The organism is Arenibacter sp. P308M17 (genome assembly GCF_003426735.1).
Lineage (GTDB): Bacteria > Bacteroidota > Bacteroidia > Flavobacteriales > Flavobacteriaceae > Arenibacter.
The window spans coordinates 57,672-115,342 of record NZ_QVON01000007.1; the positions used below are offsets into that span (position 1 = coordinate 57,672).

The following is a 57,671-nucleotide window of genomic DNA, read 5'->3' on the forward strand; positions in this document are numbered from 1 at the left end:
CCGCCTTTAATGCTTTCTTAAAGACACTGGAGGAACCACCCGCCCATGCCATATTTATATTGGCCACAACGGAAAAGCATAAAATTATCCCTACAATACTGTCTCGCTGCCAGATCTTTGATTTTAAGCGAATCACCGTTAAGGATGCCGCCGAGTACCTTAAATATATTGCCGAGAACCAAGAAATAGAAGCCGAAGACGATGCACTTCATATCATAGCCCAAAAAGCGGACGGCGCAATGCGCGATGCCCTATCCATCTTTGACAGGGTGGTGAGTTACTCGGGTAAAAAATTGACCCGGAAAGCCGTGACCGAAAATCTGAACGTGCTGGATTATGATACCTATTTTGCTGCTACGGACCTTATTCTACAGCATGATATTCCCGGCCTATTGGTACTTTTTAATGATACCTTGGCCAGAGGTTTTGACGGACACCATTTTATAAATGGTCTGGCCTCACATTTTCGGGATTTAATGGTGTGCCGGCATCATAGCACCATAGCCCTTCTGGAAGTTGGAGAGGAGGCCAAAAAACACTATGGCGAACAGTCCAAAAACACAACGGGCAACTTTTTATTATCGGCAATCGATATGGCCAACGATTGCGACATAAAGTACAAGTCCAGTAAAAATCAGCGCCTTCTTGTTGAACTGACCTTAATGAAATTAGCCTCTATCGATTTTGATGGAGAAAAAAAAAAGTCTGAATCCCTAGGTAACGATCGTAACGCACCAGATTTTATAATCCCTGCCTCATTTTATAAGGTGGGCCGTCCTAAAGAAGAAGATGGCACGGTCAAGTCCAGCGAAACCCTTGCAAAAACCGTCAAAAGCGCTGCTCCAACTATAGAAAGTACCATCGCGGAAGAATCACCATCCGTCCCCACAAGTACTTCCCAAAAACTACAGGACACTAAAGGGAAGGGAGCAATAAATACCCAGGAACCCGACCCCGCACCAAGAACCCAAATTAATATAAAATCTACCGAAAGGAGGGTTTCAGGTCTTTCACTTTCCAGCTTAAAGACCAAAAAGGAACATCAATTGAACAAAAAAGAGAATGTTATTGATGAAAGCAACCTTCCCAAAGCCAATTTTACTGAGGAAGAAATGCAAAAGCATTGGGCGGATTTCGTTGATATTTTGGATAATGATGGACGGAAAATTTTGGCATCCAACCTACATTCCGACATACCTAAGCTAATAGATAATTTCACCCTTTGGATAGAATTGCCAAATGGCACTATGAAAAAAGAGATTGAGCGCGAAAAGTACGACCTGATAGAGTATTTAAAACAAAAACTCAACAATCACTTTATACAACTACGAATAACCGTAAATGAGGCCACTGCCAAGAAATTTGCATTTACCCCCGAAGAGAAGTACCAGAAACTAAGGGAGAAAAATCCGGCCATCGATCTTTTGAGAAAAGAGTTCGATTTGGATATTTAGCGCTTTTCCACCTTGATCCTCCAAGCATAGAACAACATTACCAAAGCATTGATTATAAGCCCTAAAGACTCCCTGGCATGTTCTATATTATCTATATTTCCCATGCCTATAGCAACTCCTTCAAAGTGCTCTGGCCAAAAAATCCACACCCCTATCAAGTAGGCAAAAGTTAGCACTGTGGGAACCATTAGATTTAATTTACCTATAAAAAATAAAAATGAGGCCACAGCCGCTATTCCGTATATGATATACCATATCATAGCATCGGGATCATTATATTGCAACAATGCCGCCCAAACAAACAAGATGGTAAATATGCCCGAAAATATCTTGGAAAATAAACGCATACTAAGAATTTATAACATGGTCTTCTATAATACCGTATACTTCGGTTGCCAAAAGCCGGTCCTTTAAAGAAGCATTTTTCTTATTGGTTATCAATATTGGATGATCTTTGGTATCTTCTGGGATCCTACCATGTGACCCTTTAACCAAGCTAGCGTCCAAGGGAATAATATCCATTACCGTTCGGAAACCCATTTTCTTTTTCAACAACTTCCAAACCACTTTTGGCATCAGGAATTTATCCTTGGGATCTGTCAACATCTCCACCGGGTCATATCCCGGTTTTTTGTGAATATCCACCATTCTTGCATAATCCGGTGCCCTTTTATCATCCAACCAGAAGTAATAAGTAAACCAAGAATCCTTATCCCCGATTACCACCAGATCCCCACAACGTTCATGATCTAACCGCAACGCCTTGATTTCATCCCCGGAAAGTACTTGCTCTACCCCTTTTATGCCCTTTAACAACGTTATTATAGTGTCCAAATCCCCTTTATCCCTTACATACACATGGGCCAACTGATGGTCTGCCACGGCAAACGCCTTACTGGCTCCCGCATCCAATAATTCCAGTCCCCTTTCCACTCTAATACCAACATAACCCTCTTGCCTGAGAATTCTATTTAAATGGATGGGATTGTTCACGTTGGTTATCCCATATTCCGATAGTAGCACAATATGGGCCGATTTGGCCTCATAATATTCCACCAACTGCTTCACTACATTATCGATCTCTCTTAGGTCCTTTGCAATTTTGCCCAAATCGGTCCCATAGCGCTGCATATTATAATCCAAATGGGGCAGATAGACCAAGGTGAGGGTAGGGTCATGTAATATATCCGTCTTTAGGCTGGCATCAGCGATCCATTGACTGGATTTTATTGATGTTTTTGGGCCCCAAAAGTGGAAAAGCGGAAACGTACCCAATTCCTTTTGCAAATGGTCCCTTAGTTCCGCCGGATAGGAATACACATCCGGGATTTTCCTTCCATCCGCCAAATAATTGGGCCTTGGGGTAACACTGAAATCTGCATTGGAATACATATTGTACCACCAGAACATATTGGCACAGCTAAAATTGCCATCCAGTTTTTTAAGTTTGTCCCATATTTTTTCGGATTGGATAAGGCTATTGGACTGACGCCAAAATTTAATTTCATGTTCTTTCTTAAAATACCATCCATTACCTACTATTCCGTGCTCGGACGGGGTTTTACCCGTTAAATAGGTAGCTTGCACAGCGCAGGTCACGGCAGGCAATTGTGGTGTTATTGTGGCCGAAGCACCCTTCTCCAAAAAAGATTTGATAAATGGCGTATGCTCCCCTATCAATCCCTGTGTTAATCCTACAACGTTAAGCACTACGGTTTTCTTCATTCCTTAAATTTTACTCTTTAACCATTCAATTTCACGGACAATACAATTGGACAGTTCGGTTTTAAGATCATTGGGCAGGACATCCCAGGTATAGGTCTCTATCTCCAATTGATCGGAAAATTGTTCTTCCTTCAGATATTCCAACACCTTCAGTATTTGGTCCTGGGTAGAAAATAAGTGATCGTAGCTTTCCAAAAAAATAGGTACATGAAAATGGGACCTCAGCTCTTTGGCCCTGGAACGCTGCTCCAAAACTTCGGGCAGATCCTTGTACGTAACCACCTTATCACCAATTTTTTCGGTAACTTGGTGTAGATAGGTGGGTTCGTTAAACTTACTTAAGGATTGCCATATAGCCTCATTTTCACCCTCCTTGAACAGTATTTTAAGGGCGGAGCTCACTTGTATTTTCCCCACCTTTATTCCCGCTTTTTTAAATTTTGCCAAAGTATGCTCGGGTTCCTCATAGGCCAATGAAAAATGGCAAACGTCATAACAAACAGTTATATGCCTAAGGATCAAATTCTTGGCCATTTCCTTGGAGCACCCTAAAACAGTGATCAATTTTTGGCTGGCCAAAGGAATCAAATAGGCATCATAAAAGTGAATCAGCTCATCGCTATTCTCTATCATACCATCCGGTTCCGGCTCAATATCCAAATGCAGGTATTTAGCGGTAGTCCTTTCTATTTCCTCCAACTGCAGAACGATCTCCGCCATACTTTCTGCCCCCTTTACAAAGACCCTTTCCAAAGCTTCCCCGGAAGTGTGCCAGTGTCTATAGCTAACGGGGGAAGTTGAAATACCTCCGGAAATGCCCTGCGGGATCAAAAAAGCCAATTGATCAAAAAGTCGCTTGGTATAGTCCAGTCGTTCTTTGGTGGTCCAATCCGGGGCGTGTACCATATCCTTTACCCTTTCATTATGGAAATTTCCATAAGGGAATCCGTTCATTGTAAAAACATAAAGTTGATTGCGGTCCAACCAATCCTTGAAATCCTTCAAATTACTACCTTCATTGAGTCCTACACTGGCCAGATTGGACAAACGCAATCCAATGCCAAAAGGGGATCGGGGGGCCACTTCCTGCTTTATTTTGGGAAGATATGTTTTTAGGCTATCATATGTCTGCTCCCAATCTTCGCCGGGGTGTATATTGCTACAATAGCTGAGATGATATTTGTTCTGTACTAACATATTGTGTTGGATTCTTTGGGTTTATACGTTTCGTTCAACCATACAATTGCTCTTTCCATGGTGGAGGTATCAATTTCATGTACATCGTGTTTGGCCCCTATTTTCGATATCAAGGTAATGGTAAGTTCCCCGCCCAAATGCTCCCTAAATTCCTGGATGCCGTTTAACAATTCATTTAAATCACCATCCTTTTGTAAAGGGATATGTAAATTAAACCCAATTTGTTCCAAAACCTTTAATATACGGTTCAAGGTCTCCATATTTATCAAGCCTATAAAATGGGCATACACCAAATCCAAGGCCATGCCAATGGCAACGGCCTCACCATGTCTCAGTTGGTAATTGGTCATGAATTCCAATTTATGGGCTGCCCAATGGCCAAAATCCAAAGGTCTTGAAGAACCGCTTTCAAAGGGATCCCCCCCTTGGGCAATGTGTTCCATATGCATTTCTGCACACCGATAAATCAGGTACTCCATGCATTCCATATTACGGGCCTGAAGCAGGGTACCGTTCTCCTCAATAAAGTTAAAGAATACCACATCCTTGATCAGGGCTACTTTTACGGCCTCCGCTATGCCCGAAATCCAATCGCGCTGCTCCAAGGTGGTCAAAAAATTACTATCGTTTATTATGGAATAGGCCGGAGCGAAAGTCCCCAGAAAATTCTTTTTCCCAAAAATGTTGAAACTGTTCTTTACCCCTACGGCAGAGTCGTTTTGGGAAAGTACCGTGGTAGGGATTCGTATTAATTTTACCCCCCTGTGGGCTATTGCGGCAGCATAACCTACCATGTCTATGATAGCACCTCCCCCAATGGCGACAACAAAAGAATGCCTGCAAATCCTATTCTCGTTTACTGCATTCAATATTCGCCCTACATTACCATAATCATTCTTACACTGTTCCCCACCTGCGATAACAATTTGTTCGGTTAAACGTATCACCGACCTATTTTTTGTGCAATAGGACCTAACATCGTCACTAAGATTTGGATGGCAGGCCAATACACCGCTGTCTATTACAAAAAGTACCTTTACATCTCCCTTCTTGTTATATCCATTTATAATTTCCTGGAACAAGGGGTTGTCCAAACCAAAGATGTATTCCGTGAAATACAATTTATATTCATAAGATACTTTAAAGGATTGCTCTATTGGTCTGTAATGCGACATACTTTAAAACGTTAGGTAACTGCGAACAGTTTTGATAAATAAATAGATAAGGGCAATAGCAATATTATAAGTATCCCTACCCACCAATGGGAAAACCCTACGGCTAGGCTTGCGTCCAAAACAATGATAGATATTACTCCGGACATCACTGCATTCTTTATGTTCTTTGGCGAATTATCCGAATATGCCTTCAACAAAGGCCTGAATATTAAAAACCCGAACAACAACAAAAATGGAACGGCCTCCAATACATTAAGGCCCAAAGTTGAAAAAAGGACCACTATTCCCAAGATCACACTACTATACAATGCTCCTGCCAAAATAATATGGCCCTTATTATTCCCATGTACTTCTCCCCTACTAATGAGGGTTATGGCCGCTATATATATTATGGGGAAAATGAAGAACTCCCAATGGTTATAATTACCTAAAATAGTTATCCCAAGCAATAAATTTAAACCTCTGCAAATTCCCATATTAAGAGGTCCAAAGAAAGAATGGTGTTTCCCAAAGGCATCGTATAAAAGGATGAAAAGTCCTAAAGTGACCGCTACCATTCCACTTACCGAACCTACCAAAAATGAAAACAAAACCCCTAAATTCATCAACACCCCTCCAAAGATCGCAGCAGATCGCACAGAAACCAGTCCGGAGGGAATGGGTCTTTCCGGGCGCTCCACCTTATCCAATTTAAAATCTAGGACATCATTGAGGACAACTCCGGCAGCATAAAGAAACACGGAGGAAAACACCAATAGGGCTATGTCCCACATCTTGAAAGTATTCCAATCCGTGTTTAGGGAGATTCCCATTAATACGCCCGAAATTGCCACCCCTGCCAAAACATCGGCAGCAGCTGTGGGCAAATTTGCTGGTCTGGCAAGCCTTAAATATCCTTTCAATACAGGATTCATTATACTATTTTATCCGCATCAATCTTGGGTTGCTGCCCTCTCAAAACACTATTGTCATTATATAATTTAGTTTGATTGATGCCCTGTGGATTTAACCAATCGGATTCCTTCATTTTACCATTCTTCCCAAAAATCTCCAATGCATTTTGGTAACAAGTCTTGACCACGTCCGATTTGGCAATGCCCTTTTTTAACATCAGGGAGGCCGTTTTTGGTACTGCCAGGGGATCACTAACGCCCCAGTCAGCAGAACTATCCACAATAATACGCTCGCTACCAAAATTTCTTACTACCTCTACCATTCTCTCGTTCCCCATCTTGGTTTTTGGATAAATGGTAAAGGCTGCCCAAAAACCGCGATCCAATACGTCCTTAACGGTTTCTTCGTTGTTATGGTCTATAACCACCATCCCGGGATCCAGACCGTGTTCCAAACAAACCTCCATACTTTTTATGGTGCCCGACTTTTTGTCCCTATGTGGGGTATGTATCTGTACCGGTATATTCAGTTCTTTGGCCAACTCCAACTGCATTCTAAAATATTTATCCTCTGCAGGGGTCTGATCGTCATAACCAATTTCCCCAATGGCCACCACATTCTCCTTGTGTACGTACAATGGCAATAGTTCTATTACCTGCTCCGCCAAGGCTTCATTGTTCGCCTCCTTGGAATTCAAGCCTATAGTGCAATAATGGTGTATCCCAAACTGACTTGCCCTGAAAGGTTCCCAACCCACCAGGCTGCTATAATAATCCTGGAACGATCCGACCTGTGTACGTGGCTGCCCCAACCAGAACGAAGGCTCTATAATGGCCACTACCCCTGCCGCTGCCATGGCCTCATAATCATCGGTTGTCCTGGAGGTCATGTGTACGTGTGGATCTATAATCATCATTTTCTCTTCCATAATAATATTGTATGCTTTTATTGATTAACGACTCAAAAATTCTAATATTTTATCACTCCTATGGGAGTCAGCACCTATAGGGTACACCCCCCTGTTCCAAAGGCAGTTCCAACCGATAAAGTTAATTAATTAATGGGGTTTATCAATTATAACCGGCCCATTTTAAAAGCGTTTTAACAGAAAACCTTACTGCCCACTTTATTTTAGCCCCAAAGAATCTCATTTTTTTTAATGAAAGCTATAACCCGCTCAATATTTCAATTGCATTGCGTTAAAATTGGCTATTACATCTTCCTTGTCGCCCGTACCCTTAAAAACAAGGTATAGAGCACCGAAATCCTTGGTAGGGGTTACCGGGACAAGGTAATTCATCTTGGCTCCTTTTTCTTTATCAAAATAAGTAAAGGAGGTTTCCCCTATGAGTGTTCCGTTGGGACTATTTTCCCTAATTTCCACTTTTCCACCATACGGATGGTCGGCCCCAAAATACAGGAAAAACTCAATATTTTTTAAGCCTTCCAAGCCTATATCGCTGAATTTTAGATAGGAATCATTTTTAATGGACCCCACTACTTGGTCTCCTTCCACTTCCCAAGTACTCAATCCCCCACTTTTTTCATCGGCATTTTGCCCTTCATACCTTGGGAATTTAAAAACAATTTGATCCCTAACGGAAAGGGAGGATTCCGGTAGTTCCTTACTTCCCTTATCGGTATAGGAGGCCATTAGGACATACTTTCCTTGGCTATTTTTGGCCTGATGGGCCTTAAAACCAACTTCTCCCTCTATGGCCAATAGATTTTCATCCTTCCCAATATCCGTATTTAAGGAAAGTATATAATCCACTATTTTACCAACTTCCGATACCTTTAATTGGGGGTGTGCGGACATCATACTTTCTCCCCAAACCCCGGAGCCCCCTTTAATGATCTTATCGATCAAATAATTTTTGTCCTTGTCCGAATAGCGCGATGCAATTTCTTCGTAGGAAGGCCCGTTCACCTTAACATTTATGGCATGGCAGGCCTTACAGTCCGTATCGTCCATTATCAACCGGCCTTCCGGTATCGTAGTCTGTTGATGTCCAATGGTAGCCTTGACCATATCCTCACCTTCCGGAATATAATTAAAGGTGACCTTTACATCCTTGGGATCTATGGTACCCTCAAGGGTACTTCCATCCTGCTTATCGGTCACAACTACCTTATAGACTACCTTGCGCCCATCCCAATAGGTTTTGTTCTTGGTATCCAATTCTATTTTCAATTCTGGAATATCGTTGCCCACCAATATCTTTTGGGTAGCGATATCCGAGTTTCCGGCTTCATCTTTCACCTTTAGGCGAACGGTATAATTCCCAGGTTTATTGAACGTAAAACTTGGTTCAATGGCGGTATCCTGAACCTCATCAGAAGTAAAATACCATTCATATTGTAGCTTGTCCTTATCAAAATCTTGGGAAGTACTCCCTGAAAAATTTACGGTAAAGGGCTGGGCACCTACCATTTTATCCGAAGTAATCCTGGAAACCGGATTGCGATTACCATTAATATAACTAATCCTGTTTAAGCGGGCATCCATATTTTGGGAATTCCATTTTTGCCCATATTCAAGGACATAAAGGTGGCCATCCGAAGCAAAAAGCATATCCATTGGATGGGAGAACTCGCTACTGGGCATAAAGGGGTCTGCCTTTACATAGTTGTGATCCCCATCCAGTGTTACCACATAGATCCAATCCCTCATCCATTCATACAATAAAACCTTGTTCTCAAAATATTCCGGAAATTTATTGGTAGCATTGGGATAGTTGGAAGCATGATAAATTGGGCCGGCCATGGGGTTCACCCCACCAGACCCCAACCATGGAAATTCCTCGGAAGCCCCATAGGAAAACCAGATCATGGATTCCTGGGCGGGTGGAAGTTCCTTGATTCCGGTATTGTTGGGGGAATCGTTGATCAATTTGGCAGGGTTAAACTTTTCACCGGGAGTTTCCGTAGTAAAATCATAATCATTATAAGCCTGATTATTGCCCCTTGTATAGGGCCATCCCCAATTCCCTGCTTTTCTTGCCTGATCAAATTCCCCCATCCCATGTGGCCCCCTATTGGGATCGCCCTTACCTGCGTCAGGACCTACATCTCCCCAATACACATATCCTGTTTCACTATCTATGGAAAATCTAAACGGGTTTCTACACCCCATTACATATATCTCCGGCCTAGTACCTGGAGTACCTACCGGGAAAAGATTGCCTTCGGGAATGGAATAGGTACCGTCGTCTTCCGGTTTAATCCTCAAAATCTTTCCTCTAAGGTCATTGGCATTGGCGGCGGATTTTTGGGCATCCCATAACGCCCTGCCCTCCCGCTCATCTATTGGCGCAAAGCCCGAAGACTCAAAAGGATTGGTATTGTCTCCCAGACCTATAAATAAATTGCCATCGGGACCAAATTCCAATGCCCCTCCACTATGACAGCATTTACGCAGGGTCGGGATGGTCAATAAGTTCTTTTCAGAGGCAAAATCCAAGGAATCGCCCGCCAAGGTAAATCTGGATATCCGTTGTTCGCTTTTATCCCCGGGTGCGGAATAGAAGAGGTAGATCCAATTGTTTTTTTCATAATCTGGGTCTACCGCAATACCCAACAACCCATCCTCATTACCGTAAAACAAATCCAACTGGGCCAGCTGCCTTGTCTTTTCTTCCTTAAAATCATAGAGTTTCAAGGCTCCCCTGCGCTCAACGAACAATATACCCCTACCCGGTAATTCTTCGATTTCCATGGGCTCGTTCAGGTTAAAATCGAGCACCTTGCGAACGTACCTATTTTCCTCCGGTATCCTTTGGGTCGTTGCCTTGCTGTAATCCAATTGGTCCTTGCCCATAACATAGTCAAGGCCGCCCAAAACATGGTTTAGAAAATCAGGGTTTTCAAAAGTGGCATCGGTATGCCCCATTTCGGTGTAAAAAGACCTTCCCCCGTCATAATCGTGATACCAGGAAATAGGATGGTTTGCCCCATTCTCCCCACCTTCATAGCTGGTCTCATCAATTTCTATCAATACCTTTATATCCGGGTTAATGTCCTTAAAATTGTACCATTCGTCCGACTTCATCCAGGTGTCTGCCATGAAGTTGGTGGCCGGATGGACCTTGTCCACCACCTTCAATCTAGCCTCCTGAATATTGGGATGCCCTTTAAAATAAGCTCCTACCAATTTATTGTACCAAGGCCATCCGTATTCGGTATCCGTTGCTGCATGAATTCCAAAAAATCCCCCACCCGCTTGAATATACCTCTCAAAATCTGCCTGTTGCACCTCATTCAACACATCACCTGTAGTATTCAAAAAGATTACAGCGGCGTACTCCTGTAAAATATCTTCAGTAAAATAGCTAGCATCCTCGGTCGCATCCACGATAAAATCATTTTCAGCACCCAACTTTTTCATTGCTTCTACACCCGCCTCGATAGAACCATGCCTAAATGCTTCAGTTTTACTAAAAACCAATATTTTAGATTCTTTCGAGCTACAGGAACCGAAAAAGGAAACTAGGACAAGCCCAATTAACAACTTCAAAATATTACCCATAATACTAATTAATTTGATACTGATTACTGAATCAAAATGTCCCCTGTGGTAGATTATCCTTTAGCCCACAAATTTTAAAAAACACTTGATCTAAAAACAAATTATACTTATATAAATACTTTTTTTGCCCAAAATTCAATATTCACTACAATAATGCAGCAATTTAAATCATTTGAAAAGAATTTTAAATAAACAGGCAAAAAAATACCAACAAAGCATCCAATTCTTCAATCCAGGCACCTTCCTTTACTATAAGGACTAGCCTTCACAGATTCCTCCTATAAATCCCATTGCACCAACTGAATAATTTTATTCAATATTAATCCAGGCGAAACTGACGGCAAATGTTAAATTTTAATTTTAAGACCGCATTAAAATAATATAATGTGATACATTTAGGGCTTGCAATTCTAGAAACCATATTACCAAATGAAAATCAAAATATCAATCCTCCTTCTTTTTTCCGGATTTGGTCTGTTAGCGCAAGAGCAATTGTCCTTGGAAAATTTAAACCAGTTTAAAGACCCTTCCCAAAATTGGAAAATAGTGGGCGATGTGGTGGCCGACAGGAACATTAGGGTGCATACCCACCAAGATCCTGAACCGGAACCCTTATCCAAAAAGGAAAAACGCAAACAAAAAAAATCGGAAGAAACCATACATCCTATTCACATAGAACCTGGAACCGGTGTTCTGTACAACGATTACAGCTTTACCCAAAAAGACCATCTATTGTCCCAATGGGAGCATGGCGATATAAAGCTGGAGATGGAGGTCTTGATTCCCAATGGGTCCAATTCCGGGATTTATTTGCAGGGCAGGTATGAACTCCAAATAAAGGATAGTTGGGGGGTTAAAAACCCAACCTCCTATGATTTTGGGGGTATCCATAGAAATTGGGAAGAAGCGCCCGACACGAAATTCCTGGGCATTACACCTTTGAGCAATCCGGCCAAAGCCCCTGGTTTGTGGCAAAAGCTTAAAATTCATTTTGAAGCACCAAAATTCAATAATGCCGGGGAAAAAATTGCCAATGCAAAATTTGTTTCCGTGTTCTTGAACGACGTTCTAATTCATAACAACGTAGAAGTGCCACTACCCACAGGAGGCCCTATTTCCACGGTAGAAACCGCCAAGGGTCCGTTAATGATACAAGGGGATCATGGTCCCATGGCCTTTAGAAACATAAAGTACCAACTATTGAAGGAATCCGGAGTCACCCTCTCCAATTTAAGTTATAGGGTGTACAAGGGCGACTTTAATGGCCTGGAAGATCTGGAAACCGCAGAGGCTTCCGAAAAAAAATCCGGGGAGCTAATAGACATCAATGTAGTACACGAAGAAGACCGCTATGGAATTCAATATTCTGGGATCATCAATGTTCCGGAAGCGGGCAATTACATCTTTAGCATAGGTTATACCGGAGGTATTGCCTTTGCCCTAGATGGCAAGGCCATTGCAACCAATAATTCCGCCGATGCCCAGGAAGAATTGGAAGAGATCGTGACCTTATCGGCGGGGGACCACCCATTTAGCTTGACCAATATAAAAAATGCGGGCTGGAGAGCCCCTAGATTGGGACTTTCCATTGCCACACAACATACCAATCCAAGAAACTTTCATGTTTATGATTCCTACCCCCCGAGAATAAGTTCCAGGTCGCCTATTTTGGTCAATGCCGGGGCCGAACCACGGATGCTAAGGGGTTTTGTTAGTTTTGGAGGCAGTCAGGAGCGCCTTTCGCACACCATTGGCGTAGGAACAGTTGAGGGCATAAATTTTGTATATGACATGGGATCCGAAAATCTTGTTGGTATGTGGCGTGGTTCCTTTGTAGATGCCACCCCCATGTGGCACAGTAGGGGCGATGGCTCTTTTAAACCAAATGGTTCCGTCCTCTGGACCTTTTTAAACCAGCCCTTGGCCGCTCTTAACGATTTACAGAGTCCGTTTCCAAAAAAAGGAAGTGCTCTCGAATTTAAACCCGCAGGATATACCATAAACCCTGAAAACGGCCTACCGATATTTAAATACACCTATAAGGATGTTGATGTGGAGAACAGGGTCTACCCCAATGGGAAAAACACCCACATAATTAATGAAGTACATTTCTCCAAGGCGGGGGAGCCCAATTGGTATTATAAGCTTGCATCTGGAAAGGCCAAGAAATTGGCCGACGGGTCCTTTGATATCAATGACCATCAATTCTACGTAAATGTACTATCTGGTCAGGAACCTATCATTAGGGTAGTAAATGATGAAACGGAATTGATCGTTCCGGTAGATGGCCGCACTATTAAGTATGAAATAATCTGGTAAGAATAAGAATATGAAAACTTTTACAAAAAATACAATAAGTGCTATTGGTAAAGTATGTTTCTCAATGATGCTTATTTCGACCACAACCCTATTGGCCCAAAGTGCCCCTACGGAGGATGATTATTTTAGATTGACTACGGTTCCGACCCCCGAAGGGGTGCAGATGGAAGGAGGAGGAGTGCTTTCCCTTCCCAACGGAAATCTTGCCGTATGTACACGCCGTGGTGATGTGTGGATCATCGAAAATCCGTCCATGGCCAATGGGCTATCCCCGACATTTAAAAAATTTGCCGCGGGCCTGCACGAACCTTTAGGATTGGCCTATCATGACCAAGCCCTCTATACTGCGCAAAGAGGGGAACTGACCAAACTGATCGATACCAATGGCGATGACATTGCGGATGAATACAGGACCATCTATGCCTGGCCGGTTTCCACACACTATCACGAATATTCCTTTGGCCCTGTATTGGCTCCCGATAATTCCTTTTTTGTGACCGCCAATGTGGCTTTTGGCGATGAAGAATGGTGGAGAGGGGAAAGCAGGGTACCCTGGAGGGCTTGGACCATGAAAATTACAGAGGATGGCAAAATGGAACCATGGGCTACCGGAATGCGGTCCCCGGCAGGTTACGGCTTGGTAGACGGTGAATTGTTTTACACGGACAACCAAGGGGACTGGGTAGGTTCCGGTGCCATATGGCATCTTCCCAAAGGAGCATTTGCCGGACATCCTGCCGGACTTAGATGGACCGGCCACCAGGATTCCCCCATTACACTAACGGAGGAAGAATTTTATAGCAAATTGGACAAAAGGCAGGTCAAAGTAAATGGCCGTTATGTAAAACCGGAAAACATCATGGATGAAGAAGATCCCGCCTTTGCCTACGAAATAAAAAAATCCTTCCCAGAATTAAAATTACCGGCGGTAATATTGCCCCACGGCATTCTGGGCATATCCAATTCCGAAATCAAGGTCGATGAAACCAAGGGCAAATTTGGCCCGTTCGAAGGTCAACTATTGGTCGGCGACATGGGACAAAGCAAGATTATGAGGGTGGTACTGGAAAAGGTAAAAGGAGAGTACCAGGGAGTGGCCTTCGATTTTAGAACGGGTTTTCAGTCCGGGGTAATGCGCATGGATTTCGACAACGAAGGAAGGCTCTTCGTAGGGGAAACCAACAGAGGTTGGGGTTCTGCCGGCACTACCAATTCCGGCCTGGAATATTTAACTTGGACAGGGCGTACCCCTTTTGAGATGAAAACCGTGAACGTCAAGCCGGACGGATTTGAAATTGAATTTACAATGCCCGTGGACAAGGCATCGGCAGAGGACCTGGATTCCTATTTCGGCAAAAGCTACATTTACAAATATCATGCAGCTTACGGCAGTCCGCAGACCAATATTGAGGAAATCAGGATAAAAGGGGTGAAAGTGAGCGATGATGGCATGAAAGTTCGCGTTGTCATCGACAATATGAGGCCGTACTATGTTCACGAAATTATGCTGCCGGGCGTAAAGGCCAAAGAATCCGGGAACACCATTCTTCATCCCACCCTGTATTACACCTTGAATAATATTCCCGAAGGAAGCGTACTTCCCTTATCAGAACTCTCCATCAAACGAAGTAGTTTGTTAAAGAAAGCGGTCAACATTAAGAAAGCGGCACCAAAAAAACCAACGGTAACGGACAAGGTGTTGTCTGATGCCGAAGTACAGCCACTTTTGATGACCAATACCTGCGTGGCCTGCCACCATAAGGATAAAAGGGTCATAGGACCCTCCTTTACCGAAATTGCAAAACGCAATTACAATAATGAAAAAATAGTGGAACTAATTTATAACCCGCAGCCCAAAAATTGGCCGGAATATGCCACCCCAATGGCACCTATGCCCCATGTCCCAAAAGAAGAGGCCCTTAAAATTGCAGGGTGGATCAATTCCTTGAAGAAATAAGCCTTAATCACATCAAAAAAAGAGCGGTTCAATAATGTTGTTGAACCGCTCTTTTCTTTTTGCAATACAGTACTACTCTTTAATGTTCAGCCAAGTAATACTTCCATTTTCAACACCTTTTGCAAGTTCAGGAAATTCCACCAACAATGCCTTTGCTTCGTTCAAATTAGAGTGGAAACAACAGAGAGCGGCCGCCTTTTTCTCTGCCATAGTATCACTGGCAAACAGTCGCTTCATATCCTTTAAGAGTTTTTCGTCCATAAAATTGCCCACCGGCCTCCAAAAGCAGGGATCTATTTCCCTGGATGCCGCCCAACGTTCATGTGCATAATCCGATATAATCCTAGTAAGCTCCTTGTTCGCTCTCTTCTCTACCTGTACGATCTTATTTAGGTTCTGCTGCATAAATGCTGCCTTCAGGTACATTTGGTTCCATTGCTGTTCATTAAAATAAAGTGCAGGATAAGGATTGTTTAATGCTATTGCATCAAAAACGGTGGAGATATTGGTCCTAAGGGCTTCGACAGCCTGAACTTTATAGTTTTCGGGATGGGGCAACAATACCAAGAATTTAAGAAAGGTTTCAAGTTCGCTCTTGTCCGCCACTTCTATGATATTGGCCACCTTGGCCTTAAAAAAGTCTTCCTTGGCCTCCAACACCTTGTACAACAAGTAAATCCTGGCCATCTGTTGCAGGTTTGCCCCCTGGACTTCCAGATACCCCTTCAATTCCTTATCATCCAATAAAAGGGACATCTCCTTATCCGATCTAATTTTGGTGGGCACCAAGCTATAGGTAAGATATAAATCCTTGGTGGACTCCGATTCCACAATGTCATCAATTTTTGACAACAGCCATTGCCTATTTTCGTTATCCACATTATCCTCCAAGATTTTCAGAAGCTGGAAACCAATATTTTTAAATAACATAATTACAATATATTTATCAAGTGTTAAACCATAAGTTTTAATACAACATGCAACAGGCCCAAAAGCAATTAAATACTGCCCAAAGTCATCAAAGCAGGCTTAAATATAAAACTATATCAGCATTAATTACCTTGCATTATGGTATTCTTTCTATTTTTGAAATAGAAAAATACGCTATGTTAGGTTTAAAGTTGCCCACAGACCCAAGATGGGTCAATATTGTTGAGAAAAATATCGATGAAATTTTGACCGATCATGCCTATTGCGAACAAAAGGCGGCAAGCACGGCCATTTCACTTATTGTCAGCTTTCCGGAGTATACCGAACTTACCCAAGAAATGATAGCGTTGTCCAGGGAGGAAATGGGACATTTCAAAATGGTCCACGACCGCATATTGGCCCGTGGCAAAACCTTGGGCAGGGACAGGAAGGACGAATATGTTGTTGCCTTGTTGAAGTTTTTCCCAAAAGGAGGTAGCAGAACTTCCCAATTGGTGCACCGGTTGTTATATGCCGCACTAATCGAGGCCCGCAGTTGTGAACGCTTTAGGTTGCTATCCGAGCAATTAGAGGATAAGGAGCTGGCCGATTTTTACCATAAACTCATGATCAGTGAGGCCGGACATTTCACCATGTTTCTAAATTTTGCCCGTACGTATGGAGATCGGAAGGAAGTGGACCAAAAATGGGATGCATTGTTATCTTACGAGGCCACCATTATGAAAGATCTGGGCAATAAAGAAACCGTTCACGGCTAAATCCACTTCTTCCGGCACAATATTTTTAAAATCCTTATTCTGCTATAAAATTCCTAATTCTGTGACATGGTACAGGGTTTTATAGCCCGTCCCATGGCAGCGCATATTTACCTATTTGTAGAAAAAACCTTTTACTAAGAATTCAATTTATTGAGGTAATAATCATAGGTCTCAAACTGTGAACGCACTTTCGGATTATTGTTCTTTCTGTAGGCATTATCGTGCCTTTCCGAAAACATCCTTGCCTTTACGTTGTCCCTCCAAGAAATATCAAAAGTATCCAAAAGTTCCTGTTTAATATCCGTATCATAAATCGGAACCCCTACCTCAACACGATAATCCAGATTTCTCGTCATCCAATCGGCCGAGGATATATACACCTTGGAATTGCCATCGTTTCCAAAAATGAAGACTCTTGGATGCTCCAAAAATTTATCCACAATACTAATGGCCTCTATGTTCTCGCTCATCCCCTTAACCCCTGGCACCAAACAGCAGATTCCCCTGATGATCAATTGAATTTTTACCCCGGCCCTACTTGCCTCATAAAGCTTATCTACCATTTTATAGGAAGTAAAGCTGTTCATTTTTATCTTAATATAGGCCTCTTTGCCCGCCTTGGCATTTTGAATTTCCTTATCGATCAACTTCTTGAACACATTTTTGGTATAGTGGGGAGAAACTACCAGATGCTTGTATTTATTGATCTTATAGGTAGTCTCAAAGAAATCGAAAACCTTGTTCAATTCCTTCAATATCCCATCATGTGCCGTAAAAAGGGTATAATCCGTATAAATACGGGCCGTAGATTCATTAAAGTTTCCAGTACTGATAAACCCATAGCGCTTAATTTCCATACCTTCCTCCCGCTCTACCAAACATATTTTACTGTGCACCTTTAGGCCACGGACACCGAATATGAGTTTTACCCCTTCTGCCTGTAACTGTTCCGCATATTCAATATTGGCCTGTTCGTCGAACCTGGCCTGCAATTCTATCTGTACCGTAACGTGTTTTCCATTTTTTACGGCGTTGATCAAGGAGGCCGCTACTTGGGAGTTATCCGCCAATCTATAAACCGTAATCTTGATATTTTTCACTTTGGGATCAAGGGCGGCCTCCCTTAAAAATTTAATAATGTAGGAAAAGGTCTGATAGGGGGTATATTGCAGGAAATCCTTTTCCGATATCCGTTCAAAAAGGCTGCCCTCCATTGAAATTCCCTTTACGGGAAGGGGAGTGATCTTGTCGTACATCAAATCATTTCTTCCCAGACTGGGAAAGCCCATATAGTCCCGTCTATTGTGATATCTACCCCCGGGAATTACACTATCCGTATCCTCAATATCCATTTTTTCCTTTAAGAAATCGAGGGTATCCTTCCCAATGCCCTTGTCGTACACAAAACGTACGGGATCACTTATTTTCCGGTGCTCCACACTGGAAGAAATTTTTTCGATAAAGCTCTTGCTCAGGTCGTTGTCCATATCCAATTCGGCATCGCGGGTAATTTTGATCATATGTGCCGATATGGATTCATAGTCGAACATATTGAATATACTTCCCAAACAATACCTGATAAGATCATCCAGGATAATGATATAATTCTTATCGCCCTCCTTTGGCAAAACCACAAAACGATCAATGCCTTTCGGAATTTCGATAAGTGCATATCGTATTTCCTTGACATTGGATTTGCCGCCGGGCTGTTTCTTTAATATTAATTTTACCGCCAGATAGGCCGCAGTATCCTTCAGCATGGGGAAGCCGGCCAAATCGTTCAAAATAATGGTCATCAGGACCGGGCTGACCTTTTCGATGAAATAATTTTTAATAAAGGAACATTGGGACTCCGTTATTTTTTTTTCGTTGATCAAAAAAATATTCTGGGCTTCCAATTCCTTTTCGATATCGCTCAAAATTTTTAAGCTTTTGGTCTGTTGCTTAATTACGATCTCTGTAATTTCCTCCAGAAGATCCTTTGCCGTTTCCCCGCCCAAAACACTTTTCCCCGTTCTCCCGGCTTCTAAAATCCTTTTAACGGTGGCATACCTTACCTTAAAAAACTCGTCCAAATTATTGGAAAATATCCCTAAAAATCGGAGTCGCTCTATCAATGGAACATTCTTGTCCGCACTTTCCTGTAAAACCCTCTCATTAAAACTTAACCAACTAATTTCTCTGTTTATATATTGATTTTTACTCTTGATCATTCTTTTAATTGTTTTGGAAAAAGTGTCCGTACCGTAGTTCCTTTAGTCACGGCACTCCAATCGTTTGTGTCAAATTTTAATTGTACCAGCCCGCTAGTGGGAACATTGTCAATATACATGTTTCCTAGGGAATTGGCAATATGCGTAAAGGCTTCGTTGTGTCCAAAAATAATAACCGTATCCTTATCATTGTTCAATGCTTTTATAAATTGGTGTACTTCTTCCCCTGAAAAATCATAAAGTTCGTTGGACAGCCCAAATTTTGTAAATGGAAAGCTTATGGCCCTCAAAAAAATCATAGCCGTGTGCAAAGCCCTGTTGGCCGGACTGGAATAAGCGGCGTCAATAGGTACAATATTGGACAAAAACTGCTTAGCCACCTTATTTACATCCATTATACCCCTCTCCATTAGGGGTCTGTCCCTGTCCGAAACATTATATTCCCAAGAGGATTTACCGTGCCTTACCAATATTACCGTTTTCATACATTTATTTTTACCGTTTTTAATGGTCACACCAGTCCCGACAAAGTCATTCTGGCGGGTGCAACCTCCGCGCGTGCCGGTTCGAAAGGGTTTAATGATTTAAATAATCATTGCTATTTGTGCTTAAGGATTACATTAAATATGGCGGTTTCATCTGTTGCCGTTCATTGTTTTTAATCGGTCAGGCCTGCCCTGCTTCTTCGTTCCCGTCCGTACCGGAACGGGCGGACAGGCCGGTAAAATGGCCTACACCATCCTATTCAAATCCAAGTGGCTCTCCAAGCCTTACGGAGCCAACCTTTCCATTTTCCAATCGTAATTGGGCTGTAAGCTATAGCGTATCCTGTCGTGCAATCTATTGGGCCGTCCCTGCCAGAATTCCAAGGAAATAGGCTTTACTATATACCCGCCCCAATACCGGGGGCGTTCTATCTCCTTATTTTCATATTCCCTCTCCAAATCCCTTAGTTTCCCCTCCAAATAATCCCTATCGGGAACCACCTCGCTCTGTTTGGACACTATGGCGCCCAGTTTACTGCCATAGGGTCGGGATTCAAAATAACCGTCCGATAAATTTTCAGCTATTTTCTCCGCACTTCCCTTAATAATTATCTGTCTTTCCATATGGGGCCAAAAAAAAGATATGCAAACATGGGGATTTTGGTCAATGGCCCTCCCCTTTTCACTTTCATAATTAGTATAAAAAATAAAACCTTCATAGGTGTACTTTTTCAACAAGACCACCCTGTTCTTTGGAAACCCGTCCAAACCAATGGTAGAGACCGTCATGGCGTTGGGTTCATCCACCCTGTCGGAGGCCTCGACCTCAAAGAACCATTTTTGAAATAACTCTATAGGGTTCTCCGGAACAAGCTCTTCCGTAAGGGAGCTTTTTTCATAGGATTTCCTGTAATTCCCTAGGTCTTTTTGCATGTGTTCCCTTGGATATTGTTAGTGTGAAAAATTACTGTACAAAATTGCATAAAACAAACTGAATCACGAAAAGTAAGTGCAATTTTTTTAACCCCTGAAAACCATGGGAAGACCGATATAGAATCCATCCAAAAACTTTTATGTGCCTAAGGGAATTATGACTAAACTTCATTAATGCCATACATCTTCCATAGGCACCAAAATAATCTTGATCTCTTTGGGCTATAGATCAAACTCCTTGCCGTCGTCCGCCAATTCCACCTTTGGAAATATGGTCATGGCTTCCTCCTTAAAAAGGTCCAAGGATTGATATCTAGTTGAAAAATGTCCCAATATCAACAATCCTACATCGGCTTCCCTAGCTATGGTAGCGGCCTCTTTGGCGGTGGAATGTTTTGTTTTTGGGGCCAATTTTTTTTCGGTATCCAAGAAGGTGGCCTCATGATATAGCACGTCCACATTTCGGATCCATGAAATTATTTTTGTTGAAAAGGCCGTATCACTACAAAAAGCATAACTTTTGGGAGCGGGAGGATCAAATGTCAATTCAGTATTGGAAATAACACTATTATTATCCAAAACAATGTCTTTGCCGTTCTTGATATTCTGAAAATAACATTTGTCTATTTTGTATTTGGCAACTGCCTTAACATTTAATTTCCGTTCGCCCCACTGCTCCCTAAATAGAAAACCATTGGTGTAAATCCTGTGTTCCAAGGGAATTGTGGTTATGGACACCTTGTCATCCACATAAATTTTTTCGGGCTCCATAGAGGTCAATTCGTGAAAGATAAGTGGGTAATTGGTCCAGGAATCGCCCAATTTGAGAAATAGGGTAATGGCCTCCTTGATTCCTTTTGGACCATATATATGCAGTTCGTTGGTCCTGCCCAATAGCCTAAAGGTAGATATTAATCCCGGCAATCCAAAAAAATGATCACCATGCAAATGCGATATTAAAATATGATTGATACGGGAAAATTTTATTTTGCTCTTTCGCAACTGTACCTGTGTGCCTTCACCACAATCTATTAAAAACAATTGATTTTTAATCTCAAGTACTTGTGAAGTTGGATTGTTCAAAGATCTTGGAGTTGCGGCATAACAACCCAATACGGTTAGTTTCATATCAATGAAATATTGAGAGTGGAAAATGGAGGATTATCCCCCTACAATCTTTAAAGGCCAACAAATAAACTGGCCATTACTTTAAATAAAATCTTTCTTCCACTATCCCTTATAAATTATAAAATCTTAAAGTTCCAATTCCCTTTCAATCTCTTCCATCTCTATGATATCCTTGGCCTCCTGAACGGTAGGTACCACACAGATACTATCCGGAACCTCATCATAGGATACTTTTCCAGTTACCAGAACAAAGGATTTATTGGTTTTTCGATGGGTATCGGAGAGTTCCAAAAATTCCAAAACGTCGTTGGAGGTCAGTTTTGAAAATGAGAAAAGATTCACAATAATATGATCGTTCTTGATCTTAGGATACATTTCCCTAAAATTGTCCAAGAACTTATTTAATGAGATATTTTCCTGAAGAACCGTGGTTACATTTCCCTCTTTATCCAAAATCATAGGCCTATTATTTAATTTTTGACGCCAACAAATAAATCACTGCCATACGGATGGCAACCCCATTTTCTACCTGGTTCAATATAATGGATTGTTTTGAATCCGCTACATCACTGGTTATTTCCACTCCGCGATTAATAGGACCGGGGTGCATAATTACAATTTCCTTGTCCAAACTATTCAATAGGGCCTTATTGACCCCAAACTGTTGGGTGTACTCCCTTGTGGTAGGGAAATAGCTAATATCCAGTCGCTCATTCTGAATACGCAGCATATTGGCAACATCGCACCAGTTCAATGCCTTGCGCAAATTGGTCTCTACGGTAACCCCCAAGGATTCTATATGCTTGGGCATTAGGGTCTTAGGTCCGCAAACCTTTACGTTGGCCCCCTGCAATTGCAGGGCAAAAATATTGGAAAGTGCCACCCGTGAATGAAGGATATCCCCCACAATGACCACATTTTTACCGGCCACATCCCCTAACTTTTCCCTAATGGAGTAGGAATCCAACAAGGCTTGGGTAGGGTGCTCATGGGCCCCATCCCCTGCATTGACAATAGCCGCCTTAACATGCTTGGAAAGGAATATTCCAGCTCCAGGGTTGGGATGGCGCATAACCACCATATCTACCTTCATGGAAAGGATATTGTTTACGGTATCTATCAAGGTCTCCCCTTTTTTTACGGAAGATTGTGCCGCGGAAAAATTAATTACGTCGGCGGACAACCTTTTTTCCGCTAACTCAAAAGAAAGTCGGGTACGGGTACTGTTTTCAAAAAATATATTGGCTATGGTGATATCGCGTAGGGAAGGGACTTTTTTGATAGAGCGGTTGATCACTTCCTTAAAATGGTCTGCCGTTTCAAAAATGAGCTGAATATCCGATTCCTTCAGATATTTGATTCCCAACAAGTGTTTTACACTTAATTCGCCCATACCTATGTCTTTACTAAATATATAACGTCCTCCCCATCATTTTCCTCCCACATTACCTTAACTTTTTCTCCATTAATGGCATCTACCTGCCTCCCCCTATAATTGGGCTGTATGGGTAAATGCCTGCTAAAGCGCCTGTCGATAAGCGTTAACAATTCAATTTCCAAAGGCCTTCCAAAAGATTGTATGGCCGTTAGGGCCGCCCTTATACTCCTCCCGGTATAAAGCACATCATCCACAAAAACCACCTTCCTATCCTCTACAAGAAAATCGATTTTGGTCTTGTTGGCTTCCAAAGTCTTATCGCCCCTCCTAAAATCGTCCCGATAAAATGTGATGTCCAAAAATCCCAGATCTATTTTTTTTATCCCATAATCCTCTTTAAGGATTTTGGCGAGGCGGGAGGCCAAAAATATCCCTCTAGGCTGTATCCCTATTAACACGGTATTCTTAAAATCGAGATGGTTTTCTAATAATTGGCAGGCCAAGCGATGCAGGATAATATTTATTTCTTTGGAAGAAAGTAATACTTTTTGACTCATAGATGATTTGGCCAATGCTTTTGAACTACAAAAATAGGGATTTCTATTTAATATTATGGATTGTATCGGAGTTTAAAGTTTGACTTAGTATTCAGTACATAGTATTAAGATTGAAGAGTCAGTAGGCAGTGGCAGTTGGCAGGAGGGGGCTGGTTCAAGATTTCAGGTTTCAAGTTCTGTACATTGATAAATTAACTAATTAGTACATTGCCAGATTAATACATTATTTAATTACCACATTGTTCCATTAATTAAAGGTACAAAGTGTTCCCTCTTGAGAGAGCCTGTCCCCCTTTTTTTTTGCGGGAGGCTAGGGGTGTGTATGGGTGGGGATTGAGTATTATTATATTGATAAATTAACTAATTGGTACATTTATACATTAATACATTGCCAAGTGCACCCTCAATAAAAAAGCCCTGACAAATGCCAGGGCTCCTTTATATAAATAATTTGAAAGCTTACTTCTTTTTCTTGTCGTTGGCTTCCATTTTATCTTTCAACGCTTGCAATGCTTCGTTGGCATCACCTATAGTAGGCTTGGCTTCATCGGCAGAGGCCGCAGCTTTTTTAACGGCAGCTTTTACATTGCGCTGTTCCTCTTCCCTAAAGATAGCGGTATGGCTAGCAACGACCCTTTTGAATTCTTTATTGAACTCAATGATCTTGAACTCGGCCTCTTCTCCTTTTACCAATTTCTTGCCATCCTCTTTTTCCAAATGACGGGTTGGTACGAAGGCTACGATATCCTCGTTAAAATCTATAGTTGCACCCTTATCCACTATTTCGGCGATAGTTCCTTTGTGAACCGTATCCAATGCAAATTCGGTTTCGTACTTGTCCCAAGGATTTTCCGTAGTCTGTTTGTGTCCCAAACTTAGTTTACGACCTTCAACATCCAATTCCAATACTTCCACTTCCAAAGTATCGCCTACGGTTACAAATTCGGATGGATGCTTAATTTTCTTGGTCCAAGAAAGATCGGAGATGTAGATCAACCCGTCTATTCCTTCTTCCAATTCAACAAACACACCAAAGTTGGTGAAATTACGAACAATACCCTTATGCTTGGAGCCTACTGGGTATTTGCTGGTGATATCGGTCCATGGATCCGGAGTCAGTTGCTTAATTCCTAAGGACATTTTACGGTCTTCCCTATCCAAGGTCAATACCACTGCTTCTACCTCGTCCCCAACTTTTACGAAATCCTGTGCGGAACGTAAATGTGTAGACCAGGACATTTCAGAAACGTGGATCAATCCTTCAACACCTTCTGCAACTTCTATGAATGCACCGTAGTCGGCAATAACCACTACCTTGCCTTTAACTTTGTCCCCTATTTTAATGTCTTCGCTAAGCGCATCCCAAGGATGTTTCTCCAATTGCTTAAGCCCTAACTGGATCCTGGATTTGTTCTCATCAAAATCAAGGATAACAACATTCAGTTTCTGATCCAATTCCACCACTTCATTTGGATGGTTGATCCTGCTCCATGAAAGATCGGTAATATGTACCAATCCGTCCACCCCACCAAGATCTATAAAGACACCGTAAGAAGTAATGTTTTTAACAACACCTTCAAGCACCTGTCCTTTTTCCAATTGCCCGATGATCTCTTTTTTCTGTTCTTCGATATCGGCTTCGATCAACGCCTTGTGCGAAACCACTACGTTCTTGAATTCGTGGTTTATCTTGACCACTTTGAATTCCATAGTTTTATTTACATATTGGTCGTAATCACGGATCGGCTTAACATCTATTTGCGAGCCTGGCAAAAACGCCTCGATGCCAAAAACATCTACGATCATACCTCCTTTGGTCCTGCACTTCACAAAACCGCTAACAATCTCCTCTTTGTCATGGGCCGCATTTACACGGTCCCAAGCCATAATGGTTCTTGCCTTTCTGTGGGAAAGCACCAACTGCCCGCTCTTATCCTCACGGATATCGATCAACACCTCTACCTTATCGCCAACCTTTAGGTCCGGATTGTATCGGAATTCGTTCAAGGAAATAACCCCTTCGGATTTGGCATTGATATCAATAATGGCCTCACGTTCTGTAAGGTACACTACTGTTCCCTGTACTACTTCTTCGTCTGCAGTATCTACAAAGTTTTCAGCGACCAAGTTTTCAAACTCCTTTAATTTGGAATCATCAACGCGCTCTATTCCTTGCTCGTACTTGTCCCAATCAAAATTTTCCAAAAATTCTTTTGGATCCTGCGCCTGGGCTTCTACTTTTGTTTCTTGTGTAGCTTCGGTAGTTTCATCTACCTCAACCGTTGTTTTTTCTTCAGCCATTTGCTGATTATAGATTTGTATTCCATGGAGTTACAAGAGCTCACAATTACCACGGAAGAAGTTAAATTGATTTTCTTTTCGTCCCTTTTTCCTCTTGATGCTTTGCTAAAAAAGGAGTGCAAAAATACAACTAAAAAATGGTATTACAAACCTAAAAATGAGATGAATGACAATTATTTGACTATTTTATAAAAATCGATATAAACTATGCCAAGAATCCCTATCTTGAGACCACAAATATTAACCGTTAAAAAATATAATTATGAGTGTTAAAGCAAAATACCAGGCCGTCCTGACCCTTGGGGAGCAATTAAAAATAAAGGATGGCGATGTAAGTGAGGAAGCAGGGATTCTAAAAATAAAAGGGCAGGCCGCAACCCAATACGAGAAAAATCTTTTGTGGGACAAAATTAAGGAACTGGGAGGAGAAAATCCTTCGGACATCAAGGCCAATATTACCGTTGCCGATGAAAGTGTTTACCATAGACATACGGTAAAGAGTGGGGAATCCCTTAGCAAGATTGCCAAAAAATACTATGGCGATCCCATGAAATACAAAAAAATATTTGAGGCAAATACCAATATCCTAAAAAATCCGGATGTTATTCACCCGGACCAAGTTTTGGTCATCCCCAACTAAAAAATTTTATGATTTTTTTAGTTTACCTTACCCGTCCGAACGGCACCGGGCGGATCGGAAACCCTGTCTAACGAACAGGTAGGCCCTCAAGGGTCGGAGAGTCTTTAGATTAAATTTGGGCGGAGTCAGGTTTAACCCAATTGGGTCGTATACTTACTTACTGCGCCCAAATTGATATTTACGGAATCCAATAAACCACTCCTATGCACTAAAAGTACATACCGGTAAAGATAGGAGTTTTGGAAAGGAATGGATGATTAGTTGTCAGTAAGTGGTATGCCATAAGCAAAAAAAAAAAAACGATTCCCACTGCCAATTGCCTATTGCTTACTGCCTATTGTTTTAAATAGCATTTTCAATTTCCTTCAATTTTGCGGAGGGCAAAATTATATATGCGTTCCAATTGTTCCTTAAGACCCATATCACTATTATCAAATTCTATGGCATCATCCGCTTTTTTCAAGGGTGAAAATTCGCGGTGGGAATCAATATAGTCCCGGGTCTGAACATTCTTCAACACTTCTTTATAAGACACCTCCTCCCCCTTGTCCAAAAGCTCCTTATACCTTCTAAATGCCCTGGTTTCTGGGGAAGCGGTCATAAAAATTTTAAATTCGGCATTGGGAAAGACCACGGTCCCTATATCCCTACCGTCCATTACTACCCCTTTCTTCTTTCCCATTTCCTTTTGCATCCCCACCAATTTCAACCTCACTTTCTCAATGGTGGCCACCTTACTCACTTGTTGGGATACGGCCAAGGTCCTGATCTGTTGCTCCACGTTCTCCCCGTTCAGATACATTTCGGAAAACCCGAGGGATTTATTGTAGACAAACTTAAGCTCCACTTTGGAAAGGGCATGGACCAGTCCTTCCAGATCGTCTTTATCCCCACCAATAAAACCTTCCTGCATAGCAAAAAGTGTTACCGCCCTGTACATGGCCCCGGTATCTACATAAACATAGTCCAATGCCTTGGCCAACTGCTTGGCGATAGTGCTTTTCCCCGTAGAGGAATACCCATCAATGGCAATCGTAATCTTTCCCATAGGTTTAAAAATAACAAGAATTGCCCAATCACAAGGTATCGGCAAGCTTAAATATTAAAATTTTTACTAGGATAAGTACCCAAATATGGATTCCCAAGCCAACATCCCAAGGCTATCGAACCCTTACCAACAGCCTATAGCTTCCCCTAAAAAGCAAAAGTACCCACTTAACGCGAGTTCGACATAGAATGAAATTCAAATAGTTGATTATACATTTTACAAATTAATGTTTCCGCCCCCTCGAACGCAGTCGAGAGGTTTTTGATAGTATACCTTAAAATTGAGGTCTCGGACTCCGCTACCGGACAATATTATCACAAACAACCCATTAACGATTAAATATCAATCGAACTCACGTTACTTATCGCCCAAATGGTACTTTTGATGTATTCAAATAAACTGCCTCGCCGCAGAGCGTAGGAGGTATTGGAAACAAGGCCACTGCCAACAAGAACCAAGATACAAGAACCAAAATACAAGAACTAAAAACTAAGATAAGAGAAAAATAAATTAATCCAATACCGTACATCGTGGCTACCTATAAGGCTACTCCCGAGGCCCATCCGACCGGAAAAGGGCGGGCAGAGGCTCCCGGGGTATTTTTTATTGATTAAAAAATCTCTTTAAAGCTGTTTAGGATTTTTAACAGGTTCCTTGGTAATGGCTATATCTATTACCTCCTGCATGTCTGTCACATAATGAAAGGTAAGGCCCTTTAAATAATCTTCCTTGATTTCCAAAATATCCTTCCTGTTGTCCCCACAAAGTATGATCTCCTTAATTTTTGCCCGCTTCGCAGCCAAAATCTTCTCTTTAATTCCTCCCACAGGGAGCACTTTACCCCTTAAGGTAATTTCTCCCGTCATGGCCAGGCTCTTTTTTATCTTTTTCTGTGTAAACAAGGAAACCAAGGAGGTCAACATGGTAATCCCCGCACTGGGTCCGTCCTTTGGAGTAGCCCCTTCCGGAACGTGAATATGCACATTGTATTTATCAAAGACCTCTGGATCTATACCATACCTATCCGAATTGGATTTAATGTACTCCATGGCTATGGTGGCAGATTCCTTCATCACAGTACCCAAGTTACCGGTAATGGTGAGATTCCCTTTTCCCTTGGATAAAATGGACTCGATAAATAAAATATCGCCCCCCACACTGGTCCAGGCCAATCCGGTGACCACCCCTGCCACATCATTGTTCTCGTATTTATCCCTTTCCATTCGCGCAGGTCCCAAAACCTTTTCCACATCTTCGGAGGTAACCTTATTGTTGTACTCCTCATCCATTGCAATGGATTTTGCGGCATGCCGTACCATTTTGGCTATTTGTTTTTCCAAGGTCCTGACCCCGGATTCCCTGGTATAGCCCTCTACGATTTTTTCCAATTGAGGCCTGCCAATTTTCAAATGGCTTGCACCCAGACCATGCTCTTTCAACTGCTTTGGCAATAAATGCCGCTTGGCAATCTCCACCTTTTCCTCTATGGTATATCCGGTTACATGTATAATTTCCATTCTATCCCTAAGGGCCGGCTGGATTTCCGATAGGCTATTGGCCGTGGCAATGAACATTACTCTGGACAGGTCGTACCCCATTTCCAAAAAATTATCATGAAACTCATTGTTCTGTTCCGGATCCAAAACTTCCAACATGGCCGAGGAAGGATCACCTTGATAACTATTGGACATTTTATCAATTTCATCCAAAATAAAAACAGGATTGGATTTACCGGCCTTTTTTAAACTTTGGACAATTCTGCCCGGCATGGCCCCTATATAGGTTTTACGGTGCCCGCGAATCTCGGCCTCGTCCCTGAGACCGCCGAGTGAAATCCGCACATATTCCCTTCCCAATGCCTCTGCCACGGATTTTCCCAAGGAGGTTTTACCCACTCCCGGAGGCCCGTAAAGACATAAGATGGGCGATTTCATATCATTCCGCAATTTTAGCACCGCCAAATATTCTATGATCCTCCTTTTAACATCTTCCAGTCCATAATGGTCCCTATCCAATATTTTTTGGGCCCTTTTTAAATCGAACTTGTCCTTGGAATATTCGTTCCACGGTAGGTCCAAAAACAGGTCCAAATAATTGCGTTGAATGGAATATTCCGCAACCTGCGGATTCATCCGCTGCATTTTGGCCAATTCCTTTTCAAAATGCTCGGATACGGCTTTGTCCCACTTCTTCTTTTTGGCCCTTAACCGCATCTCATCAACTTCTTCCTCGTAGGAAAGTCCGCCCAGTTCTTCCTGGATCGTTTTCATTTGCTGATGAAGGTAGTACTCCCTTTGCTGCTGGTCCATATCACTTCGCACCTTGGACTGAATGTCGTTTTTCAGTTCCAGCTTCTGAAGCTCAATGTTCATATATTTAAGGGTGGCCAGGGCACGGTCCTGTAAATTGCCGATCTCCAATAGTTCCTGCTTGTCCTTTACGTTCAAGTTGAGATTGGAGGAGACAAAATTTATCAAAAAAGAATCGCTCTGTATATTCTTAATGGCAAAAGATGCCTCACTGGGAATATTGGGATTGTCCCTAATGATCTGTAAGGACAATTCCTTTATAGTATCTATTATTGCCCTGAATTCCTGATCCTCACGTGCCGGTCTAACTTCGGTCGTTTCCCTAACGGTAGCGGTGATATAAGGCTTTTCGGTAAGCACTTCTGCCACTTCAAACCGTTTTTTGCCCTGAATGATCACAGTGGTATTCCCATCGGGCATTTGCAACACCCTTAAAATTCTTGCCACTGTTCCCAATGTATTGATATCCTTTACTCCGGGATTTTCTGTTTCCTCATCCTTTTGGGCCACAACACCGATTACCTTTGATCCGTTATTGGCATCCTTTATCAGCTTAATGGATTTATCCCTTCCCGCTGTTATGGGAATCACTACCCCTGGAAACAGCACTGTATTGCGCAATGGCAATATAGCCAAGGTTTCGGGCAACTTTTCATTATTGATTTCCTCCTCATCCTCAGGTGTCATCAAAGGTATTAACTCCGCTTCCTCATCAATCCCGTGCAATGACATAGTGTCAAATTGTATGTTTTTTGTTTTAGCCATATTCTAATTTCGGTCATTCTGTCATTCAACAACAGAAATAAAATTTATATTCAATCCTTATATACCTTCTTTCCCCATAATAATCAGGAGGTTCAGGATTCTAGCATTTCCTTTTATTTCTATTTGGGCAATTCTTATGCCAACAAAGAAAAACTTTTTACAAATAAACTGTAACATTCCATAAATTACCCCATCTATTAAGCAAACCAATACCTTTTTGAGCCTAAATAAAAGACATATTGATGAGTTGATACCATTGTGCTTAAATGGCAACCGGAACGCGCAATTGGAAATTTACGATCGCTATTACAAGGGAATGTACAATGTTTCCTATAGGATCGTAAAGGACAGCGCCATTGCAGAAGATGTAATGCAGGATTACCTATTGAGCGCACTTACCAAACTGGACCAATTTAAAGGGGAAGTTTCCTTTGGGGCCTGGCTAAAACGAATTGTGGTCAACAACAGTATCCATCAGTATAAAAAACGGTTGAAACGCCAGGAAGTGGATCTTGGAAATGTAATGTACAAGGTCGAAGACAATGATGGATATGTCCCAGATAATGGAATGATCGAACTAAAGGCTCAAAAAGTGATTGAAACCATGAAGCTGTTAAAGGACAATTACAGAATTTCTTTGACCTTACATTTAATTGAAGGCTATGATTACGAAGAAATAAGTGAAATTATGAATGTGAGTTATGCCAATTGCAGAACAATGATCTCTAGGGCAAAAGAAAGCCTGAGGTCAAAATTAAATATCGAATACCATGGAAATTGATCCTATAGAAAAACTATTTGGGGAGTTAAAGGGCGCCTTTGATACCGCCGAACCGATAGAGGGCCACAGACAAAATTTTTTGGCAAAATTGGAAGCTTCCCCTAAAGCGATGGCAACAACCAAAAGGAAACGCTTTAGCTGGAAATCATTGTCCATAGCGGCCGCAATGCTGTTACTGTGCTCCCTAGGTTACCTTTTCCATTACTCATCCCCAAGTGTGCAGCAGCAAGTTTCCGAAATTTCCCCGGAAATCACCAATACCGAATTCTATTTTACCAGTGTCATTGAGGATCAGGTAAAAAAAATGCAAACTGAAAGTACGCCCGAGACGCAAAAATTGATTGCAGATACCATGATCCAACTTAGAAACCTGGACAAGGATTACAGGAAAATGGAACAGGATCTGCTCAACGGCGGCAATAGCAAACTAATATTGAGCGCCATGATTACCAATTTTCAGACCAGATTGGATCTATTAAATGAGGTCATGGAACAAATTGAAAATATTAAGAATTTTAAAAACTACAAAAATGAAAATATTACAGCTTAGATACCTGCTCGCCCTCTTATGGCTAGTTCCCTTCAATTCTTTTGGCAACAATGATATTCCCAGAGGGAAATACACCAAGGAAAAAACCATTAAAAAAGAGTACAAAGTAAACTTGGATGCCCTGTTGAAGATAGACAATAGCTACGGCAACCTAAACATTACTTCCTGGAACCAAGATAGGGTAACCATAGAGGTCCATATCAAGACCACCGGCGACAACGAGGATAAGGTACAGCGAAAGCTGGATGAAATCACAGTAGATTTTGAGGGCAACAGTAACATGGTTTCTGCCACTACCATCTTTAATAGGGAGAAAAATAGTTGGGGATGGAATTGGGGCAATAGTAATAATGTAAATATGCAGGTAAACTATACGGTTAAAATCCCCATAAAGAACAGTGTTCATCTAAACAATGACTACGGAAGTATTATTTTGGATAGAATAGACGGCCACGCCAAAATTAATTGCGACTATGGCCGATTGGAAATAGGGGAACTGCACGGAAGAAGTAACGAATTATCCTTCGATTATACTTCCAAATCCAGCATAGGTTATATCAACAGCGGTAAAATAAATGCCGATTATTCCGGCTTTACGATCGACAGGGCGGGGAATCTCGACATTGTTGCGGACTACACAGATGCCACGGTACATACCATGGGCGACCTCTCCTATATTTGCGATTACGGTAAATTGGAGATTGGGGAGGCCAGAAATATTCAGGGCAATGGCGACTATATAAATGTAGGTCTGGGAACCGTACACGGGAACGTTGACATAAAAGCGAGCTACGGATCCGTAAAAATAGATACAATGGCTCCAGATGCCAAAAACCTTCGGATAAATACGGATTACACCGGAATAAAAATAGGGTATTCCACAGCCTATCATTTCGATTTTGAAATCGATACAAAATATGCCGGAATAAGTGGAAAGGATGAATGGGAGATAAACATTAGCAACGAAAAATCCAACGAAAAATATTTGAAAGGCTATTACGGAAGTCAGAACAGTGGCAACCTAATGACGATTACCAGTGAATATGGCGGAATTTCCTTTACTAAAAATTAACATTAAGCTAAATAGAAATGAAACAGATAACCACAATATTGCTCGGCCTATGTATCATTGGCGGCATTAACGCACAACGAAACAATAAAATAAATGGGGACGGCAATCAGGTCAGTCTGGAGAGAACCACAACGGACTACGATCAAATTGCAATTTCTGGATTCTTTGATGTTGAGTTGATAGATGGCAGGGAAGGCAATCTCACTTTGAAAGGGGAACAAAATATATTGGACCATATCATTACCGAAGTCAAGGGCAATACACTCAACATAAGGGTTAAAAACGGGTACAACCTAAAACCTTCTTCTTGGAAAAAAGGGGTTTCCATTATCATTCCCGTAGAAACCATTACCGCCTTGCGTTTATCCGGCTCCGGGGATATTGTAGGCAAAACAACATTGAAGGCCAGTAATTTTGAAACCGCCATGTCGGGCTCAGGGGACATCGCCATAGAGTTGGATGTTAATTCCTTGACCGCAAGCATGTCCGGTTCCGGGGATATGGCCCTAGGTGGAAGCACAACGGATTTTGACGCTTCCATCTCAGGATCCGGAAATATCAATGCCTATGACCTCATTGCGGACAATGTAAACGCTACGGTATCCGGTTCGGCCAATATTGAGGTCACCGCCAATAAGGCCATAGATGCAAAAGTATCGGGATCGGGCAATATAGATTACCGGGGCAATCCCGAAAAAATCAGCACCAAAGTTTCAGGATCGGGAAATATCTCCAAACATTAAAGGGCAGGTTTGTTAACAGGGAGAAGGTTCATGGTTGACAAATTGTATTGAGTACATGGTATTGAGTATTGAGATTAACTGGTCATCAGTTGGCAGTGGCAGTTGGCAGGGAGAAAGATGAATGTTCAAAGTTATAAAGTTGAAAGTTTGAAAGTTTGAAAATTCAACCAAATTCCCCTCTTGAGAGTGCCTGTCCCGCTTTTTTGCGGGAGGTTAGGGGTGTGTATGTGGATTGAGCGGAGTTGAAGTAAAATGAAAGGTGGCTTCTCCGACCCAAGGTGGAGAAGAAGGAAGGGATTGAAGCTCAAGGCCGGTTATTTTACGAAAAAAAAATTTATGAAGTGCAAATTAGGATACTTTGTAAAGCAGGTCGTCCTCCCCCCAACCCCCTCCCAAGGAGGGGGAGCTATAAAGGTCCAAAAATTCAATAAGTAAATTGTAATGACCTAAGTAAAAGCTCCTTCCCTTGGCTAAGGGAAGGTGGCTTCTCCGACCCAAGGAGGAGAAGACGGAAGGGATTGAAACTCAAGGCCGGCTATTTTACGTAAAAAGGTTTTATGGAGTGCCTAGTTGGGAGACTTTGTAAAGCGGCTATTTGAGTTTTTTGAAAGTTTTGTAGGCACGGGCGTGACGCTCGCGCCAGCTGTTCATTTCTATTTCTTAATCAAATAATCGGAATATTCTTTTTTATAGTCCAAATCAGCCGGGATTTCAGTTCCTGTTGAGATGCTTTTCACGAAAAGTGAAATTTCAAATTCAGAGATATCATTGTCCGAAGTCAAGGATTGTAAATAAGCCTCTACAATTCTGGACAAGCTCATTTTTTTATTCGAAGCATACTCCTTGGCTTTTTCAATAATCCTTTGATTTATCTTTAAAGTCAACTTTGCGTCCATTATAGTTTATGTTATACGTACAAATATCTAAAAATAATCCGTATAATGAATTTAGCGATGCCTTTTGCTGTGAGGTTTAATTAGACGCAGCATACGAATATAACAACTTGTACCTAATATACTTTATATGTATTGTTCTTCAGTACATATAAAGTATATTAGGTACAAGACATTAGCTTTCCCCGACCCTATTTACTCTGGTCAGAAGAAATGCCCCTGCGGCAAAAAACAGTACCAGTAAAATTATGGCATATCGCATACTTCCGAAGTATTGTGCCGCAAAACCATATAAAAAGGTACCGATAACAATCCCTATCTTTTCCGCCACATCATAAAAACTAAAAAATGATGCCGTATCCAAGGTCTCCGGAATAAATTTGGAATAGGTGGATCTGGAAAGTGCCTGAATCCCCCCCATAACGATCCCGACACATCCTGCGGCTATATAGAAATCGATGGGCGTTATCAAAAAATAAGCATAAACGCAGATCAGCAACCAGAAAATATTCACCACTACAAGTGTCCTTATGTTACCGAAAGTTTTGGATGCCTTTGCCGTAAGTGTGGCTCCCACAATGGCTACAAGCTGAATAAGTAGGATACTGATAATCAATCCTGTGGTCCTTTCCGAATCCGAAGTCCATTGAATCTCCTCTTCCCCAAAATAGGTTGCGATCAACATTACGGTCTGTACGGCCATGCTATATATAAAAAAGGCGACCAAATATCGTTTCAATTTTATTTGCCCTCCCATTTGGTGCCATACTTTTTTCAGCTCCCTAAAACCATTAAGGATGATATGTTTCCTTGCCCCCTCCCTTTTAAATCCTTTGGGAAGAAAATAAAAACTATACTGGGAAAACCCTATCCACCAAAGTCCCACCGTTAAAAATGAATACCTCATCGCCTTGATTTCGGCAATCCCGTCAGTGTCGGTTTCAATTCCAAATAGATCAGGTTTCATGACCATTGCCAAATTAAATAGCAATAAAATAACACTGCCTATATAGCCCAGGGAAAAACCTTTTGCACTAATGCGGTCCTGTTGTCCCGGATAGGCAATATCCGGTAGGTAAGAGTTGCTAAAGGCAAAGCTTACCCAAAATCCTACCAACCCCAAAAAGTAACAAATGAGGCTGAAATAGATATGCTCCAAAGAAAACCAATAGAGCCCTATACAGGACAGGGCCCCCATATAGCAGAACAATTTCATAAAGAGCCTTTTGTTGCCCAAATAGTCTGCAATACCGGATAAAATTGGGGTTATTAGGGCTATAAACAAAAATGCTGCCGAGGTAACATAGCTTATGAGGGGCGCCCTGGCAATTTCCCCACCAAAGACTTGGATCTTCCCTATTTCCGCTACCCGAAACAGGGCCCCATAAAAAATTGGGAATATGGCAGACGAAATTACAAGGCTATACACAGAATTTGCCCAATCATAAAATGCCCATGCATTCAATAATTTCTTGCTGCCCTTTAAAGGAAGGATTCGAGCCATACATAAAAAAAGCTGCTCCCATAAGAACAGCCTCAACATTTAAATTAGTACTAAATTCTTATCTGTGCTATTGAAAGGAGGTAACGCCAAATTTGGCAGCTTCCTGTCTGGCCAATGGTGCCCATTGCGTAAGATTGGCAATTCGGGTCTCATTGGAGGGATGGGTACTTAAAAATTCTGCCGGTGCATTGCCCCCACTATTGGCCTGCATTCTCTTCCATAGTTCCGCAGCTTCATCTGGATTATAGCCCGCAATGGCCATAATCTGAAGACCGATCCTATCGGCCTCCGTTTCATGGCTACGACTAAAGGGAAGCATTACCCCAACCTGTGAGCCAATGCCGTAGGCCTGATTGAAAATATTTCTTTTTTGCTCATCCTGGATTACCACATTCCCTGCTACCGCGCCCAATTGTTGTAGGGTACCTGCGCTCATTCGTTGGGCGCCATGGTCGGCCAGGGCATGTGCCACCTCATGGCCCATTACCACCGCCACGCCGGTCTCCCCTTTGCATATGGGAAGTATCCCCGTATAAAAAACAATCTTACCGCCGGGCATGCACCAGGCATTTACGGTAGGGTCGTTCACTAGATTATACTCCCATTTGTAATCCTTAAGGTAACCGGGATAACCATTGGCAGTAAGCCAACGCTCGGCCGCCGCTGCAATTCGTTGCCCTGTTTTGGCAATCAATTTGGCATCGGCCGTTCCTGTAACTACCTTATTCTCTCCAAGAAATTGGTCATATTGTGCAAAAGCCGTTGGGAAAATTTGACTATTGGGATAAAAGTTCAAAACCTTTTGCCCTGTAAAAGGATTGGTCTTGCAGGCAGCCGCGCCCAAAAAGACCACTATTATTAAAACTATTTTTTTCATGTGTTTATATTTATTGTTTTTCAATGGTCACATGTAACCTTTGATGTTTAAAATAATTTTTTCGCTGTATGATTAATGATTATTTTAAACATGTCGGTTTCATCTTAATATTTCATATTTGTTCCCCGAAAATTACGAAAAAATTACTCACCAATAATGTGTAATAATGTAAAATCCTTGCGGACATATATATTGTTGTTCCCGTTCAACTTAACGTCCTTCAAGTCCACAAACTCGTTGTCTATTTGAATTTTTGAAATTTTAAAGGGCAACCCATGTAGATTCATTTTTAAGGTTTCATAGGATGTTATAAAACTACCGTCCTTAAACTGTTGTATTAGCAATTCGTTTGCCTTTCCCTTTAGGTTAAAGTTTCTAAGGCTATACCTTCCTTTTTTATAATCATATCCATCCTGGCCGTCCTCATAGACCGTTGAGGTTTCAATGCCATTTTTATAGTACACATCCAGTACCAATTCCTTGATTTCCAGCTCACCTACATATTGTTGGACGGGATATTTTGGAATCATGGCCCCTTCCTTTATAAAGATCGGTATCTTATCCAGGCCGGCCACTACCCATTTCTCCATGCCACCAACTACGGCTTCATTGGTCCAATAATTGTACCAAGTACCCCTGGGCAGGTACATCCTCCTACCCTGGGCATTGGGTTCATGAACAGGGCATATCAATATTTGCTCCCCAAAAATAAATTCGTCCGTCCTAAAATGTGTCTGATGGTCCTCTTGGTCAAAATGTACCAATGGTTTCAGCATGGGCACCCCTTCTTTGGAATACCGGTAGAACATAGTGTACAGATACGGTAAAAGTTGATAGCGCAATTCAATAAATTTACGAACAATGTTGGTTACTTCATCATCAAAGGACCATGGCTCCTGATCGCCGTGATCTCCACTGGAATGCACCCTACAGAAGGGATGAAAGACCCCCAATTGAATCCATCTGGCAAACAGCTCTCCATTGGGTTGTTCCGCAAAACCACCAATATCCGAACCTACAAAGGAATATCCGCTCATACACATGCGCTGCGCCTGTACGTTCGCAATCCATAGATGCTCCCATGTGGCCACATTATCGCCTGTCCATGTTGAGGAAAACCTTTGGGTCCCCGCAAATGCCGCCCTTGTAATTACAAAAGGCCTCTTGGGATATACATATTTTTTTATTCCCTCATAGGTGGCACGCACCATCTGCATACCGTATACATTGTGGGCCTTTCTGTGCGAACACGGGTGTCCGTCATAATCATGGCGCGTATCCAATGGTGCCGTCTTGGTGGGCACCTCCATCACCGCGGGTTCGTTCATGTCGTTCCAAACGGCATGAACCCCAATTTCAGACATCATTTCCTTATAAAGTTCGGCCCACCACTCCCTCACCTTGGGATTGGTAAAATCCGGGAAATTACATTCCCCCGGCCAAACCTTGCCTTTCATAAACGCCCCATCGGCCCGTTTACAAAAATAATCATTTTCAATGGCCTCTTGATATACCCAATAATCCTTATCTATTTTAATGCCCGGATCTATCATTACAACCGTTTTGAAGCCTTTCTCCTCCAGATCGGAAATCATTTTTTTAGGATTCGGAAAACGCGATCTGTCCCATGTAAAACACCTAAATCCGTCCATATAATCAATGTCCAAATAAATGGCATCACAGGGAATCCTCATTTTTCGAAAATTCTTGGCTATGGCCCTAACATTACTTTCCGGATAATAGCTCCATTTGGATTGATGATAGCCCATGGCCCACATGGGCGGCAACTCCGGTGTACCCGTTAAATTGGTGTAGGCTTTTACTACTTGGCTCATTTGGGGACCGTAGATAAAATAATAATTCATCTCCCCCCCATCTGCCCAAAAGCTGGTTACATTTCTCCGCTCATGCGCAAAATCGAAATTTGTCCTAAAGGTATTGTCAAAGAAAATTCCGTAGGACTTATTGTTGTGCAAGCCTATAAAAAAAGGAATGGCCTTGTATAAGGGATCCTGATCCTTGCCATAGGCGTATTGATCCGTAACCCAATTACTAACACGTTTCCCTTTAAGGTTGGAATGTGTTGCCTTATCCCCCAAACCGTAAAAGCTTTCTGCATTTTGGGTAATCTTGCTCATTTTTACGGAATTGCCGCCAAACTCATAATTCTCTTCCCAATGAAAACCAAGTTCGTCCTCATTTATGATATTGCCTTCAAGATCCGAAATCTGTGTCCTCAGGGTCTTTTTATCAACAAGTACCTTTAGTTTGGCGGTATATACCAAATACTCGCTCACGGTCTCCTCTACTTTAAGTTGGTTAAAGCCAACACTAACATTTTCGCTTATGGCATATGAAAAATCGGGCTCAAAAATATTTTCGGTGGCATATCTAAATCGCAAAATACTGTCCCGCAGAACAGTCATCTCCAAAATGACCCCATTTGAAGTGGTAAAGTACAATTTATCCGTATCCCTTTGAAATTCAACAATTGTGTTGGGGTATAAATTGCCTTTGTATTCAAGTTCGGTATTAGTGATCATGGGTGGTTAATTTTACGAATACAAAAAAAGCACATTCCTCCGAATTAAAGAAATGATATGCGTTGCAATAATAATCGGCAACATTGGAATACTCAGAATCATTTAAATATAACCACTCCTAAGGGAGGAATAGTAATTTCCACAGACTTATCATACCCATGCCAAGGGGTTTTACCAATTTTCAGGGTAGTGTTTTTCATTCCCGTACCACCATATTTCGTATCATCACTATTAAAAATCTCTTTTAATTCTCCGGTCTTGGAAATTCCCATCCTATACTTTTCCCTTGGAATCGGTGTAAAATTGCAGGCTACATAGATATTCTCCTTAGGATCAATTCCTTTTCTAATATAGGTCAGGACAGAATTTTGATGATCCCCATAATCTATCCATTGAAAGCCTTCCTGACTAAACTGTTTCTCGTACAGGGCAGGGTACTCCCTATATAACTTGTTCAAGTCCCTGACCAAATTTTGTATTCCACTATGGACATCATATTGCAAAAGGTGCCAATCCAAACTTTTTTGAAAATTCCATTCGGAAGATTGTCCAAATTCCCCGCCCATAAAAATTAAATTCGTCCCCGGATGGGTATACATATATCCAAAAAGCAATCTTAGGTTGGCAAAGCGCTGCCATTCATCCCCGGGCATCCTATACAATAGGGACTGTTTGCCATAAACCACCTCGTCATGGGAAAAGGGAAGCATAAAATTCTCCGTAAAGGCATAGGTGGCGCTAAAGGTAAGATCGTTCTGATGGTGCTTCCTATAAATGGGTTCTTTTTTAAAATATTCCAAGGTATCGTGCATCCATCCCATCATCCATTTCATCCCAAAACCAAGGCCTCCCATACTCACTGGTTTGGAAACCATGGAAAAGGAGGTGGATTCTTCCGCAATCATTTGTATTCCTTCAAAATTGGAATAAACGGTTTCATTAAGTTCCCTTATAAATGAAATGGCCTCCAAATTCTCGTTATTACCATACATATTGGGTTCCCACTGCCCTTCATCCCTGGAATAATCCAAATATAGCATGGATGCCACGGCATCTACACGCAGTGCATCGGCATGGAATTGATCCAACCAAAACATGGCATTGCTGATTAAAAATGCCCTAACCTCGTTTCTACCGTAATTAAATATCAAACTTTTCCAATCCGGGTGATAGCCCCTTCTACTATCCGGATGCTCGTAAAGGTGGGAGCCGTCAAAAAACCCCAAACCGTGGGCATCTTCAGGAAAATGTGAAGGCACCCAATCCAGGATAACCCCAATTCCATTTTGGTGCAGGGCATCTACCAACAGTTTAAACCCCTCAGGTTTTCCAAACCTTGAAGTTGGGGCAAAATAACCGGTTAACTGATACCCCCATGATGGGTCATATGGATACTCCATAATCGGCATAAACTCCACATGGGTAAAATTCATCTCCTTCACATAATTTACCAAATCCTCGGCCAGTTCCGAATAGGTCAGATAATCGTTATTGGATTTTCGTTTCCAGGACCCCAAATGCACTTCATAAACGGCAAATGGTTTGTCCAGGGCATTTTTTTCCTTTCTGGACCTCATCCAGGATTCATCTCCCCACTGGTGTTTATCCTCCCAAACTATGGATGCCGTCATGGGTGGATGCTCACATCTCCGGGCAAAGGGATCGGCCTTTTCCGTTACCACCCCGTGATTGGTGGAGTGGATGACATATTTGTACAAAGTGCCTTTTCCCAGATCGGGCAAGAATCCCTCCCAAATACCGCTACCGTCCCAACGAACATACAGTTGATGGTCCTTTGTATTCCAACCATTAAAATCGCCCACCACGGAAACGGAACGCGCCGAAGGTGCCCAAACGGCAAAATAAGTGCCTTTTACCCCATTGACCTCAATGATGTGGGATCCCAATTTTTCGTATAATTTGAAATGTTTGCCCGCCTTGAATAAATTGATATCAAAATCTGTAAATAAACTATGGGATACTACTTTGGTCATGATTACGTTATTTAGTGCAAGGTCCGGGCAACTTTGTTCCGTAATTTTGATAAAAGAACAGTAAGTCTTCTTTAAAACCTAACTTTGCAAGTATAGATATAAAAAATGGAACGCTTTTTGAAACTACAATAAAAATACAATAACATTTATAGATTTTGATTAAACACTAAAATAATTATTATGAAGAAAGTTACCTTAGTACTCGGCGCATTTATTGCTTTATTTATTATCTCCTGTGAAGGACCGGCAGGCCCTCCGGGATTTGACGGTATTGATGGACAGGATGGAGAGGATGGGATTAACATCCTCGGGACCGTTATCGACATTGAGGGCGATTTTAACCCAAGCGACTATAGCATAAATTATGAATTCCCTCAAACTGTTGAGGTGTTTGAAACCGATGTTGTATTGGTCTATATTCTATGGGAGCAACTTGCAAATGGCTCCGAACCCCCTATAGACGTATGGAGATTGTTGCCACAGACCGTTTTATTGGATCAGGGAACTTTACAATATAACTATGACCATACGTTTTTGGATGTAAGTATTTATTTGAACGGAGATTTTGATCTAGGTACTCTTACCAGTGCGGACACCCAAAACCAGATATTCAGAATAGCTGTTTTACCTGCGGAAAAACTGGCAGGTTCCAAATTGGACAAATCCAATATCAATGCCGTAATGAGAACCATGGGCGTTGAGGAAAAGGATGTACAACGGTTCAAGATGAATTAACTCCAATATCAAGATGATCATAGCCCTTATTTTCAATAAAATTAAGGGCTATTTTTATATATGAAACCTCTTCCTTAAATTGTACGTATAGGAGTACTGCAAGGAAACGGATACAATTTCGTCTAAACCATTAAAAAATGAAAGCCATATGAAATGGGCATAAACAAATTTCATCATTACATACCAACCAACATGATCAAATTTTTTATGCGAATTCCTGAATGAGCAGAAATTTTTAGTTTCTTCGTTTTCAGTAAACTATAAAATTTTAAACAGATGAAAAAAATAATACTTGTACTATGTGTCCTATTTATTGGATGCAAGGGCAGCTCCCAGGAAAAGGAAACATCCAATGGGGATACCCCAAAAAAAGAACGGTTCAAAGTAAACAAAACTGAAGCAGAGTGGAAAGAACAGCTTACGGACATGCAGTTTTATGTCCTTAGAAAGGCAGGTACCGAAACCCCGGGATCCAGCGAATTGCTGAACAACAAACAAAAGGGGGTTTATACCTGTGCCGCCTGCGGAACTGAACTTTTCAAAAGCGAGCACAAATTTGATTCCGGAACGGGTTGGCCCAGTTTTGACAGGGAGATTAAGGGAAATGTAGCCTTTGATATTGACAAAACATTGGGGGTGCTACGTACCGAAGAGCATTGTGCAACCTGTGGCGGCCATTTGGGACACGTTTTTGACGATGGTCCAAGAAAAACTACTGGCAAGAGGCATTGCATTAACGGTGCCGCCCTAAACTTTATACCCATAGACTAAACTATGCAATGAAATAATGTAAGGTTTTGGAACCGAACAAAATTCCGTGACAAGTTGGGAATAAGCGGTAAGCTTTAGGCCATAAGCCATAAGCCATAAGCCATAAGTCATAAGCCATAAGCAAAAAAAGAAAACTACTCATTGCCACTGCTTATTTAAACCATAGGCTATAAGCAAAAATCTGCCTACTGCCACTGCCCACTGTGGACTCCCAAATTTTATAGGGCCTTGCTTATTTATTCCAATTAATTTAAAAGGCCATCTGTGTGGATTCAGTATGGTTTTGTAACTTTGCGACTTCATAATTTATTTACCAAAAAAAATATAAATGAGCAATTTCGATATTATTGTATTAGGTAGTGGTCCTGGAGGTTATGTAGCCGCAATCAGAGCCTCTCAATTGGGATTTAAGACTGCCATTATAGAAAAAGAAAATCTAGGTGGCGTTTGTTTAAATTGGGGGTGTATCCCTACCAAGGCACTATTGAAATCTGCCCAGGTTTTCGAATATTTGCTCCATGCGGCCGATTACGGACTCAAGGCCGAAGGGGTGGACAAAGACTTTAATGCGGTGGTAAAGAGAAGTAGGAACGTTGCGGATGGTATGAGCAAGGGTGTTCAGTTCTTGATGAAAAAAAATAAGATCGAAGTCATACAGGGTTACGGAACCCTAAAACCCGGCAAAAAGGTCAGTGTAAAGTCCGATGATGGTAAAGAAATAGAATATTCGGCCAATAACATTATTATTGCTACAGGGGCACGGAGTAGGGAACTGCCCAGTTTACCACAGGACGGTAAAAAGATTATAGGCTACCGCGAGGCCATGTCCTTGGACAAGCAACCAAAGAAAATGCTTGTAGTGGGCAGTGGGGCCATAGGCATAGAATTCGCCTATTTCTATAATGCCATGGGTACTGAAGTAACCGTAGTGGAGTTCTTGCCAAATGTGGTACCGGTGGAGGACGAAGAAGTTTCCAAACAATTGGAACGCAGCCTTAAAAAGACCGGAATAAAGATTATGACCTCCTCCGAGGTAACCAAGGTAGACACCTCCGGTCCTGGAGTGAAAGCCACGGTAAAAACCAGTAAAGGGGAAGAAATCCTCGAGGCCGATATCGTATTGTCCGCCGTAGGCATCAAGACGAATATTGAAAATATTGGCCTGGAAAATGTAGGTATTGCAACGGATAGGGATAAAATTTTGGTGAACGATTATTACCAGACCAATATTCCGGGGTATTTCGCCATTGGTGATGTAACCCCCGGTCAGGCCTTGGCCCATGTGGCCTCGGCCGAAGGAATACTTTGTGTTGAGAAAATTGCCGATATGCATGTGGAGCCTCTGGACTACGGCAATATCCCTGGCTGTACCTACTGCTCTCCTGAAATAGCATCGGTGGGACTGACCGAAAAGCAGGCCATTGAAAAGGGATACGAAATAAAAGTGGGCAAATTCCCGTTTTCGGCCAGTGGAAAAGCCAGTGCCTCCGGCAACAAGGACGGATTTGTAAAGGTAATTTTCGATGCCAAATATGGCGAATGGTTAGGTTGCCACATGATCGGTGCAGGAGTTACGGATATGATAGCTGAAGCTGTGGTGGCCCGTAAATTGGAAACTACCGGACATGAGATCCTAAAAGCCGTACACCCCCACCCTACCATGAGCGAAGCGGTAATGGAAGCCGTGGCCCATGCGTACGGGGAAGTAATACATATATAAATTTTGGATTAAAGGCCTAGTCCTTTAATGATTTAGACCCGTTGGGCCATTTACCCTAACGGGTCTAAACAAATAGTTGAATACAAACCTCACCGAAAAAGATATGTTGAAAATTTTTAGTCTGACCGCAATCCTCGAAGGTATTTCCTATCTATTGCTTTTCGGCATTGGGATGCCCTTAAAATATATGGCCCAAATACCGGAACCCAATATCTATATTGGCTATGCCCATGGATTTTTGTTCATGGCCTATGTAGTACTGGCCATCTTGGTCTGTGTAGAAAAAAAGTGGGACCTAAAGATGTTTGCCATTTTATTTATCGCTTCCCTTGTCCCTTTCGGTACTTTTTATGTGGACAGGAAGTATTTAAAGCCGCAGATGGCGTAGAAAGTCGGCAGTAGATACGAGTAAACAGTTTTCAGTAGGCAAAACATATTTTGGCAGAAGCAACTGATACGGTGTAATTAATGGTACTCAACTTCGGTGGCTATTATTTTTTTATCCAATCCACTGCCTTAGCCTGCATTTAAAAAGCTTTGTACGGCCAAGTCATAGCTTTTTAGCCCAAAGCCCAAAATAACACCTTTGGCCGTAGGGGAAATATAGGAGGTATGCCTAAACTCCTCCCGCCCAAAAGTATTGCTAATATGTACTTCCACCACCGGGGTAGTTATTCCCTTTATGGCATCGCCAATACCAATGGAGGTGTGGGTATAGGCCCCTGCATTCAAAATAATTCCATGATATCCTTCAAAACCGCAATCGTGCAATTTATTTATGATTTCGCCTTCGATATTGGACTGGTAATATTCCAATTGCACCTCCTTAAACTTGAATTGCAGGGTAGCAAAATACTCTTCAAAGGTTGTTTTTCCATAAACCTCCGGTTCGCGCTTCCCCAAAAGGTTCAGGTTTGGTCCGTTAATAATGATAATCTTCATGGCATAAAAGTAAGAAATTGTAATTCATAAAAAAAGAAGGCCATGAAGTATTCATTTATTGTAACAAGAATTGATCTACACATCCTGTTTTAACCTATAAATGTGCACTATATTTAACTTATGAAATGGAACCAAGCCCTTCAGGATTTTCAACATTATTTAAATTTGGAACGAGGTCTGTCCAAGAACTCCATTAGCAACTACCTTTTGGATGTTGAGAAATTAATGTTCTTCCTCGAAGCCCATCAAATTGTGGAAACCCCAATAAATATTGATAAAAATACGATTCAACAATTTATTTACGAACTGGCAAAAAAGGTAAACCCCAGGTCCCAGGCGAGGGTAATATCGGGGTTAAAAAGCTTTTTCAATTACTTGGTCTTTGAGGACTATCGTGCGGACAATCCCATGGAGCTTATAGAATCCCCAAAAATAGGCCGTAAACTCCCCGATACCCTTTCCGAAGAGGAAATCAACCAACTCATTGGCGCCATAGACCTTTCCAAACCGGAAGGGGAACGCAATCGTGCCATTTTGGAAACACTTTATGGATGTGGACTAAGGGTTTCCGAGTTGTTGGACCTAAAACTATCCGACCTTTATTTTGAGGAGGACTTTATAAAGGTTACCGGAAAAGGAGACAAACAGCGATTTGTTCCCATAAGCGAAATCAACAAAAAATACATCACTATTTATAGAAGGGAAATACGTGTCCACATAACCATAAAAAAAGGGGCCGAAGATGTCTTATTTTTAAACCGCCGGGGAAATAAATTGACCCGCGCCATGATATTTACCATTATTAAACAATTGGCACTGCAAATAGGGCTCCATAAAAGTATAAGTCCCCACACCTTTCGGCATTCCTTTGCCACCCACTTATTGCAGAATGGGGCAGATCTACGGGCCATTCAACAAATGCTCGGCCATGAGAGCATTACCACTACGGAAGTGTATATGCATGTAGATCGCACACATTTAGCCGAAGTAATGAACAAGTACCATCCCAGAAAAAGGAATACTTCCAAATAAATCACTGTATAATGAAATTACATACCTGGATGATAAATTGGCATTAAGCAGTGGGCAGGTTCATTGTTTATTGTCCATTTCTCATTACTTAAAACAAAAATATTTGGAGCGGCTATAGGAAATTCCCTAATCCTTAAAAGCACTATAATTTCTATTGAAGGGCCTAATGATCAATCGGGCCTCCCTATCGAACCGTACGTAGTTATAAACCCAGTTGACAAAGACCACCATTCTGTTCCTAAACCCAATTAAAAAGAAAAGATGCACAAACATCCAAACGAACCAGGCAAAAACACCTTGGAACCTCATATTCCTCATATCCACTACCGCTTTGTTCCTTCCAATGGTAGCCATACTCCCCTTATCCCTGTATATAAAGGGTACAAGCGGTTTATTTTCCAATAATCGAACCAGGTTTTCCCCAAGATTCCTTCCCTGCTGCATAGCTGGCTGAGCCATCATGGGATGCCCTTTGGGAGTGGTCTCGGTCTGCATACAGGCTACATCCCCCACAGCAAAAATATTGTCATGGCCCTTAACCCTATTAAATTCATCTACTGGAATTCTACTGCCTCCCACCAAAAGATCCTTGGCATTCAATCCTTTGATCTCCACTCCTTTTACCCCGGCAGCCCAAACCAAGGTGGCGGTTTCAAAATCTACATCGTTATCCGTGGTTGCCGTTTTGCCATCATAACCCAGTACCCTGGTGTTTTTCCAAATTTGCACCCCAAGTCCCTCTAAAAAATCTTCGGCCTTTTGAGAAGCCTGTTCACTCATTTCCTTAAGAATCCGATCTCCGGATTGGATGAGGTGGATCTGCGCCCTTCTGGTATCCAAATCGGGATAGTCCTTGGGCAAAATCCCTTTTTTTATCTCTGCCAAGGCCCCTGCCAATTCTACCCCGGTAGGTCCGGCACCCACGATGACAAAATTCATAAGGGCATCCCTCTCATGATACTGATCGGTAAGTAGTGCCTGTTCAAAATTTTCAAGTATTAAACTTCTGAGATTTAAAGATTGGGGTATGGTTTTCATGGCCATACTATTTATTTCAATCTCCCTATTCCCGTAATAATTTGTTTCGGAACCGGTAGCGATTACCAAATAATCATACTCCAATGCCCCAATATTGGTCACTATAGTACGCTCTTCAGTTCTTATTTCCTCCACATGGGCCAGCCTAAAGAAAAAGTTGGTATAGCCCTTTAGTACCTTTCGTATGGGATAGGCAATGGAATCCGGTTCCAACCCTCCGGTAGATACTTGATACAGCAATGGTTGAAAAGTATGATAATTATGCTTATCCAGAAGTACCACCTGCACCTCTTTATTTTTCAATCCCTTGGCAATGGAAATACCTGCAAAACCACCACCTATAATAACAATTCTTGGAAAACTAGTCTTAGGAATATTCATATATGTAAATATGGGTAAATTTAAACATTCACAGACGAATCAAGAAGAAGAAAATTCATTTTAAGTTTAATCGGATTACCCCGGACCCCTGCCTACTGCAACTGCATACTGCCCACTTCTATAAAAAGGTCTCGACTCCGTTATCAATCTCAACCCTTACACACCTCTAGCCTCCCGCAAAAAAGCGTGACTGGTACTCTCAAGTAGGGAATACACTTTGAAAGTCAAACTTTGAACCTTGAACCTGAAACTTTGAACCAGTACTCCCTGCCAACCCCCAGCTACTGAAGACTGTTCAATCTCTATACTCAATACTATGTACCCAAAACTAAGCCGTCTTAACTTTCAACATGGAACCTGCCAATAGCTTATAGCAAAATTATTATTGGAAGCCAAAACAGGACACCTGGGAAGTAATTTCTATTTTCGTTGTAACAAAAATTAAAATTCTACTACTAATAATCAACTAACTACTTAGGACCGAGTGACCAAAGATTTGGAACATCAATTCGTTACGGAATTAGAGTACAATCAGAATATTGTACATAAGGTCTGTACGTTGTACACCAATGACAGGGACTCCCATAATGATTTATTTCAAGAAATAACGATTCAATTATGGAAGGCCTATCCCAAGTTTAGGGGAGAATCCAAATTTAGTACCTGGATGTATCGGGTGGCCCTGAATACGGCCATAACATTATATAGAAAATCAAAAAAAAGTATCCCGACCCAAGATTATGAGTCGGTCATGTTTAAAATAACAGCGGACGAGTACGACCCTACCGAGGAACAACAACTTAAACTGATGTACAATGCGGTACGGCAATTGGGGGATGTAGACAAAGCCCTGGTCTTTCTTTACCTGGAAGACAAGGACTATAGGGAAATAGCGGAAACTTTGGGTATTACCGAAGTAAATGCACGGGTGAAGATGAACCGAATAAAAAACAAGTTAAAAACCATATTAAATCCCTAGGAATATGACAGACGAATTGGAACTATTAAAAAGGGATTGGCAAAACAAGGACAAGCAATTGCCCCAGCTCTCCTTTAATGAAATTTATAAAATGATATGGAAGAAATCCTCTTCTATCGTAAAATGGATCTTCATTATCAGCATCATCGAATTTGCCGTGCCCCACCTTTTGTATCTTTTACCTGTAATGTCCAAAAGCATGGCCGTTTGGCGGGGATTGGGTCTTGGCAATTTTCTATTGCTATCCAACATTGTCCATTATTCGGTAGTCCTATTTTTCATTTATCAATTTTATAGAAGATACAAGGAAATATCAACCTTGGACAACGCCAAACAATTATTGTCCAACATTCTTAAAACCAGAAAAACGGTGAAGCACTATGTAATATTCTGCCTCTCACTGATATTTATCTCCTATCTGGTAATGGCCGTAGGGATTTATTTGAGCGATGACCCAATTGCCGCGATGGGCTACAACTATACCACGGAAAATATTGACCCGGAAAAGTTAAAGGCTACCATAATTGTTACGTTAGTTGTGCTTGGGTTCGTAGTTACCCTTTTAATGGGCTGTATTTATTTTTTACTTTACGGAATCCTCCTAAAGAAACTTAATAAAAACTATAAGGAACTAAAGGAAATGGATATTTAGACCCTGAATTTCCGTTTTTTGTTTTCCTCTTCGTAAGCCATTAACTCACTTTTGGGAATAACCTTTAAAAAGGAAGGATGTTGCTCAATGGCGTATTCCAATTTTTCAATGATGGAATCGAAAGATTCGTTCTCATAATCAATATCCAATGGTTCCTTGATTACCATAGACTGAAGAATTCCTTTCTTTTTAATACGCAATCCTTTTTTGTCGAAAGATCTCCTAAAACCGTCAATGACCACAGGGACCACTATCGGTCTATACTTTTTTATTATATGGGAAGTCCCCTTTCTTAAGGGCTTCCATGGCGTTGTGGTTCCTTGGGGAAAGGTAATTACCCAACCATCCTTTAAGGCAGTTCCTATATTGGAAATATCGCTCATTTTAACCTGTCTATTCACATCCTGACCCTCGGACCTCCAAGTACGCTCCACACTTATTGAACCGGCATATGCCAAGATTTTTGTCAACAGACTCTTCTTCATGGTTTCCGCCGCCGCAACATAATACATGTTCAGTTTGGGCTGCCAAATGTATCCCAAATTTTTTATAGAATCTTCCCTACCGCTTAAACTGGCATTGAAGACATGGAACATGGCCACTACATCGGCAAAATAGGTCTGATGGTTACTTACGAAAAGAACATTTTGTGCAGGCAGTTTTCTAATGATATCCGACCCTTCTATTTCTATGGTATTAAATCCCCTATATCTTTTATGGGTAATAACGGCCAGAATGCGAATAAGCCATTTCTTTAAAAACAAATTATGTCCAAACGGATTTTTCTTAAACAGACCCATATTTTTATATTAACGTTCAAAATTACGAAATAAGTCCCTTATAACACTTGTTTAAACAATTCCTTAATTTCGCTCAACATCATTGCCGTTGCCCCCCATACCGTATAACCGTTTAATTTAAAGGCAGGTACCTCTACATTCCGGGCATAGGAGGTATTTAAAATTTGATGAAATATTTTCCCGTCATCCATAAAATCGTGCAATGGAACCTCCACTATGGCCGCCACTTCATCCACCTGTCTTATAAATGGTTTCTCCTTTCTATACAGCCCAAGGTATGGTGTAACCTCAAAATTACTAGGAGGTATATAGACTTCACTCATGGATCGGATTACGGTAATCTGTTCCCTAACGGCCCCCACTTCTTCCTGGGTTTCACGTAAGGCCGTCTCCAACAAATTTTGATCGCTCTTTTCCGCCTTGCCACCGGGCAATGCAATCTGATTACTGTGAATTCCCTTATACGTATTTCTCAGTATCAGAAGAAGGTGTGTCTGGAAATCCATATTTGGGTAAAAAAGAGCCATTACGGCAGCCTGTCTGGGGTTTTGTTTTATAATTTTACCGGATTCCAACTCTTTAATCCTCAACATCGGTGCCATTTTATATTGCGATGCACTCCCTGGAAGTTCTAGATTTTCTATTTTTGATATTCTGTTGGAAAAATCGTCAAAATGCACAAATCCTATTTTTGTAATTTTCAACAAAATTAATTAAAAAACAACCAACCCTTGGGCCATATAAATCATTTAACACACAGAACCCATCCTGACTTTTTTGATTGAAGTGAAAATTAGCTATTTTGAGTTTGATTGAAGGCATTTTTAAGTTACATAGCAGGGCTACGGAATGAAAAAATGACGAAAAGTAGGCTCAAAAGAGCAATTTTTTAACCAATTGGAAAAAGTCAGGATGGGTTCTAATTTAAAAAATAACAAAAATTACATGACACTTAAAGAGATTTCACTTTTCACCCTATTGTTTGTGTTCCTTTTTGGGAGCTGCAAAGATCGGCCGACTACCCAAGAAAACAAGCCCCCGAAAACCAATATTAAAAAAGATAGCACAATTGCCCAGGCACCTCCAAATGAGGAAAAAAAAGAGGAAGAGGCCTTTGAGCTCACCGAGGATAATGCCATTGAATTTTTCTTCAATTATAGCAAAACTTTAAAGGAGGACAAGGTAAAACTCACCACCAGCTTAGGGGACATTACGATACAGTTGTTCAACGACGTCCCCTATCATAAGGCCAACTTTATATACCTTACCAAAATGGGATATTTTAACAATACCTATTTCCATAGGGTTGTCAAAAACTTTATAATCCAAGGGGGCAATGCCGATAATGTGGAAACCGCAGAAAAAAGATCCAAAATAGGCCGATACCTTTTGCCCCCGGATACCCGAAAAGGGCACAAACACCATAGAGGAGTTGTATCCATGCCCAGCAGTGAAATTAACAACCCCCATAAATTGGCATCTCCCTACGAATTCTTTATCGTGGTTACCAAGCCAGGCTCCTATCACTTGGACGGAGGGTATACCCCATTTGGACAGGTGATAGACGGTATGGATGTCGTGGACAAGATCAACAGCCAACCTGTAGATAGCGGCGATTGGCCTTCCCAAAATATATATATTCTAAAAGCGGAGGCGATGAAGTAGACGGTTTACAATAAGCAATGAACAATTAGCAATGATCAATGGGCTTTTCCCTCCAAACATGGAGCCTCCGGCCCCTTTCAAATTTGGCAACCTTGAACTTTGAACATTCCAACATTCAACTTTAAACCAGACCCCCCTGCCAACTGCAACTGTCTACTGAAAACTGTTCAATCACAATACTCAATACTATGTACTCAATACACAATTTAACACACCTTGAACTTTGAACTTTGAACTTTGGACCTTGAACATTACCTGTCATCGCGGTAAATACTTGGAAGGGATATTTTAAATCTAACGGCAAGTATTCGGATCCCAATAACGATCAATATGGAAGCCACATAGGCATAGGCATCGTCATAGGGCAGTTTAAGCAAAAGAAAAAAACCAATACCACCCAATATACAAGCAGTAGCATATATTTCCTTCCTAAATATTACCGGTATTTCATTGCACAAAATATCCCGTATTACCCCTCCAAAACAAGCGGTTATGGTACCAAGGGCAATACACATTACGGGAGGTAGGCCCGACTCCAACCCATGGGAAATACCGACCATAGTGTACAGACCTATCCCGATAGTATCAAAAAGGAAGAGGGATTTCCTCAAATATTTCAATTGGTTCCTAAAAATAATGGCAAAGACAACCGTTCCTGCAATAACATACACATAGGTGGGTTCCTGCATCCACAAGACCGGAGTGTTTCCAATTAGCATATCCCTTAAAGTACCTCCTCCGGTTGCCGTTACAAAAGCAATGATGAAGACGCCAAAAAGATCCAATTTTTTATCCATGGCCACCAAAACCCCGGAAATGGCAAAGGAAATTATTCCCAATATATCAATTATAAAATAGAACATACGCTATGTTTTTTGGGTGTAAAAATTATAATCTTTTAGTACGGTGTCCAAATATGGAACGTCATAGAGATCCGAATTGGAATGTAAAAGACTTTCCACCTTATCCCTCAAAGCCTTCATAGTCCTATAATCATGGCTTTTTTTGGCAATATGCAAGGTTTCCTTGATAAGACGAACATCCCTATCGGTCAATATGGTAACATTGGTAAACTTAGGGACATAGGTTTCCGCCACCTCTTCCAAAATAGTATGTGAAATTTTAACTGCATTTTTTGTACTAATAACTACGGTGGCAGCGGCGGCATCCCCCAATCTTTGCTTTTTATCCGTAAATAAAATGGCCAACAATCCTACGGATCCAAAGAAAAGCCAAATATCCACCACACGAAGCATCCACCTAACCAATAAATTGGACCAATGTACCGGGGATCCGTCCAATCTTACCACTCTAATTTTCATGAGCATCTTCCCCACCGTTTGCCCATTGAAAAAGCTGTGCAATAGTAAGCTATAAAACATGGCCGGAAGAAAAATAAGGCTTACCAATCCTATTTGGGTCCAACTGTCATCGAACACATAACCTATAGCCTGTCCTATCAACTGTACCAGCACCGCATAGAGATATAGTATAAATCCGTCTATTAAAAAAGCGACTATCCTTTCCCCTATACCCACAATTTTATAATCCAGGTTTACATTTTGAGTTGTATTGATTTGAAGTTTGGACATATTAGTACTATTTTTATTTCTTAAAGGATTATCCCAGTATGCGCGAGGCCGCTTTTGTGAAGCAAAATAAAGAAAAATGGATAGCATTTGAAAAGGCTATCAGCTATAATGCCCACATTGACCCGGACGAACTCGCCAATGGCTACATTCAACTGACCAACGACCTTGCCTACGCGCAGACCTATTACGCAGGAAGCAAGACATTATTGTACTTAAATTCCTTGGCCTCCAGGGCACATCAAAAAATATATAGGAACAAAAAGGAGAACCGGAACAGGATTGTGGATTTTTGGAAGGTGGAATTTCCACTCTTCTTTAGGCAATATCACAGGAGCTTGGGCATCGCCTTTCTCATTTTTATGACCGCCTCTGTTATGGGCTGTATTTCCGTAATTAACGATGATACCTTTGTGAGGTTGATTTTAGGGGATGCCTATGTTAATGAGACCCTCAACAATATTGCCAATGGAGACCCTACGGCCATATACAAGGGAGGTAGTGAAATCGGCTCTTTTTTGGGAATTACCATAAACAATATCAAAGTGGCCTTTATGGCCTTTTCCTTTGGCGTAATTACGAGTATCGGCACTGCCTATATCCTATTCAATAATGGTGTAATGTTAGGTGCCTTCATTACTTTTTTTTACACTCAGGATGTCTTTTATCAGGCCAACAAGCAGATTTGGCTGCACGGCACCATAGAAATTTCGGTCATTATCATTGCCGGTTGCGCCGGACTGATCATGGGAAATAGTATCCTATTTCCCAAAACCTATTCCAGAAGGGTCTCCTTTATAAAAGGGGCCAAGGACGGATTAAAAGTAGTAATGAGCACGATTCCCTTTTTTATTATTGCCGGTTTTATAGAAGGGTTTATTACCCGTTATTCCAATATGCCCCCATGGTCGGCCTTGTTAATTATAGGTTGTTCCTTATTGCTCATCCTTTATTATTACGTTATTTATCCCATTTTGTTAAATCGATCGTATGCAAGTCAAAAATCAGAAAAAATTCATTGAACTAAGGGTCAATAGGGACTTTGGGGACATCATAAGTGTTTACTTCGAATTCTTTAAACAAAACCTTAAAAAATTTACCAATGTATTTCTAAGCTACAATGGTATTTTTCTAATAGGACTGTTGGTCGTTAGCTATTTACTGGTATCCGGAGCAATAGGCCTTATTACCAATAACCAAAACACGGTCCTGGATGCAGTTGGTTCCGGCAGTGAGGCCTATTTAATGTATTTTATATTTGGGGGCATTTTATTCTTTATAATTTTTCTTATGGTAGCGGTCCTAAATTACAGCCTTAGTACTTCCTATATGATAAAGTACGAAGAACGCAAAGGCCAGGATTTTGATAAGTCCGATGTTTGGGAAGAAATAAAAAACAATTTGGGGAGCATCGTTGTTTTTATTTTAATATTGATATTGCTCTTTTTTGGACTTATGGTCGCGGCCATAGTCCTGACCTTTATACCGCTGGCCGGAATGCTTGCCCAATATGTAATTCAATACTTCTTAATGGCATGGGTAGGGGTGTCCTTTTTTGTTATGCTGAAAGAGAAAAGAAGTGTTACGGATGCCCTTGGGGAAGGTTGGAACCTGGTGACCAAAAATTTTTGGAGGTCCGTGGGGGTGAATTTCATCCTAGGTTTCCTGATCGGGCTTTTATTCATGGTGGTCATTATGATTCCAGGGATTCTTATCGGGATCTACACTTTTCACGTAGTTCAAAATGATGTTGATCTAGGAGCTTCCTTGGTACCTACCATCATTTACACTTTGGGCACATGCCTATTGCTGATAATAGCGGTCTACTCACAATGTTTATCACAATTTGTAAATGGACTATTGTACTTTTCCCTGCACGAAAAAACATACAACTTAAATTCAAGAAGCAAAATAGACCAAATAGGATTGCAAGACCAGTGATTAAATTAACTGCCACCATTTACTGTATTTTTATACTATTCCCAGGTCTGGCCCAAAGGAAAAAGGATTCCCTTACCCTAACCCAGGACACCAACGACAAATTGGTTTTACGGGCATTGGATGAAAATCTGACACAAAAATATGCGGGAAAAGAATTTAACTACGACATCAAGGACGGGGAGTCACAAAATTTACTGGCACGTTTTCTCAATTGGATGATGAACGGACTCAAAAATGTATTTGGCATCGACATCCCCCATGGGGTTACCCAATTATTGGAATACCTTATCTATGGGCTCATGGGAGTTTTGGCCATCTACTTGCTTATACGGTTCCTGACCGGGGAAAATGCTTCCGCCATATTCAGGAAAAAAGAAGCTGCCATTGTACATCCAAATTGGGCAGAGGAACACATAGAAAGACTGGACCTGGATGCTTTGATAAGTGATGCCATACAACAAAAGAATTATAGATTGGCCATACGCTACCAATATTTAAAGGCATTAAAAACACTGTCCCAACACCAGATCATACAATGGCATTACGAAAAAACGAACAAGGACTACGAAAACGAAATAAAAGTCCCAAAAATAAGGCTCCTCTTTAAGGATGTTTCTTACTTATACGACCATATTTGGTACGGGGAACAGGAAATAGACGATCAAAAATACCGGGCCGCCCAGCTCATGTTTGCCACCCTAAACAATTTAAGTGCCCATGGATAAGCGTTCCAAAATAATCCTTGGGTTGTTCCTTGCCGTACTCATTGGTATTATACTAACCGAGATTGTACGCCCCAAGCCCTTGAACTGGAAGCCATCCTATACTTCCTCGGACAAAATTCCTTTTGGGTGCTATGTACTGTTCCATGAACTCCCCGATCTTTTTCCGGGGCAAAAAATACATGCTTCCAATGAAAGTTTGTACAACATCCTAACACAAAGGGATACCAATAGGACCTCCAGCTATGTATTGATCAATGATGTTCTGGATCTGGATAAACAGGAGGCCCATAAATTGCTTCAGTACGTACACGATGGCAATGATTCCTTTATAGCCGCATCCAACTTTGGGACCTATCTTGAGGACACCCTCAATCTGGAAATAAAAACCCAATATTCCATAACAGAAGATTCGGTACTGGTACATCTTACCAACAATTCATTTTCCAAACAAAATTATCCCTTAAACCGGGGAGTCTACAATACCCATTTTTCTTCAGTAGACACATTGAACGCAACAGTTTTAGGGTATATCGCCTTTAATTCGGATCAGGGCGCTTTTCCAACGGGACCCGATAAGAAAACCAAAGGTGTCAATTTTGTCAAGGTAAAATTCGGAAAGGGCAATTTTTACCTGAATACCACCCCACAAGCGTTTACCAACTACTATTTGTTAAGGGGCAATAAGGACTATGTGGCAAATACCCTTTCCTATCTCAAGGATATGGATGTCTATTGGGACAATTATAAAAAATCCGGGCGGATCGTAATAAACTCGCCCATGCGATTCATACTCAATCAAGTCTCCTTAAAGTGGGCCTATTACCTGGGTGTTGGCGGCCTATTGATCTTTATAATATTCAAGGCCAAAAGGGAGCAACGGATCATTCCTGTAATTGCCCCTTTGGAGAATTCATCCATAGAATTTGCCAAAACCGTAGGGGCGCTGTATTATGGGCACAGGGACTTTACAGATCTGATCTTTAAAAAAATAAATTTTTTCCTGGAACAGATGAGAAGTAATTACCATCTTAATACCGAAGTAATCAACGA

Annotated in this window: 50 protein-coding genes (2 of these 50 cut by a window edge); 21 read left to right on the forward strand and 29 right to left on the reverse strand. The window is 41.5% G+C overall.

From position 1 onward, the window contains the following. Nucleotides 1-1,454, forward strand: partial view of a DNA polymerase III subunit gamma/tau gene (locus D0S24_RS16375; protein WP_117021069.1) — the 3' portion only. Its footprint begins 367 nt before the window's first position; 1,454 of the gene's 1,821 nt are visible here — the last part of the coding sequence; the start codon falls outside the window, past its left edge; its stop codon occupies nucleotides 1,452-1,454. Here the strand turns inward: D0S24_RS16375 and D0S24_RS16380 are convergent. The 7 genes from D0S24_RS16380 to D0S24_RS16410 all read right to left on the reverse strand — a co-directional run bounded on the left by D0S24_RS16380 (nucleotide 1,451) and on the right by D0S24_RS16410 (nucleotide 10,973). Next, nucleotides 1,451-1,801: a transmembrane 220 family protein gene (locus D0S24_RS16380; protein WP_117020907.1), complete on the reverse strand. Its 351-nt coding sequence runs from the start codon at nucleotides 1,799-1,801 to the stop codon at nucleotides 1,451-1,453. The genes D0S24_RS16375 and D0S24_RS16380 overlap by 4 nt on opposite strands. A gap of 1 nt (nucleotide 1,802) precedes the next feature. After that, entirely contained in the window at nucleotides 1,803-3,179 is a 1,377-nt protein-coding gene (locus tag D0S24_RS16385) for an alkaline phosphatase family protein (protein ID WP_117020908.1), read from the reverse strand. A gap of 3 nt (nucleotides 3,180-3,182) precedes the next feature. Then, nucleotides 3,183-4,376: a metabolite traffic protein EboE gene (gene eboE, locus D0S24_RS16390; RefSeq protein ID WP_117020909.1), complete on the reverse strand. Its 1,194-nt coding sequence runs from the start codon at nucleotides 4,374-4,376 to the stop codon at nucleotides 3,183-3,185. Next, complete coding sequence (locus D0S24_RS16395) at nucleotides 4,370-5,551, reverse strand: 3-dehydroquinate synthase (protein WP_117020910.1); 1,182 nt, start codon at nucleotides 5,549-5,551, stop codon at nucleotides 4,370-4,372. The genes eboE and D0S24_RS16395 overlap by 7 nt, the downstream gene beginning before the upstream one ends. An 11-nt stretch (nucleotides 5,552-5,562) precedes the next feature. Further along, a complete protein-coding gene (gene eboC, locus D0S24_RS16400) occupies nucleotides 5,563-6,465 on the reverse strand; it encodes a UbiA-like protein EboC (protein ID WP_117020911.1) in 903 nt (300 codons plus the stop codon). Then, on the reverse strand, nucleotides 6,465-7,373 hold the full coding sequence (locus D0S24_RS16405; RefSeq protein WP_117020912.1) for a TatD family hydrolase: 909 nt from the start codon (nucleotides 7,371-7,373) through the stop codon (nucleotides 6,465-6,467). Before D0S24_RS16405 ends, eboC begins: the two co-directional genes overlap by 1 nt. 249 nt (nucleotides 7,374-7,622) lie before the next feature. Further along, the gene (locus D0S24_RS16410; RefSeq protein ID WP_117020913.1) at nucleotides 7,623-10,973 is read right to left on the reverse strand and encodes a ThuA domain-containing protein; all 3,351 of its coding nucleotides are present in this window, start codon (nucleotides 10,971-10,973) and stop codon (nucleotides 7,623-7,625) included. A gap of 429 nt (nucleotides 10,974-11,402) precedes the next feature. Between D0S24_RS16410 and D0S24_RS16415 the strand changes: the two genes are divergently transcribed. Beyond that, nucleotides 11,403-13,292: a family 16 glycoside hydrolase gene (locus tag D0S24_RS16415; RefSeq protein WP_117020914.1), complete on the forward strand. Its 1,890-nt coding sequence runs from the start codon at nucleotides 11,403-11,405 to the stop codon at nucleotides 13,290-13,292. A 10-nt stretch (nucleotides 13,293-13,302) separates the two neighbouring features. After that, on the forward strand, nucleotides 13,303-15,249 hold the full coding sequence (locus D0S24_RS16420; protein WP_117020915.1) for a hypothetical protein: 1,947 nt from the start codon (nucleotides 13,303-13,305) through the stop codon (nucleotides 15,247-15,249). 72 nt (nucleotides 15,250-15,321) lie between these two features. On the opposite strand, the gene D0S24_RS16425 is transcribed toward D0S24_RS16420, so the two are convergent. Then, nucleotides 15,322-16,179, reverse strand: a complete 858-nt coding sequence (locus D0S24_RS16425) for an EboA domain-containing protein (protein WP_117020916.1) — start codon at nucleotides 16,177-16,179, stop codon at nucleotides 15,322-15,324. Nucleotides 16,180-16,355: 176 nt separating this feature from the next. On the opposite strand from D0S24_RS16425, the gene D0S24_RS16430 reads away from it, so the two are divergent. After that, nucleotides 16,356-16,937, forward strand: coding sequence for a tRNA-(ms[2]io[6]A)-hydroxylase (locus tag D0S24_RS16430; protein ID WP_117021070.1), 582 nt, complete (start codon nucleotides 16,356-16,358; stop codon nucleotides 16,935-16,937). A gap of 134 nt (nucleotides 16,938-17,071) precedes the next feature. Here D0S24_RS16430 and ppk1 read toward each other — a convergent pair whose 3' ends face one another. The 8 genes from ppk1 to rpsA all read right to left on the reverse strand — a co-directional run bounded on the left by ppk1 (nucleotide 17,072) and on the right by rpsA (nucleotide 25,932). After that, nucleotides 17,072-19,150 (reverse strand): polyphosphate kinase 1, encoded by a 2,079-nt coding sequence (gene ppk1, locus D0S24_RS16435; protein ID WP_117020917.1) that lies wholly within the window; start codon nucleotides 19,148-19,150, stop codon nucleotides 17,072-17,074. After that, nucleotides 19,147-19,635, reverse strand: coding sequence for a histidine phosphatase family protein (locus D0S24_RS16440; protein ID WP_117020918.1), 489 nt, complete (start codon nucleotides 19,633-19,635; stop codon nucleotides 19,147-19,149). Before D0S24_RS16440 ends, ppk1 begins: the two co-directional genes overlap by 4 nt. 285 nt (nucleotides 19,636-19,920) lie before the next feature. Next, nucleotides 19,921-20,568: a pyridoxamine 5'-phosphate oxidase gene (gene pdxH / locus D0S24_RS16445; RefSeq protein WP_117020919.1), complete on the reverse strand. Its 648-nt coding sequence runs from the start codon at nucleotides 20,566-20,568 to the stop codon at nucleotides 19,921-19,923. Nucleotides 20,569-20,790: 222 nt separating this feature from the next. After that, nucleotides 20,791-21,696: a ribonuclease Z gene (locus D0S24_RS16450; RefSeq protein ID WP_117020920.1), complete on the reverse strand. Its 906-nt coding sequence runs from the start codon at nucleotides 21,694-21,696 to the stop codon at nucleotides 20,791-20,793. Nucleotides 21,697-21,822: 126 nt separating this feature from the next. Next, a complete protein-coding gene (locus tag D0S24_RS16455) occupies nucleotides 21,823-22,155 on the reverse strand; it encodes a ribonuclease Z (RefSeq protein WP_117020921.1) in 333 nt (110 codons plus the stop codon). A 7-nt stretch (nucleotides 22,156-22,162) separates the two neighbouring features. Beyond that, on the reverse strand, nucleotides 22,163-23,089 hold the full coding sequence (locus D0S24_RS16460; RefSeq protein ID WP_117020922.1) for an aspartate carbamoyltransferase catalytic subunit: 927 nt from the start codon (nucleotides 23,087-23,089) through the stop codon (nucleotides 22,163-22,165). Nucleotides 23,090-23,091: 2 nt separating this feature from the next. Further along, a complete protein-coding gene (gene pyrR, locus D0S24_RS16465; RefSeq protein WP_117020923.1) occupies nucleotides 23,092-23,631 on the reverse strand; it encodes a bifunctional pyr operon transcriptional regulator/uracil phosphoribosyltransferase PyrR in 540 nt (179 codons plus the stop codon). Between the two features lie 459 nt (nucleotides 23,632-24,090). Then, on the reverse strand, nucleotides 24,091-25,932 hold the full coding sequence (rpsA, locus tag D0S24_RS16470; protein ID WP_117020924.1) for a 30S ribosomal protein S1: 1,842 nt from the start codon (nucleotides 25,930-25,932) through the stop codon (nucleotides 24,091-24,093). A gap of 262 nt (nucleotides 25,933-26,194) precedes the next feature. On the opposite strand from rpsA, the gene D0S24_RS16475 reads away from it, so the two are divergent. Further along, entirely contained in the window at nucleotides 26,195-26,572 is a 378-nt protein-coding gene (locus D0S24_RS16475; protein WP_117020925.1) for a LysM peptidoglycan-binding domain-containing protein, read from the forward strand. A 355-nt stretch (nucleotides 26,573-26,927) separates the two neighbouring features. Here the strand turns inward: D0S24_RS16475 and cmk are convergent, their stop codons facing one another. Further along, nucleotides 26,928-27,620: a (d)CMP kinase gene (gene cmk / locus D0S24_RS16480; RefSeq protein ID WP_117020926.1), complete on the reverse strand. Its 693-nt coding sequence runs from the start codon at nucleotides 27,618-27,620 to the stop codon at nucleotides 26,928-26,930. Nucleotides 27,621-28,243: 623 nt separating this feature from the next. Beyond that, nucleotides 28,244-30,694 carry an endopeptidase La gene (gene lon / locus D0S24_RS16485; RefSeq protein ID WP_117020927.1) on the reverse strand — a complete coding sequence of 817 codons (2,451 nt, stop codon included), beginning with the start codon at nucleotides 30,692-30,694 and terminating at the stop codon, nucleotides 28,244-28,246. Between the two features lie 217 nt (nucleotides 30,695-30,911). On the opposite strand from lon, the gene D0S24_RS16490 reads away from it, so the two are divergent. Genes D0S24_RS16490 through D0S24_RS16505 form a run of 4 tightly spaced genes read left to right on the forward strand, consistent with a single transcriptional unit; the run spans nucleotide 30,912 to nucleotide 33,840 of the window. Beyond that, nucleotides 30,912-31,475 carry an RNA polymerase sigma factor gene (locus D0S24_RS16490; protein ID WP_117020928.1) on the forward strand — a complete coding sequence of 188 codons (564 nt, stop codon included), beginning with the start codon at nucleotides 30,912-30,914 and terminating at the stop codon, nucleotides 31,473-31,475. Continuing rightward, the gene (locus D0S24_RS16495) at nucleotides 31,465-32,025 is read left to right on the forward strand and encodes a hypothetical protein (RefSeq protein WP_117020929.1); all 561 of its coding nucleotides are present in this window, start codon (nucleotides 31,465-31,467) and stop codon (nucleotides 32,023-32,025) included. The genes D0S24_RS16490 and D0S24_RS16495 overlap by 11 nt, the downstream gene beginning before the upstream one ends. Next, complete coding sequence (locus D0S24_RS16500) at nucleotides 32,006-33,097, forward strand: hypothetical protein (protein ID WP_117020930.1); 1,092 nt, start codon at nucleotides 32,006-32,008, stop codon at nucleotides 33,095-33,097. The genes D0S24_RS16495 and D0S24_RS16500 overlap by 20 nt, the downstream gene beginning before the upstream one ends. A 17-nt stretch (nucleotides 33,098-33,114) precedes the next feature. Continuing rightward, nucleotides 33,115-33,840: a head GIN domain-containing protein gene (locus D0S24_RS16505; RefSeq protein WP_117020931.1), complete on the forward strand. Its 726-nt coding sequence runs from the start codon at nucleotides 33,115-33,117 to the stop codon at nucleotides 33,838-33,840. A gap of 653 nt (nucleotides 33,841-34,493) precedes the next feature. On the opposite strand, the gene D0S24_RS16515 is transcribed toward D0S24_RS16505, so the two are convergent. The 5 genes from D0S24_RS16515 to glgB form a co-directional block, all read right to left on the reverse strand. Beyond that, nucleotides 34,494-34,736 (reverse strand): DUF6364 family protein, encoded by a 243-nt coding sequence (locus D0S24_RS16515; protein WP_117020933.1) that lies wholly within the window; start codon nucleotides 34,734-34,736, stop codon nucleotides 34,494-34,496. A gap of 172 nt (nucleotides 34,737-34,908) precedes the next feature. After that, complete coding sequence (locus tag D0S24_RS16520; RefSeq protein ID WP_117020934.1) at nucleotides 34,909-36,237, reverse strand: MFS transporter; 1,329 nt, start codon at nucleotides 36,235-36,237, stop codon at nucleotides 34,909-34,911. Nucleotides 36,238-36,304: 67 nt separating this feature from the next. Continuing rightward, the gene (locus D0S24_RS16525) at nucleotides 36,305-37,114 is read right to left on the reverse strand and encodes a M48 family metallopeptidase (protein WP_117020935.1); all 810 of its coding nucleotides are present in this window, start codon (nucleotides 37,112-37,114) and stop codon (nucleotides 36,305-36,307) included. A gap of 143 nt (nucleotides 37,115-37,257) precedes the next feature. After that, nucleotides 37,258-39,657 carry a glycoside hydrolase family 31 protein gene (locus D0S24_RS16530; protein ID WP_117020936.1) on the reverse strand — a complete coding sequence of 800 codons (2,400 nt, stop codon included), beginning with the start codon at nucleotides 39,655-39,657 and terminating at the stop codon, nucleotides 37,258-37,260. Between the two features lie 98 nt (nucleotides 39,658-39,755). Further along, a complete protein-coding gene (glgB, locus tag D0S24_RS16535; protein ID WP_117020937.1) occupies nucleotides 39,756-41,651 on the reverse strand; it encodes a 1,4-alpha-glucan branching protein GlgB in 1,896 nt (631 codons plus the stop codon). Between the two features lie 180 nt (nucleotides 41,652-41,831). On the opposite strand from glgB, the gene D0S24_RS16540 reads away from it, so the two are divergent. From D0S24_RS16540 to D0S24_RS16555, 4 genes are all read left to right on the forward strand, one after another. Next, complete coding sequence (locus D0S24_RS16540; protein ID WP_117020938.1) at nucleotides 41,832-42,386, forward strand: collagen-like protein; 555 nt, start codon at nucleotides 41,832-41,834, stop codon at nucleotides 42,384-42,386. Nucleotides 42,387-42,662: 276 nt separating this feature from the next. Continuing rightward, on the forward strand, nucleotides 42,663-43,157 hold the full coding sequence (msrB, locus tag D0S24_RS16545) for a peptide-methionine (R)-S-oxide reductase MsrB (protein WP_117020939.1): 495 nt from the start codon (nucleotides 42,663-42,665) through the stop codon (nucleotides 43,155-43,157). Between the two features lie 328 nt (nucleotides 43,158-43,485). Further along, nucleotides 43,486-44,877 carry a dihydrolipoyl dehydrogenase gene (gene lpdA, locus D0S24_RS16550; protein ID WP_117020940.1) on the forward strand — a complete coding sequence of 464 codons (1,392 nt, stop codon included), beginning with the start codon at nucleotides 43,486-43,488 and terminating at the stop codon, nucleotides 44,875-44,877. A 103-nt stretch (nucleotides 44,878-44,980) separates the two neighbouring features. Further along, on the forward strand, nucleotides 44,981-45,265 hold the full coding sequence (locus D0S24_RS16555; RefSeq protein ID WP_117021071.1) for a DUF3817 domain-containing protein: 285 nt from the start codon (nucleotides 44,981-44,983) through the stop codon (nucleotides 45,263-45,265). Between the two features lie 128 nt (nucleotides 45,266-45,393). On the opposite strand, the gene aroQ is transcribed toward D0S24_RS16555, so the two are convergent. Then, nucleotides 45,394-45,819, reverse strand: a complete 426-nt coding sequence (gene aroQ / locus D0S24_RS16560; protein WP_117020941.1) for a type II 3-dehydroquinate dehydratase — start codon at nucleotides 45,817-45,819, stop codon at nucleotides 45,394-45,396. Nucleotides 45,820-45,939: 120 nt separating this feature from the next. On the opposite strand from aroQ, the gene xerD reads away from it, so the two are divergent. After that, on the forward strand, nucleotides 45,940-46,851 hold the full coding sequence (xerD, locus tag D0S24_RS16565; protein ID WP_117020942.1) for a site-specific tyrosine recombinase XerD: 912 nt from the start codon (nucleotides 45,940-45,942) through the stop codon (nucleotides 46,849-46,851). A 126-nt stretch (nucleotides 46,852-46,977) separates the two neighbouring features. Here the strand turns inward: xerD and D0S24_RS16570 are convergent, their stop codons facing one another. Then, on the reverse strand, nucleotides 46,978-48,270 hold the full coding sequence (locus D0S24_RS16570; protein ID WP_117020943.1) for an NAD(P)/FAD-dependent oxidoreductase: 1,293 nt from the start codon (nucleotides 48,268-48,270) through the stop codon (nucleotides 46,978-46,980). A gap of 484 nt (nucleotides 48,271-48,754) precedes the next feature. On the opposite strand from D0S24_RS16570, the gene D0S24_RS16575 reads away from it, so the two are divergent. After that, nucleotides 48,755-49,249, forward strand: a complete 495-nt coding sequence (locus D0S24_RS16575; protein ID WP_117020944.1) for an RNA polymerase sigma factor — start codon at nucleotides 48,755-48,757, stop codon at nucleotides 49,247-49,249. 4 nt (nucleotides 49,250-49,253) lie between these two features. Further along, entirely contained in the window at nucleotides 49,254-49,901 is a 648-nt protein-coding gene (locus tag D0S24_RS16580; RefSeq protein ID WP_117020945.1) for a hypothetical protein, read from the forward strand. On the opposite strand, the gene D0S24_RS16585 is transcribed toward D0S24_RS16580, so the two are convergent. Together D0S24_RS16585 and D0S24_RS16590 are read right to left on the reverse strand one after the other, a co-directional pair. Further along, entirely contained in the window at nucleotides 49,898-50,701 is an 804-nt protein-coding gene (locus tag D0S24_RS16585) for a 1-acyl-sn-glycerol-3-phosphate acyltransferase (protein ID WP_117020946.1), read from the reverse strand. The two genes, D0S24_RS16580 and D0S24_RS16585, sit on opposite strands and share 4 nt — an antisense overlap. A 38-nt stretch (nucleotides 50,702-50,739) precedes the next feature. Beyond that, nucleotides 50,740-51,405: a CoA pyrophosphatase gene (locus tag D0S24_RS16590; protein WP_262921961.1), complete on the reverse strand. Its 666-nt coding sequence runs from the start codon at nucleotides 51,403-51,405 to the stop codon at nucleotides 50,740-50,742. Between the two features lie 241 nt (nucleotides 51,406-51,646). On the opposite strand from D0S24_RS16590, the gene D0S24_RS16595 reads away from it, so the two are divergent. After that, the gene (locus D0S24_RS16595) at nucleotides 51,647-52,366 is read left to right on the forward strand and encodes a peptidylprolyl isomerase (RefSeq protein WP_117021073.1); all 720 of its coding nucleotides are present in this window, start codon (nucleotides 51,647-51,649) and stop codon (nucleotides 52,364-52,366) included. A gap of 251 nt (nucleotides 52,367-52,617) precedes the next feature. Here the strand turns inward: D0S24_RS16595 and D0S24_RS16600 are convergent, their stop codons facing one another. Further along, entirely contained in the window at nucleotides 52,618-53,229 is a 612-nt protein-coding gene (locus D0S24_RS16600) for a trimeric intracellular cation channel family protein (protein WP_117020947.1), read from the reverse strand. 3 nt (nucleotides 53,230-53,232) lie between these two features. Beyond that, on the reverse strand, nucleotides 53,233-53,958 hold the full coding sequence (locus D0S24_RS16605) for an RDD family protein (RefSeq protein WP_117020948.1): 726 nt from the start codon (nucleotides 53,956-53,958) through the stop codon (nucleotides 53,233-53,235). Between the two features lie 38 nt (nucleotides 53,959-53,996). Between D0S24_RS16605 and D0S24_RS16610 the strand changes: the two genes are divergently transcribed. The 4 genes in view from D0S24_RS16610 to D0S24_RS16625 are tightly spaced (each overlapping or abutting the next) and all read left to right on the forward strand, a layout consistent with a single transcriptional unit that may run on beyond the window. After that, on the forward strand, nucleotides 53,997-54,977 hold the full coding sequence (locus D0S24_RS16610; protein WP_117020949.1) for a stage II sporulation protein M: 981 nt from the start codon (nucleotides 53,997-53,999) through the stop codon (nucleotides 54,975-54,977). Further along, nucleotides 54,946-55,896: a hypothetical protein gene (locus D0S24_RS16615; RefSeq protein WP_117020950.1), complete on the forward strand. Its 951-nt coding sequence runs from the start codon at nucleotides 54,946-54,948 to the stop codon at nucleotides 55,894-55,896. The genes D0S24_RS16610 and D0S24_RS16615 overlap by 32 nt, the downstream gene beginning before the upstream one ends. Beyond that, nucleotides 55,893-56,621 (forward strand): hypothetical protein, encoded by a 729-nt coding sequence (locus tag D0S24_RS16620; protein ID WP_117020951.1) that lies wholly within the window; start codon nucleotides 55,893-55,895, stop codon nucleotides 56,619-56,621. Before D0S24_RS16615 ends, D0S24_RS16620 begins: the two co-directional genes overlap by 4 nt. Further along, on the forward strand, nucleotides 56,614-57,671 hold the 5' portion of the coding sequence (locus D0S24_RS16625; protein WP_117020952.1) for a DUF4350 domain-containing protein. It continues 154 nt past the right edge of the window; only the first 1,058 of its 1,212 coding nucleotides appear in the window; the start codon lies at nucleotides 56,614-56,616; the stop codon falls past the right edge of the window. The genes D0S24_RS16620 and D0S24_RS16625 overlap by 8 nt, the downstream gene beginning before the upstream one ends.

What these genes read in the sequence shown, in the direction of transcription:
- D0S24_RS16475 (WP_117020925.1), top strand. Translation starts at nt 26,195, where the DNA reads ATGAGTGTTAAAGCAAAATACCAGGCCGTCCTGACCCTTGGGGAGCAA.
- D0S24_RS16530 (WP_117020936.1), bottom strand. Translation starts at nt 39,657, where the DNA reads ATGATCACTAATACCGAACTTGAATACAAAGGCAATTTATACCCCAAC.
- pyrR (WP_117020923.1), bottom strand. Translation starts at nt 23,631, where the DNA reads ATGAGTCAAAAAGTATTACTTTCTTCCAAAGAAATAAATATTATCCTG.
- D0S24_RS16395 (WP_117020910.1), bottom strand. Translation starts at nt 5,551, where the DNA reads ATGTCGCATTACAGACCAATAGAGCAATCCTTTAAAGTATCTTATGAA.
- D0S24_RS16420 (WP_117020915.1), top strand. Translation starts at nt 13,303, where the DNA reads ATGAAAACTTTTACAAAAAATACAATAAGTGCTATTGGTAAAGTATGT.
- D0S24_RS16385 (WP_117020908.1), bottom strand. Translation starts at nt 3,179, where the DNA reads ATGAAGAAAACCGTAGTGCTTAACGTTGTAGGATTAACACAGGGATTG.
- D0S24_RS16555 (WP_117021071.1), top strand. Translation starts at nt 44,981, where the DNA reads ATGTTGAAAATTTTTAGTCTGACCGCAATCCTCGAAGGTATTTCCTAT.
- ppk1 (WP_117020917.1), bottom strand. Translation starts at nt 19,150, where the DNA reads ATGATCAAGAGTAAAAATCAATATATAAACAGAGAAATTAGTTGGTTA.
- D0S24_RS16605 (WP_117020948.1), bottom strand. Translation starts at nt 53,958, where the DNA reads ATGTCCAAACTTCAAATCAATACAACTCAAAATGTAAACCTGGATTAT.
- D0S24_RS16520 (WP_117020934.1), bottom strand. Translation starts at nt 36,237, where the DNA reads ATGGCTCGAATCCTTCCTTTAAAGGGCAGCAAGAAATTATTGAATGCA.
- D0S24_RS16450 (WP_117020920.1), bottom strand. Translation starts at nt 21,696, where the DNA reads ATGAAACTAACCGTATTGGGTTGTTATGCCGCAACTCCAAGATCTTTG.
- D0S24_RS16440 (WP_117020918.1), bottom strand. Translation starts at nt 19,635, where the DNA reads ATGAAAACGGTAATATTGGTAAGGCACGGTAAATCCTCTTGGGAATAT.
- D0S24_RS16600 (WP_117020947.1), bottom strand. Translation starts at nt 53,229, where the DNA reads ATGTTCTATTTTATAATTGATATATTGGGAATAATTTCCTTTGCCATT.
- D0S24_RS16580 (WP_117020945.1), top strand. Translation starts at nt 49,254, where the DNA reads ATGACAGACGAATTGGAACTATTAAAAAGGGATTGGCAAAACAAGGAC.
- cmk (WP_117020926.1), bottom strand. Translation starts at nt 27,620, where the DNA reads ATGGGAAAGATTACGATTGCCATTGATGGGTATTCCTCTACGGGGAAA.
- D0S24_RS16425 (WP_117020916.1), bottom strand. Translation starts at nt 16,179, where the DNA reads ATGTTATTTAAAAATATTGGTTTCCAGCTTCTGAAAATCTTGGAGGAT.
- D0S24_RS16410 (WP_117020913.1), bottom strand. Translation starts at nt 10,973, where the DNA reads ATGGGTAATATTTTGAAGTTGTTAATTGGGCTTGTCCTAGTTTCCTTT.
- lpdA (WP_117020940.1), top strand. Translation starts at nt 43,486, where the DNA reads ATGAGCAATTTCGATATTATTGTATTAGGTAGTGGTCCTGGAGGTTAT.
- eboE (WP_117020909.1), bottom strand. Translation starts at nt 4,376, where the DNA reads ATGTTAGTACAGAACAAATATCATCTCAGCTATTGTAGCAATATACAC.
- eboC (WP_117020911.1), bottom strand. Translation starts at nt 6,465, where the DNA reads ATGAATCCTGTATTGAAAGGATATTTAAGGCTTGCCAGACCAGCAAAT.
- D0S24_RS16405 (WP_117020912.1), bottom strand. Translation starts at nt 7,373, where the DNA reads ATGGAAGAGAAAATGATGATTATAGATCCACACGTACACATGACCTCC.
- D0S24_RS16460 (WP_117020922.1), bottom strand. Translation starts at nt 23,089, where the DNA reads ATGGGCGAATTAAGTGTAAAACACTTGTTGGGAATCAAATATCTGAAG.
- D0S24_RS16430 (WP_117021070.1), top strand. Translation starts at nt 16,356, where the DNA reads ATGTTAGGTTTAAAGTTGCCCACAGACCCAAGATGGGTCAATATTGTT.
- pdxH (WP_117020919.1), bottom strand. Translation starts at nt 20,568, where the DNA reads ATGCAAAAAGACCTAGGGAATTACAGGAAATCCTATGAAAAAAGCTCC.
- D0S24_RS16610 (WP_117020949.1), top strand. Translation starts at nt 53,997, where the DNA reads ATGCGCGAGGCCGCTTTTGTGAAGCAAAATAAAGAAAAATGGATAGCA.
- D0S24_RS16495 (WP_117020929.1), top strand. Translation starts at nt 31,465, where the DNA reads ATGGAAATTGATCCTATAGAAAAACTATTTGGGGAGTTAAAGGGCGCC.
- D0S24_RS16585 (WP_117020946.1), bottom strand. Translation starts at nt 50,701, where the DNA reads ATGGGTCTGTTTAAGAAAAATCCGTTTGGACATAATTTGTTTTTAAAG.
- D0S24_RS16500 (WP_117020930.1), top strand. Translation starts at nt 32,006, where the DNA reads ATGAAAATATTACAGCTTAGATACCTGCTCGCCCTCTTATGGCTAGTT.
- glgB (WP_117020937.1), bottom strand. Translation starts at nt 41,651, where the DNA reads ATGACCAAAGTAGTATCCCATAGTTTATTTACAGATTTTGATATCAAT.
- msrB (WP_117020939.1), top strand. Translation starts at nt 42,663, where the DNA reads ATGAAAAAAATAATACTTGTACTATGTGTCCTATTTATTGGATGCAAG.
- D0S24_RS16525 (WP_117020935.1), bottom strand. Translation starts at nt 37,114, where the DNA reads ATGAAAAAAATAGTTTTAATAATAGTGGTCTTTTTGGGCGCGGCTGCC.
- D0S24_RS16570 (WP_117020943.1), bottom strand. Translation starts at nt 48,270, where the DNA reads ATGAATATTCCTAAGACTAGTTTTCCAAGAATTGTTATTATAGGTGGT.
- D0S24_RS16455 (WP_117020921.1), bottom strand. Translation starts at nt 22,155, where the DNA reads ATGATTTTGGATAAAGAGGGAAATGTAACCACGGTTCTTCAGGAAAAT.
- D0S24_RS16515 (WP_117020933.1), bottom strand. Translation starts at nt 34,736, where the DNA reads ATGGACGCAAAGTTGACTTTAAAGATAAATCAAAGGATTATTGAAAAA.
- lon (WP_117020927.1), bottom strand. Translation starts at nt 30,694, where the DNA reads ATGGCTAAAACAAAAAACATACAATTTGACACTATGTCATTGCACGGG.
- D0S24_RS16505 (WP_117020931.1), top strand. Translation starts at nt 33,115, where the DNA reads ATGAAACAGATAACCACAATATTGCTCGGCCTATGTATCATTGGCGGC.
- rpsA (WP_117020924.1), bottom strand. Translation starts at nt 25,932, where the DNA reads ATGGCTGAAGAAAAAACAACGGTTGAGGTAGATGAAACTACCGAAGCT.
- D0S24_RS16615 (WP_117020950.1), top strand. Translation starts at nt 54,946, where the DNA reads ATGCAAGTCAAAAATCAGAAAAAATTCATTGAACTAAGGGTCAATAGG.
- D0S24_RS16595 (WP_117021073.1), top strand. Translation starts at nt 51,647, where the DNA reads ATGACACTTAAAGAGATTTCACTTTTCACCCTATTGTTTGTGTTCCTT.
- D0S24_RS16540 (WP_117020938.1), top strand. Translation starts at nt 41,832, where the DNA reads ATGAAGAAAGTTACCTTAGTACTCGGCGCATTTATTGCTTTATTTATT.
- aroQ (WP_117020941.1), bottom strand. Translation starts at nt 45,819, where the DNA reads ATGAAGATTATCATTATTAACGGACCAAACCTGAACCTTTTGGGGAAG.
- D0S24_RS16380 (WP_117020907.1), bottom strand. Translation starts at nt 1,801, where the DNA reads ATGCGTTTATTTTCCAAGATATTTTCGGGCATATTTACCATCTTGTTT.
- D0S24_RS16415 (WP_117020914.1), top strand. Translation starts at nt 11,403, where the DNA reads ATGAAAATCAAAATATCAATCCTCCTTCTTTTTTCCGGATTTGGTCTG.
- xerD (WP_117020942.1), top strand. Translation starts at nt 45,940, where the DNA reads ATGAAATGGAACCAAGCCCTTCAGGATTTTCAACATTATTTAAATTTG.